Below are 57355 nucleotides of genomic sequence, written 5' to 3'. Positions count from 1 at the left end.
ATGACAACAACGACTAGGCCAGCTTGTGGTGGCGGTCCAGCCAGCCTTGCAGCAGACCGACCAGCAGGCCGATCAGATGGGCGATGTTGGCCGTGCTGGTACCGAGCAGGTCGAAGAAGCCGAGCACCAGCCAGAATAGCATGAAGCCCATCAGTGCCGGTGGCAGGGCGAAACCGGACTCCGGTTGCAGGCGGCCGCGCAGCCAGAGGTAGCCGAGCAGGGCATAGACCACACCGGAGAGGCCGCCAAACAGCGGGCCGCTGGCGAAGAACTCGGCGATGTTGGGCAGGGCCGCCCCGACCAGCAGCAGAATAAACAGCTTGCCACTGCCCAGGCGCTGCTCTATCTGGCCACCCAGATACCACCACCACAGCAGGTTGAACACCAGATGCAATATGGAGAAATGGATGAAGGCCGGAGTCAGGTAACGCCAGGCCTGCCAATCGGCAAACTGGGCCAGTGTCGGGTGAAATGCCAGCAGGTCATAGATGGGCAGGCCGATCGCCTGCAGGGCATAGATAGCGAGACAGGCGATGATGACCAGCAGGGTGAGTGGCCCGGCGTGGTGCAGGAAATCAGTGATGGGATCCGTCATGCCCTTGCTGTAGTCGATGCGGACATCGGCCCGGCCGGACTGCCAGGAGGCTTCCATGTAGCGGGGGTGACTGGGCTCGGCCAGGAAACGCTTCACCTCGAGCTGGGCCTGGGCGACACGCTGCTCGTCGGCGAGCCAGATACTGACGCCAAGCTCTGACTGGGTCAGCTCGCACGGGATCCCCAGAGTGCTGAGGTAGTCGACCAGCGCCTGGGCCATGCGGGCGTTGTCTAGTACCAGCAGCTGTATCATGCCTGCCGGGACGTGCTCATCGGCGCCGCTCATGCATCGCCGGCCTGGATGGGGAACTCCTTGCGCCACGCCTCAAAGCCGCCATCCAGGCTGTATACCTCCTCGAAGCCTTGTTGCAGCAGGTACTGGGCTGCACCCTGGCTGCTGTTGCCGTGATAGCAGATGACGATGACGGGGGTGTCGAAGTCCACCTCATCCATGAAACGCACCAGACTGCCGTTGGTCAGATGAAAGGCGCCCACCGCATGAGATGTCTCGAATGACTGGGGATCGCGAATATCGACGAGTCTTGCCTCGCCCGCGGCGAGCTTGGTGTGGGCATCCTGGGCGCTGATGTGGGCGAATTGATCCATGACCTTGTCCTGATAGTAACGATAGGGTTGCAGTTTACCCCATGAGCGCGCCTGCGCTAAGGGGGCAATCTCCTCTGGGCACCCCGGCGAGGGCCTGAGCGCAATTTTCTTCAATACCCGGGCCTGTCATGGCCGCTAGGGTGGCCTCCTCTCATCTTGTTGGAGTGTCATTGATGGAAACGAGTCTGCTGTTATCCATGGCCGGGTTTGCCCTGGCCATGTCCATTACCCCGGGTCCCGTCAATCTGGTGGCCCTCAGCAACGGGGCCCGATATGGCTTTCGTGCCAGCCTGCGGCACGTGGTCGGGGCTACCCTGGGTTTCATCTTGTTGTTATTGCTGATGGGATTGGGCCTGGGCACCCTCTTATCGAGCTGGCCGGTGTTCGGCAGCGCCATCCGTTGGGGCGGGGTGGGTTTTCTCTGCTACATGGCCTGGTTGCTGCTGCGAGATGACGGCACGCTGAGTGCTCAGGAGGGCAAGCCTCCGGCATTCTGGTATGGCGCCATGATGCAATGGCTCAACCCCAAGGCGTGGCTGGCGGCCAGCATGGGGGTTGGTGCCTATGGCGCGCTAGGAGGGCTGGGGCAGGTACTGCAGTTTTGCTTGTTGTACCTGGTGATCTGTCTGGTATCGATTGCCTGCTGGGCTTATGCAGGCAGCCAGTTGCGGGAGGCCTTGTCATGCCGGCGTCGACTGCGCTGGTTCAATCGCGCCATGGCGGCGCTACTGCTGCTCAGCGGCCTCTATCTGGTGATGGAACCCTGATCTTGAGCACTCTGGGGCACTGGCCTGCTTTCTCATCACTCATCGCAGTGGACGTCTTGGCGCGACATCTGGGCACGATACTGGCCCGGAGTGGCGGCGACCAAGCGTTTGAACTGGCGCTGGAAGTGGGCCTGATCGGCGAAGCCGCTCGCCAGGGCGACATCGGCCAGGGATTGCCCCCGCTGTAACAGCATGCGGGCGTGGCGAATACGCTGGTTGAGCAGGTAGGCGTGGGGCGTCATGCCGTAGTGACGGTTGAAGGCGCGCACGAAGTGGGAGGGGCTGAGTTCGGCCACGGCGCTTAGCTGTTGCAAGCTGAGCGCATTGGCGCAGTCGTCCTGCATCAGCTCGGCGGCCCGTTGCAGGCGCGGGGGCGGGCGATCATCCCACTTGGCCGGGGTCAGGCGATGCAGTAGCTGGTGGCCGAATCCGTGGCAGGCCACCTGTTTGGCCAGGGTATCCTGGCTGCTATCGACCAGGGTGCGATAGAGGCTTGCCAATAGGGAATAGAGCAGGGGATCCCGACTGGCGGTCATGTCGAAGGGGCGAAATTCGCTGCCCAGACCCGCGTCTTGTTGTTGGCCCCTCAGCCAGTCGAGGTCGAGATAGAACATCAGATAGGACCAGGGCTGATCCGAGACGGGGTTGCAGGCATGGACCTCTTCCGGGTTCATCAGCACCAGCGTGCCGCTGCCAACGCTCTGCCAGCTGCGCTGATTGAGGTAGTGGCTGTGGCCGCCGGTAATGGCACCGATGGAGAAGTGGGCATGACTGTGTTTGTCATAGCAGACGCGCCGGCCATCTTGCACCGAGCGCGCCTCGATAAAAGGCAGTTCAGGGTCACGCCAGAACCTGTGACTGTCCGGGGTGCCCCTGGGGTGGCTCACGACCTCATCACCGAGCGATATCCGGGGCATGGCTGCCATGGATAGCAGGATGAAATGGGTAAAGGAGCCATGTCAGCCGCCCAGATAGGCTTGGCGCACTGCGGGATTGGACAACAAGGCGGCGCCCGAGTCTTGCAGCACCACCCGGCCGTTCTCCAGCACATAGCCTCTGTCCGCCAGCTTGAGTGCCTGGTTGGCATTTTGCTCCACCAGGAAGATGGTCATGCCCTTCTCCCTCAGCTGCAAAATGGTGTCGAAGATCTGCTGGATGATGATGGGGGCCAGGCCGAGGGAGGGCTCGTCGAGCAGCAGCAGGCGCGGCTTGCTCATCAGAGCCCGACCGATGGCCAGCATCTGCTGCTCGCCCCCGGACATGGTGCCCGCCCGTTGTTCCAGCCGTTCATGGAGCCGTGGGAACATGGTGAACACCTGTTGCAGCAGACCCTCTTGCTCATGCTTGTCGACGAAGAAGGCGCCCATGCGCAGGTTCTCCTCCACCGTCAGTCGGGCGAAGATACGCCGCCCTTCTGGCACCACGGCGATGTCTTTGCGCATGATGCGAGCCGTGGTGAGGGAGGTGATCTCTTCTCCCTCGAACCAGATGCTGCCGCTACTGGGTTTGGGTTCGCCACAGAGCGTCATCAGCAGCGTGGTTTTACCGGCGCCGTTGGCCCCGATCAGGGTGACTATCTCGCCTTCTTTTACCTCGACACTGACGTCGTGCAGGGCCTGGATCTTGCCGTAATGGGTCGATACGTTGCGAAGTTCTAACATCTTTTTGTCCTTACGACTCGCCCAGATAGGCCTTGATCACTGCCGGATTATTACGGATTTCCTCCGGTTTACCCTGAGCCAGCGGGGTGCCCTGATTGACCACGAAGATGCGGTTGGAGATCTCCATCACCAGCTTCATGTCGTGCTCGATCAGCAACACAGAGACGCCGAACTCGTCGCGCAGCCCGACGATCAGCTCGTTGAGCTCGTCGGTCTCATGGGGGTTGAGACCAGCTGCCGGCTCATCGAGCATCAACAGTGCTGGCTTGGTGGCCATGCAGCGGGCAATCTCGAGGCGGCGCTGCTGGCCATAAGCCAGGTTGCCCGCGGGACGGTTGGCAAGATCCTTGAGGCCCACCTTTTCCAGCCAGAAGGCGGACTGATCCAGTCCCTCCTGTTCGGCGCGGCGAAAAGCCGGGGTCTTGAACAGACCGGAGATAAAACCGGTGTTGAGGTGACGATGCTGGGCGACCAGCAGGTTTTCTACTGCCGTCATGTCCTTGAACAGCCGCACGTGCTGGAAGGTGCGCACCACCCCCTTGCGGGCGATCAGATGGCCGGGTAGCCCCTGGATCTCCTCGCCACGGTAACGGATGGTGCCACCGCTTGGCCGGTAGAAGCCGGTCAGGCAGTTGAAAATAGTGGTTTTGCCAGCCCCGTTGGGACCAATGATGGAGATGACCTCGCCCTGGTCGACATCCAGTTTGACGCCGTTGACGGCCAACAGGCCACCAAAACGCATCGACAGATCAGAGACCTCTAACAACTTCTGATTCATTTTTGCAGCTCCACTTGCTGGGCCAGGGTCATCACGAGCAGCCCAGCCAGGTGACGCATCGACAGATCAGAGACTTCCAATAACTTCTGATTCATTTTTGCAGCTCCAGATGGGGGCGAGTCATTGGCAGCAGACCCTGAGGACGCCAGATCATCATGAAGACCATCAGCAGACCGAACATCAACATGCGGTATTCGTTGAATTCGCGAGCCAGCTCGGGCAGTACCGTCATCACGATGGCGGCCAGCACCACGCCGATCTGGGAGCCCATGCCACCCAGCACCACGATGGCCAGCACGATGGCGGACTCGATGAATACGAAGGACTCGGGGCTGATAAAGCCCTGGCGCGAAGCAAAGAAGCTGCCCGCGAAGCCCGCGAAGCAGGCGCCTATGGTAAAGGCGGTCAGCTTGATGATGGTGGGGTTGAGCCCCAGTGATTTGCAGGCGATCTCATCTTCACGCAGCGCCTCCCAGGCACGGCCAAGAGGCATACGCAGCAGGCGATTGATGACGAACAGGGTGGCAATCACCAGCAGCAAGGCCATCAGATAGACGAAGATCACCTTGTGGTTGGCGTTGTAGGTGATGCCGAAGAATTCGTGGAAGGTGCCGAAGCCGCCGTCCTTGACGGTGCGGTTGAACTCCAGGCCACCCAGAGTGGGTTTGGGAATACCTGATATCCCGTTTGGGCCACCGGTAAGGGAGGTGAGGTTGTTGAGCAGGATGCGGATGATCTCGCCAAACCCCAGGGTCACTATGGCCAGATAATCCCCCCTCAGCCGCAGCACGGGGAAGCCGAGCAGGAAGCCGAACAGGGCGGCCATGCCCCCCGCGATGGGCAGGCACTCCCAGAAGCTCAGCCCGAAGTAGGTGTTGAGCAGGGCATAGCTGTAGGCGCCGACCGCGTAGAAGCCGACATAACCGAGATCGAGCAGACCCGCCAGACCGACCACCACGTTCAGCCCCAGACCCAGCATCACGTAAATGAGCGTGAGAGTGGCGAGATCCACGGCACCACGGGAGGCCATGAAGGGCCAGCTTACCGCCAGCAGCAGGGCGATGAGGGCCGCCGTGTTGTAGAGGCGTGGCGCCTGCTCCGGGCTGGGCAGCACCAGCTTGGAGACGCCGCTGGTGGACCCCTTGAACAGTCCCAGGATCTGGCTGCGCAGCAGCTGGAAGCAGAACACCAGCGCCGCCCCACCCAGCAACCAGATCAGGGAGACATCGAGTCGACTGATGACCAGCAGACGGGTGCCTTCCGTCTCGAGCTTGAAGCCGAGCAGCCAGAAGGAGAGCAGCATCAGCACCAGGCTGGCGACGCAGGCGTGAATGAATTGACGTTTCATCATACCTTCTCGACCTCCGGGCGACCCAGGATGCCAGTGCTGGCCATGGAGAGCGGCATCAGGCCGATGATATATGCATGTTTCATCATACTTTTTCGACCTCCGGGCGACCCAGGAGACCGGTGGGCATAAAGAGCAGCACCAGGATGAGCAGGGCGAAGGCCATGACGTCCTTGTACTCGGTGCTGAGGTAGCCGGCGGTGAGCGCCTCGACCACGCCGAGCAACAACCCCCCGATCACGGCACCGGGAATGCTACCGATGCCACCCAGCACCGCGGCGGTGAAGGCTTTCAGACCGGCCATAAAGCCGAGGTAGGGGTTGATGACGCCGTAATACATGCCAAGCAGCACACCGGCGACGGCGGCCAGGGTGGCCCCCAGCACGAAGGTAATGGAGATGACCACATGGGTGTCTATGCCCAGCAGGTTTGCCATCTTGATGTCTTCCGAGCAGGCGCGGCAGGCGCGGCCCATGCGGGAGCGGTTGATGAACTGGGTCAGCGCCAGCATGGTGATAAAGGTCACCACGAAGATGATGAGCTGCATATAGGAGAGACTGGCCTGGAAGCCATCTTCTGAGCCAAAGTTCCAGCCGCCACTGATCAGGGTCGGCATGGCGATGTCCCGGGATCCCTGGGCCATGCGCATCATGTTCTGTAAGAAGATCGACATGCCGATGGCGGAGATGAGGGGGATCAGACGGTTGCCGCCGCGCAAGGGGCGGTAGGCGACCCGCTCTATGGTCCAGCCATAGGTGCCGGTCACTATGATACTGATGAGAAAGGCAGACCCAAGCAGTATGGCGGTGGTGTCTATACCCATCATCATGAGGGCGGCCATGACCATGAAGGCCACATAGGAGCCAATCATGTAAACCTCGCCATGAGCGAAGTTGATCATGCCAATGATGCCATAGACCATGGTGTAGCCGATGGCGATCAACGCATAGGTACTGCCTATGGTTAATCCGTTCAGCAATTGCTGAACCAAATAAAGAATATGTTCGGACATACTGCGTTCCCTGTACTTGCCCGCAAAGACGTGAGGGGGTGAGCATGCTCACCCCCTCCGGCAGATTTATTATTTGAGTTGAGTAGAGGTGCCGTCGGCATGCCACTCGAACATGCCGAACTCGAAGCCTTTCAGGTCGCCATTTGCAGCCCAGGTGAGGGGGCCCATGACGGTGTCTATGGTGCTGCTCTTGATGGCCTTTTCCACGGCAACCGGGTCTTCACCCGCTTTCTCTATCCCGGCAGCCAGGGTCTGGACTGCCGCATAGGTGGTCCAGACGAAGGGACCGGAAGAGTCCTGACCTTTGGCCTTGAAAGCCGCGACGATCGGGGCGTTGGCTGGCACCAGGTCATATTTGTTCGGCAGCGTCACCAGCAGACCCTCGGAGCCCTTGCCACCGATGGCGGAGATGTCCTTGTTGCCTACCCCTTCCGGACCCATAAATTTGGCTTTGAAGCCTTTCTCATTTGCCTGGCGCAGGATCAGGCCCAGCTCCGGGTGGTAGCCGCCGTAGTAGACGAAATCGACGTTCTCTTTCTGCAGCTTGGCGATCAGGGCGGAGAAGTCCTTGTCGCCTGCGGTGATACCCTCGAAGGCCACGACTTTGACACCAGCCTTGTCCAGAGTGGCTTTCACGCTGGAGGCGATGCCTTCACCGTACTGCTTCTTGTCATGAATGACGGCGACACGCTGGGGCTTGACCACGTCGATGATGTACTTGGCGGCAGTCGGGCCCTGATCGCTATCCAGACCTATGGTCCGCAGCACCATCTGGTAGCCACGCTCGGTGATCTTGGGGTTGGTGGAGGCGGGGGTGATCATCAGCACGCCTTCGTCTTCATAGATGTCGGAGGCGGGCAGGGTGTTATCGGAGCAGAGGTGGCCAACCACAAATTTGACACCGTCGTTGATCACCTTGTTGGCGACCGCGACCGCTTGCTTGGGATCGCAGGCATCATCATAGATGACGGCCTCGATCTGCTTGCCCTTGATGCCGCCAGCCTTGTTGATCATCTCGACGGCCATCTTGCCGCCGGTGAATTGCATGTCGCCATATTGAGCGACCGGGCCGGTGACCGGGCCTGCAATGCCAATCTTGATGGTATCGGCGGCATAGGCCATGGAAACAGAACCAAACAGCGCCATAGAAACCGCTGCCCTGACTGCAACCTTGCTCCAGTTATTCATAGATTCGTCCCTTTAATCAGTGGATTGTTTCACACCGGGCAGACTTCCCGCTTGTCCGGCAATGGTAAGGTTCTATCATTCCTGCCCCAGTAATAACAAGCTGTTAAAGATATGGCATAAGGGGGGTTAGGTGGGGGTTAGATGAAGCTTGCTACTATGTATAGACATTTACTTGGTGTTTCATGCTGTTTCGTGTGGGCAACATAAAGTTAACATTCGAATCTTGTTGATTTGATAGCGGAAAAACCTGACGAGTTTTTACTCTGATGAGGCTCCCATTTCGTTCAAAATCTGTTTGCGCAAACTCTGGGCAGCACCTAGATTAGCCAGCATCGGCAATCGCCTGATAGTTCCCGTTAATTTCAAGCCTTTATTCGGGAAATCTGCTAAGGTTCCGCTTTTGATATTCAGGAGACAGAGATGGCCACTATTAAAGATGTCGCCGCGCGCGCAGGCGTATCCATCTCCACCGTCTCACATGTACTCAATCACACCCGTCGGGTCAGCGAAGAAGCAACCCAAAACGTGCTTGAGGCGGTGGCAGAGCTCAACTACGCACCCAATTCGGTGGCGCGCAGCCTCAAGATAAATTCGACCAAGACCATCGGCATGCTGGTCACTACCAGTGCCAACCCCTTCTTCGCGGAGGTGGTGCGCGGGGTGGAGGCTTACTGCTTCGAGCAGGGCTACAGCCTGATCCTCTGCAATACAGAGAACCAGCCGCCCCGTCAGCAGCATTATCTGAGAATGCTGATGGAGAAGCGGGTCGATGGCCTGCTGGTATTGGGCACCGACATCGATACCCCCCTGCGCGACATGCTGCGCATCCACAAGAATGTGCCTCAGGTGGTGCTGGATTGGGGAACCGAGTGCGATTTTGCCAACGTCATCAATGACAACGCCCGCATCGGTGCCCGCATGGCGGTCAGCCACCTGCTGGAGCAGGGTCACCGCAATATCGCCTGCATCACGGGTCAGCTCGACAAACCAACCACCCAGCAGCGACTGGATGGGGTGCGCGATGCCCTGGCCGAGCAGGGGCTCACCTTGCAGGATGAACAGATCTTCGAGGGTGACTACGAGAGTCAGAGCGGCTTCGACCAGATGCTGCATATCCTGGCGCTCGAGCCGCGTCCGACCGCGGTCTTTGCCTTCGACGATCCCATGGCGATAGGCGCCATTTGCGCGGCCTGGGAGGCCGGGGTCAAGGTGCCGGACGACATCTCCGTCATCGGCTATGACGATGTGGAGATGGCGCGCTTCTCCAGCCCGCCGCTCACCACTATTCGCCACCCCAAGGCCGAACTGGGTCTGTTGGCGGTGCAACAGCTGGTGAGCCGGATCCGCAACAAGGAGCTGGAAGTCGAATCCATGACGGTGCAGCCCGAACTCATCGTGCGCCGCTCGGTCAAGTCCTTGCGCTAAACCCCTTGGGTGCTACCCATCGAGAAACGGCCACCCCTGCGGGTGGCCGTTTTTATGGGTGATGGTCGGGGATGACCCTGAGCGGCACTTATTGTTGCAGACCCTGCATTGAAGGCTCAACTCCCGCCCAGAAAAAAGGCCCCTCGCGGGGCCTTTTCATTCATATGGAGCAGGGGATCAGTGACCGCCCTGTGCCTTGGGAGGGACCGACTCGTCGAACTCCTTGAGCGGCTCATGTTTGGACGCCAGGAAGGTGTAGATAACCGGCAGTACGAACAGCGTGAACAGGGTGCCGATGGCCAGACCGGCGACGATGACGATACCGATACTGAAGCGCTGGGCTGCGCCAGCACCGGCGGCGTACAGCAGCGGGACAAGACCCGCTATCATGGCCGCCGTGGTCATCAGTATGGGGCGCAGTCGCACCTTGGCTGCCTGCATCACCGCTTCCATACGGTTCCTGCCGTGCAGCAGCTGTTCCTCTTTGGCTACCTCACAGATCAGGATGCCGTGCTTGGTAATCAAACCAACGAGGGTGATCAAGCCCACCTGGGAGTAGATGTTCATGGTCGCCAGGCCCCAAGCCAGGGCGATCAAGGCGCCACTGATGGCCAGGGGAACCGATACCATGATCACCAACGGGTCACGGACGGATTCGAACTGGATGGCCAGCACCAGGAAGATGATGGCCAGTGCCAGCGCGAAGGTGGCATAGAGCGCATTGCCTTCGGTGACAAACTGACGCGCCTCGCCCATGAAATCGTAACGATAGCCCTGGGGCAGGGTGGAAGCCGCTTCCGTTTCTAACCAGCCGATCGCATCACCCATGGCAACACCCGGAGTAGGTACTGCACCTATGGTCGCCGAGTTGAGCTGGTTGAAGTGGGGCAGGGCGCGTGGCTCACCGACCACATCTATGGTGATCAGGCTGCCAAGGGGCACTGAGCGGCCATCGGCGGCGCGAACATAGTAGCCCTTCATCGACTCGGGGTTGAGGCGGTACTTGCGTTCCACCTGCGGGATCACCTCATAGGAGCGGCCATCCAGATCGATACGGTTGACGTAGCCATCCGCCATCATGGTGCCCATGGTGACGCCTATGTCCTGCATTGTGATGCCGTAGGCACCCGCCTTGTCCTTGTCGATGCTGATCTTCATGGTGGCAGAGTCGTAGTTCAGATCGAGATCCGAGTAGACAAACTGACCACTGGCCTGAGCGGCGGCCAGCACTTCGCTCGCCACGATAAACAGGCTCTCGAAGCTGTTCGGTGTGGTGATGACGAACTGGATCGGCAAGCCGCTGGACGCGCCTGGCAATTCGGGGAACTGGAAGGTGGTGATGGACATGCCAGGTACGTTTTTGACAATTTCACCGACCCGATCCAGCACCTCTTTCTGACTGGCTTCCCGCTCGCTCCAGGGTTTCATGGAGGCGATACCGAATGCCTGGTTGGCATTGAACAGACCGGAGAAAACCTGGGAGTAAGCGATCTCGGGCTGATCATCCAGCACCTTGTTCACCTCCTTCATGGTCTGTTCTATGTAGTCCAGGTTGGCGTTCGAGGGCGCCGTACCCAGCACCGCCATGACTCCTTTATCTTCGGAGGGGGCCAGTTCGCTCGGAATGAACTTGAACAGCAATGGCAGACTGCCAAAGACGATGACCGCGAAGACGATGACCACGATGCGTTTTTGCATGACGGCATGGAGCATGCGGTCATAGCGATCCGTCATGCGCTCGAGCAGGTGATGCACAGTGCTCTCGAATTTGTTCGGTTTGGCATTGGCCTTGAGCATCACGGAACACATCATGGGGGAGAGGGTCAGGGCTATGATGCCCGACACAAATACTGCCCCCGCCAGGGTCAGCGCAAACTCCTTGAATAGCGAGCCGGTGATGCCGCCCATCAGTGCGATAGGGGCATACACGGCAGCCAGGGTCAGGGTCATGGCGATGACGGGCACGGCTATCTCCCGGGTGCCAATGATGGCGGCCCGGAAGGGTTCCTCACCCTCCTTGATGTGCCTGTCCACGTTCTCCAGCACCACGATGGCGTCATCCACCACCAGACCGATGGCGAGCACCATGGCAAGCAAGGTCATGAGATTGATGGAGAAGCCAAAGATGTCCATTACCATCACGACCCCGATGAGACTCAAGGGGATGGTGATGATGGGGATGATCACGGCGCGGAACGAGCCCAGGAACAGGGTGATCACCACCAATACGATGGCCGCCGCCTCTATGATGGTCTTGATAACCTCGTGGATCGATTCATTGATAGCCACGGTCGAGTCATAGAGGACGTTCATCTCCATGGTGCTCGGCATGTTGCGTTTGAGGCTTGGCAGCATCGCTAGCACATCGTGGGCGATGTTGATCGGGTTGGCGGTCGGTGAGGCGTTGACCGCCAGCACCACGGCTTCGCGGCCGTTGGCGGTGGCACGATAGATGTCGTGGCTCTTCTCCAGGCTGACTTTGGCGATGTCGGACAGGCGGATCACCTTGCCTTCCCGAGTCGATACAACCAGTCGCTCCAGTTCGGCAGTATTGGTGACCTGAGTCTTGGCATCCCCGTTGAACAGCATGAAATAGCCGGTGGACTGACCGGTTGCCGACTGATAGTTGTTGCTGTTGAGCACCGTCATCACGTCAGTTGCGGTCAGGTCGAAGGCGGCCATCTTGGCCGGATCCAGCCAGACGCGCAGGGCAAACTCGGTACCGCCATACAGATCCACTTTGGAGACGCCGCCCACAGTGAACAGCTGGGGTTTGACGACCCGTTCCAGGTAGTCGGTGATCTGGCTGGAGTTCAGCTCAGGACTGGTGACACCCAGATAGAGCACCGCCGTGGTCGACCCTGTGGAGGAGGTGACCGAAGGGTCTTCCGACTCTTTGGGCAGTTGGGAACGTACCGAGTTCACCTTGGCCAGTATGTCTGACAGCGCGGCGTTCGGGTCGGTATTCAACTTCATGAATGCCGTCACGGTCGAGCTGCCCAGCTGGCTGGACGAGGTCATGAAGTCGATGTTGTCGGCCTGGGCTATCGCCTGCTCCAGGGGTTGGGTGATGAAACCCTGGATCAGGTCCGAGCTGGCGCCGTAGTAGCTGGTGTTGACCGTGATGACGGTATTGATCACCTCGGGGTATTCGCGCACCTGCATCTTGAAGATGGCCTGGAAGCCGAGCAAGGCGATCAGAAAACTGATCGAGATTGCCAGCACGGGCCGCTTTATGAATATGTCAGTAAATCGCATTACAGATCTCCGCGCTTACAGCATCGGGGCTTGTGCCGGGACGGCCAGGGCATCGTTTTTCTCAACTTTGACCTTGGTGTCGTTACTCAATCGCACCTGTCCAGACAGCACCACTTCATCACCGGCCTTGATGCCGCTCAGGATATGGGCGTCATTGCCGCGGCGCTCGCCAACCTTGACCACATGTTGGGTGACACGTTTGACGCCGTCCTTCTCCTGGATGACGTAGACGTTCTGACCATAGAGGGTGAAGGTGATGGCATTTTGGGGCAGCACGACCTGGTCTTTGATGGTGGGCAGCACAATGCTGGCGCGGGCAAACATGCCGGAGCGCAGTTTACCGCCATTGTTCGGGATGTCCGCCTGGACCTGGATCAGACCGCTCTGATAGTTGACCGCTGGCTCGATGGCGCTGATCTTGCCGCTGAACTCGGTTTGCGGGTAAGCATCCACGCTGATCTTGATGGTCTGGCCCAGGGATATCTTGGAGATATCGGTCTGGGGCACGGTAAAGCGCAGACGCATCACGCTGATATCTTCCAGACGCACTATGTCGGTACCCGGTTCCATGTACTGGCCGAGGAAGACATTACGCAGACCGACGACACCCGCGAAAGGCGCGCGTACTTCCCGGCGGGCTATGGTCGCCTTCAGACTCTCAATATCGGCCTCCAGGGAGCGATAACTGGCTTCGGCATCATCGAGCTGGTCACGGGAGATGGAGTTCTTCGTATAGAGGTTCTTGTAGCGCTCGAACTTGGCTCGGGCGGCAGGCAGTCTGGCGGTGGAGGAGCGCAGGTTGGCTCTCTCAACACTGGAGTCCAGGCTGATCAGCAGTCGATCGGCGGTGACGGCCATGCCTGATTCGAAGGCGATCTTGTCTATGGTACCCGCCAGCTCGGTCGACAGCGTGACCCCCTGGTTTGGTTCGACGAAGCCAATTGCCTCTATGGTCGGGACCCAGTCCTGGGGCTTGATAACCATGGAGGTGACAGGGAATTCGGGTTCTGGCCTGTTGGCCATGAACTCGGCGATCTTCTTCTGCTTGAACATATTGAAGCCGATAACACTGCCAAACAGGGCCAGCGCGATCAGCAACATGATGGCCATCCACTTTTTCATGAACAGATTCCTGATAGAGAAGTTTTAGGGTTGTAATATGGCTTGCCAACTGGCACGTATCACGGCTTCCTGCTGTGTATCGGTCAGGGTCAACTTATGCCCCCTGCATTGTTGTAGCAAGAGGGCAACACTGTCCAGGCTGAGGGATTGCAGCACCCTCAGCGGTAAATCGATAAACAGTCCTGTTATACGACCTCGCTCAAAAAACCGATCTAATGGTTCCCATAGCGCCATGATGACGGGGTCGCGTTCCAGTTCCGAGGCCAAAGGCGAGCACTCATACTGCAGTTTGCAGATGATGGCATTCGGGTCGGACGTAAAAATGTGATGAATATTGAGCCACAACTGTCGGTATTGCTCGAAAGATGTCTCTTCTATATTCACGTCATTCAGTATCTGCTCACGGCACCCCATGATGGTGTGCCGATAAAGCTGGCGGATCAAATCTTCCTTGTCGCTAAAATAACGATAAATAGTTCCAGTTGCTACCTTCGCTTGCTTGGCGACCATGGCAATGGAGAGCCCATGGAAGCCCTGCTCGGCGAGAATATCGTGTGCGGCATCGAAGATGCGCTCTTTCTTGTTCATGGTCCTTGGGATGCCACTGAATGAACGTTCATTCATTTTAGGGGCATGTGAGGGCAAGTCAAGGAGGTAGAAGCAGTAGAAACAGGGGATCCTGGTGCCAAATCAGGCCTAATGGCTGATTAGTTGTTACAAATGCTGCCAAGTGATTGAAAAAACAGCACTTGAATCAATGAAATAAAAAAAGAGTAGACAAGCAGGCTCAGGTAATGAATAATCCGCCCCGTTCGACAGCGTGGCGCCCGTAGCTCAGCTGGATAGAGCGCTGCCCTCCGGAGGCAGAGGTCACAGGTTCGAATCCTGTCGGGCGCACCATCAAACGTGCGCTGATTAGCGGGCGTGTTGTGGAACAAAACAGCTGTGGTGGCTGTAGCTCAGTTGGTAGAGTCCCGGATTGTGATTCCGGTTGTCGTGGGTTCGAGCCCCATCAGCCACCCCATTTAAGCTGTAGAGTGACAGTTAGTTCGGTATGCGAAGGTGGCGGAATTGGTAGACGCGCTAGCTTCAGGTGTTAGTGCCTTAGGGTGTGAGGGTTCGAGTCCCTCTCTTCGCACCATACTGACTGTAAGCAAAGGATGACAAAGTCGTTTTTTGTGTGGCAGTACAAAATTTCTCGGTGATTAGCGCAGCCCGGTAGCGCATCTGGTTTGGGACCAGAGGGTCAAAGGTTCGAATCCTTTATCACCGACCATATTTAGAAAAACCCCGCTTCGGCGGGGTTTTTTGCATTCTGGATCCTGCGATTCGGCCCTCTCTGTTCAGAGCCAGGCCTCACCATCAGCAGGCAAACGCCACAGGATCAGTGCTCAGGGGCACCAGGCGACAGACATCCTCATGACCATATCCCTCCAAGGCATCAAGTTGGCTGATCAACAGAGAGTCGAGCCCGGTCAGCTGGTTGGCCTGGCGCAAGGTGGCGATCAGGTGGTCATGGCGACTATCTGTCTGCGTCTGTTCGAAGTAGATGGGACGCACGCCACGCAGCATGGCCATCTGATTGAGCAAGGGCCTATCGCTGGAGAGGGCCCAGAGCGGGTTGTCGAGATGGGTGCGGGAGAGGGCGATGACGGCAGCGCCCTGGCGGGTCAGCACGGCAATACCGCACCCCTTGTTCTGTCCGAAGGCGGAGATCATGGCAGCCAGCGCCATGCCGTGGCCGGGTTGCTCCTGTGAGCCGATCTTCTGCCAGAGTGGCTGCCCGAATAGCGCCTCCTGCTCTGCACCGAGGGCGATGCGGGCCATGGCCTCAACGGCTTCAACCGGATAACTGCCTGCGGCAGATTCCGCCGAAAGCATCACGGCGTCGGTACCGTCCATGACCGCATTGGCGACATCCAGCACCTCGGCCCGGGTTGGCATGGGGTTGGTTATCATGGACTCCATCATCTGGGTCGCCGTGATCACCGGGCGACCAAGCAGGCGACAGCGCTGGATCAGTCTCTTCTGGACGCCGGGCAGTCTGGCGTCGCCTATCTCGACGCCCAGATCCCCTCTGGCCACCATGATGATGTCGGCGGCGCGGATGACGTCATCCATGGCCTCGACGGAGGCGACCACCTCGGCCCGCTCCACCTTGGCAACGATGGCGGCCCTGCTGCCGGTGGCCCGGATCAATTGCCGCGCCTCCTGCAAGTCTGCCGCACTGCGCGGGAAGGAGACGGCGACGAAGTCGGCGCCCAACTGGTGCGCCGTCACGATGTCCAGCTTGTCTTTCTCAGTCAGGGCCGGTGCGCTCAGGCCGCCCCCCAGCACGTTGATCCCCTTGCGATTGGACAAGACGCCCCCGATCAATACTCGGGTGTAGACCCGGTTCTTTGCAATGTGCTCCACCTTGAACTGCAGGCGGCCATCGTCGAGCAGCAATATGTTGTCGACCCTGACCTCATTGACCAGTTCGGGGTAATCGAGGCCGACGCGCTCCTGGTTGCCCTGCGCGGGATCCAGACTGGCATCCAGAATGAAACCATCCCCCGGCAGCAGCCGTATGCTGCCCTCTGCGAAGCTGGCGATCCGGATCTTGGGGCCTTGCAGATCGGCCAGTATGCCGATGTGCACCCCGAGCCGGGTCGCAACCTCGCGGATCCGCCGGGCGAGTTGCTGATGCTGTTCACTGGTGCCATGGGAGAAGTTGAGTCGAAACACATTGGCTCCCGCCAGGATCAATTTTTCCACCATCTCCCTGGAGGAGCTGGCCGGGCCTAGGGTAGCGATAATCTTGGTTTTACGCATGGGGTGGACTCTCTGTCTGGGGGCGTGACATAAAAAAGGTGGTCAAGAGACCACCTTTTTTATTGGGTTCATTTGCGTGATGGTCAGTAGTTGACGACTTTTTTGGCTTTCCACACCGTCAGGGCGAGCAACATGGAGATGACCGAAGCACCAAGCCAGAAGTACTGGGCACTGCTGAAGTCGTAGTGAGTGACCCCGTCGACCACGCTGGTCTTGATGAGGGCGGCGGAGACCAGCTCCTGGCCGGAGGCGGCGATGTAGGAGCAGAGGCCGATGAAGCCTTTCACGGCGCCGACGGCGGTCTTGGGCATCAGGTCACAGGCGGTCAGACCGGCCAGGAACACCACCAGACCACCGATGGAGTAACCGATCAGGGAGAGGGCGACGGCGTCCATCATGCGGCTCTGGGGGCCCCAGAACATCAGGCACATACCGGCGATGTTGGCCAAGCCGTACAGCAGGGTCGGGATGTGGCGGTTGGAGTTGAATACCTTGTCGGAGATGACCCCGGCCAGGATGGCGCCGACGAAACCGGCGATGGGGTAGGCGGACATGGCAAAGCCGGCATCGATCAGGCTGTATCCCTTCTGCTCTTGCAGATAGAGCACGGCCCAGGAGCTCATGGCGTAACGGGACATGTACATGAAGGCGCAGGCGGCGGCGATGAGCCAGACGGTCGGCTGCTTGAGGATGAACATCTGGGCGCGGCGGATCTCGGCCGGCTCGACTTTCTTGGCGATCTCCGGCTCTTCACCGAAGGCGACGGCAGGCTCGGGCAGCGCATAAGTCTGCGGGCGGTCCTTCAGGGCCAGGAACATGAAGATGGCGGCGATCCCGGAGGCAATACCGGCCCCGATGAAGCCCGCTTGCCAGCCGAAGTAGCTGACGACGGTGGCGGTCAGTATCCAGGAGATGCCTTCACCTATATTGCGGGAGCCGCCCCAGATGGAGTAGACGGATCCACGCTGCTTGGGGGAGAACCACTGGAAGATGGAGACGCAGGAGGGCGCCGAGCCGATGGACTGGAACCAGCCGTTCAGGCCCCACATCAGCACCAGGAAGAAGGTGGCCGTGTTCATGCCCATGAAGATGGTACAGACGGCGGAGGCGCCCAGGGCGACCGACATGAAGCGGCCTATGTTGGCGTAATCCGACAGGAAGCCGTTGGAGAACTTGCCGACCGCGTAGGTGAACAGGAAGGCCGAACCGATGACACCCAGTTCATCCAGGGTGACGATCCCGGCATCCAGCAACGGTTTCTTGACCACGTTAAGGCTCATGCGAACCACATAAAACATGGCGTAGCCCAGTACCAGGCCCAGGAAGACCTGCCACTGATACTTGCGATAGATGGATCTTATCTTGTCCGGCGAGGCGTCCATGACCGGAAGGTCGGCTCGCGTCTTGAAGAAGTTGAACATGGTACTCTCCGTGAATAATTGGGTACTAAAGTGCAGAGATGTTCTGCCATAGTGCAAAGTTGCTCTGCCGTCCTTGGCATAGTAGGTAGGGATAACAGGGGTCAGCAAAGCCGAGAATTTGGGTCAGAGATGACTCAACTGACTGATTTGGCGAGTCATAAATGACATCTTCCGGCTGGTTCGATCTGGGGGGATCACCGAAAATGAGAGGGATGAATGGGGGGGAATGGGTCAGGAGTGGCTCATGCCACCGACCACGAATATTTCACCATGTTCCGGATCTTTGAGCTGTAGCACATAATCCGTTCACCACAGGATGCGTCCCCCCTTATGCAGAGCCCTTGCCGACCGTTGTTCATACTCACTATCGCCTGCTGGCTGTGCAGCGGTGGGGTTCAGGCGGCAGCGCTGACCGTGCTGACCTCTTTCTCGGAGAGCCCGACTCAGGCCATGGTAGAGGGATTTACCCAGCGTCATCCCGAGGTCAAGATTGAGGTTATCTACCGACGCACCCTCTCGGCCCAGCGGCTGCTGAGCCAGTGGGATGGCGCCCCTGTCGACATGGTGCTCTCCTCCTCCCCCACCTTCTTCCACTCTCTGGACAAGGCGGGCCTGCTCGCCCGCTTGCCCGTGCACACCCAGCCTCCCGCCTGGTTGAGTCCGCATATTCTCGGCCTGGACGGCAAGGTGGCCGTGGTCGGCTATTCCGGGATCGGCATCATGTATAACAGGCGCTATCTCGAGAAATACCGGCTGCCGGTGCCGCACGACTGGCAGAGTCTGGCGGATCCGGTGTTCATGGGGCATGTGATGATGAGTTCTCCCTCCCAGTCCGGCACGACTCATATGATGGTGGAGAGCATCTTGCAGCAATATGGCTGGCAGCAGGGCTGGGCCATCCTGATGCAGATCGGCGGCAATCTCTCCGCTATCACGGCGCGCAGCTTCGGGGTCAGTGATGGCATCAGCCGTGGCCTGGCAGGGGCTGGGCTGGTCATAGAGAGCTATGCCCGCACCAGTCAGGCGCACTTCGACTACATAGGTTTCACCCCCCTGCGTCAGGGCGCGATACTACCGACCTACCTGGCGGTGATGCAGGGCAGCCAACAGTCGGCGTTGGCGGGTCAGTTCATCGACTTCCTGCTCTCCGCCGAGGGACAGGCCGTGGTCGGTACTTCCGAGATGGCGAAGGTGACACTCACCGAACCGCAACTGGCGCAGCAGACGGACTTCGTGCTCGACAAGGAGTTGCTCTATCGCCGTGCCAGTCTGCTCAAAGTGCTGTTCGAGCAGACCATCACCCAGCAACTGCCCAGCTTGCGGCTGACCTGGCGAGGCATCGACGAAGCCGATGGGAACGGGAGCGGCAGAAGGGCCGCCCTGATCGCGCAGGCCAGGGTGCGGGCCAGCACACCGCCGCTTACCGAACAGCAGGCGCAGGATCCGGCACTGTTGGCGCTGTTTGACGATTTCTACGAAGGGGACAAGGCGAGCCCGCAGGCGGAGCGCATGCTGCATCAATGGCGTCAACTCACCCAGGACAACCTGAATGCGGCCATGGCGCTGGTCGAACAGGCGGCGCAGCCATGAGGGGGAGAGGCTGGTGGCTGCGCTGGCCCAGCACCCTGGGACGGCGGCTCACCCTGGCCTTCATCGCCATCACGATACTGACCCTTGGCATGGGGGTCACCGCTTATGTGATGTGGGACAGGCTCGGCCGCCAGGTCGGGATGATCGTCGAGGAGAACCTGCCGGCTATCGACGGGGCCTACCAGTTGGAGCGCGCCAGCTCGCGCCTGCTGTTGCAGCTGGCCCAGCTCAGGGACACGGGGGATCTGGGTGACTATCAGCGCCTCTCCCGTCAGGTATCGACGACCTTGCAGGAGATGCGCCAGGCCTCCCTCGCCAGTTCCCCTGACCACAAGGAAACCCCGAGCCAACGTCAGACCTTCGCCGAGTTGGGGGGGCAGGTAGAGCGTCATGCGGACTACCTGCGTCAGCAGCTGGATCATCAGGCCACACTGGCACAGATACAAAAACGCAGCGCCTGGCTGCATCAGGATCTGGTGGATGAGGTAGCCCCTCTGCTGCAAGAGGTGGAGTGGCACCTGACGGCGATGGTCGAGGACAAGAAGCAACAGGGCACCCTGGGGGAGATCATCAAGGAGTTCTCTACCCTGCAGGATCTCACCTTCAAGGAGAATGAGCTGCAGAGCCTGGTGGAGGAGGTGATCAGCCAACGCTATCAACAGGATCTGGAGAGCGCCTTCCTGTTCATTGGCTACAAGATTGCAGAGATAAACACCCTGACGGCCCGTCTCGCCGATTACCCCTCGACGGTGAGTTATCGTCAGATCCTCAAAGAGATAGTGACCCTGGTCAAACCCGGCGGCCAGCTGCAACGGCTGCTAGGGGAGGATGTGCGCACCCAGCAACAGCTCATCGCATTAGGTCCCCTGCTCGATCGCTCCGTCTCCCGCTACCATGCCAGGGTGAGCCTGCTGGTCACCGATGCCAACCATGCCCTGCGTACCCTGGCGCAGGACAGCAGCCGTCAGGTGGCAACCGGCAAGCGGGTGATCCTGGTGGTACTGGGTACCTCGGTGCTGATCAGTGGCTTCGTACTGGTGGTATTGATCGGACGGCGACTGATCCAGCGCCTCGATATCCTCAGCCAGGATCTGGCCGGGGTGGCGGCCGGCCAACTGGATCAGCCCATCAAGACGATGGGGCGTGATGAGATAGGGCGGCTGGGGGAGAGCCTGCGCAGCTTCTGCGAGCAGTTGCAGCAGATGGAGAGAACCAATGCCCTCAATCTCATCAACAATACCCAGGCCAGTCTGATCACCTGCTATCCGGATGGCACCATAGAGTCGGTCAACCCCAGTGCGCTGGCCCTGTTTCAGCAGACAGCCATCGAGCCGGATCAGCCGCTCTGGCAAGTGTTCCCCGGGGAGGCGGGCGCCCAACTGGCGGCACAATTCCAGCCCGATCAGCCCTTGCTGCAGACCGGCAGCAGTGAGTGCACCCTCTCGGCCGAGCTGGCGGGAGAGGTGCGCTTTCTCCATTTCAATTTCCGCCGCTTCGAACAGGCCAGGAGGCCAAAGTTCATCATCACCATCACGGATGTGACCCGCCAGGAGCTGACGGCCCGTGAGTTGGGGCGGCTGGTGGCGGAGCGCACCCTGGCGCTGACCGAGAATAACCAGCGGCTGGCCGAGGAGGTGACCCAGCGGGAGCAGGCGCAGCGCCATTTGCTGCAAACCCAGGATGAGCTGATCCAGGCCGCCAAGATGGCGGTGGTGGGTCAGGCCATGACCAGCCTGGCCCACGAACTCAATCAACCCCTGTCCGCCATGATGACCTACCTCTATACCAGTCGGGTGAAGCTGGCGGCCAAGGAGGGTCAGGGGCTGGGCGAAGAGTTGGACAAGATAGAGCGGCTGGCCCAGCGCATGAGCCGCATCATCACGGCGCTGCGCAATTTTGCCCGCAAGTCGCCAACAACCAGTGCTTTGTGCCGCCTAGACTTGCATGAACTGGCAGAGCAATCCTTGCTGCTGGTGGAGAACAGGGCCAAGCGTGATGGCTGTCGTTTGTCCAATGAGCTGCCCGCCGATCTCTGGATCCAGGCCGACCCGGGTCTGGTGGAGCAGGTACTGGTCAATCTGTTGGTGAATGCGCTGGATGCCATCGCTGGCCGGGAGCGACGGGAGATCAACCTGTTTGCGATCGCATTGGGGGGCGGGCGGCTGGGCATTGCGATCTGCGACAGTGGTCCCGGCTTCGACGAGGCCATGTTGCCCAAGCTGTTCACCCCCTTCACCACCAGCAAAGCGGTGGGGCTGGGATTGGGGCTGACCATCTGCCGCTCCTTGCTGGAACGTTGCCATGGTCAAGTCTGGTTGGGCTCTGCCCTGTCCGGGGGTGCTATGGTGGTGCTGGAATTTGTTGCCGATAAGGCCGATGTGTCCACGGGCGCCGACGGCCATGCATGACGGAGTATTGCCCATGTTGTTAACCCGCAGTCGTATCCCCGATGTGCTCCTGGTGGATGACGATGAAGATGTGCTGGACTCTTATTGCCATCTGCTCACCCTGTCCGGCTATCAGCCGAAGGCGACCACCAGCCCGGAGGAGGGGTTGGCCCTGCTGGACGCGCACTGGCCCGGAGTGGTGATCTCAGACATCTATATGCCGGCGATGAATGGCCTGGATCTGCTGGCCGAGCTGCAACGGATCGATGCCGAGATCCCGGTGATCCTGATCACGGGCCATGGCGACATACCGCTGGCGGTCAAGGCGGTCAAGCAGGGTGCCTTCGACTTTCTGGAGAAGCCCCTGAACCCGGAGGCACTGCTGGCGCTGCTGGCCAGGGCGCTCGAACAGAGGCGCAACATACTGTCCCATCGCAGCGAGATCCAGACGGCGGTCGATCATCAACTGATCGGCACCAGTCCGCAGATAGTGGCCATCCGCCAGCAGCTCAACCAGTTGGCCCAGACCGACAAGGATCTGATGCTGGAGGGGGAGCCTGGCTGCGGACGCCATACTCTGGCCACCTTGCTGCACAGCATCAGCGATCGCAAGGAGGGTCCCCTGCATGTCCATGATGGCGCCACCTCCCCCGAACTGGCCGAGATCAGGGCGAGCCTGACCCTCTGTGCCAAGGGGACGCTGGTCTTGCAGGCTCCCGCCCGGCTCAGCCCGGAGAGCCAGCGTTGGCTGGGGAGTTATCTGCTGGAGCAGGAGCGCAATGGCAACAAGGCGCAGCGCACCATCGCCTTGTTTGATGAGGCCCCGGAGCGGCTGGTGGAGCGGCATCTGCTGATGCCCGAGCTCTATTACTATCTCTCTCAGGTGAGGATCAAGCTGCCTCGCCTGGCCGAGCGCAGCTGTGACATCATTCCCCTGTTTCGCACCTTCCTGCGTCAGGGCTGCAAGCGGATAGGCCGGCCCCTGCCCCAGGTGGACAGACCCTATCTCGAGACCCTCAAGCGCCACCAGTGGCCCGGCAATATCCGGGAGCTGCGCAACGTGGCCGAGCTCTATGCCGTGGGCATCATCAAGCTGGCCGGGGTTGAGCGAGCCATACCGGCTGCCAATGCCCGGGAGCCCCTCGACGACCTGGTCGAAGAGTACGAAAAGCGCATCATAGAGGACACGCTCTTCCTCTTCTCCGGCCGGGTAGCCGAGGCCGCCAACTACCTTGGTATCCCCCGTAAAAAACTCTACCTGCGCATGAAAAAACATAATCTGGACAAGGAGTTGTTCAAGCCACAGAGCTGATCAGGCTCACCCTGAGCCATCAGAGCCATCAGAGCCATCAGAGCCATCAGAGCCATCAGAGCCATCAGGGCCATAAGGGCCATCAGAGCCATCAGAGCCATCAGAGCCATCAGAGCCATCAGGGCCATCAGAGCCATCAGAGCCATCAGGGCCATCAGACTGAATCATCAGACTGAGCCATCAGAGCCTGAACTGGCGAATGGTGATCGCCAGCTGCTGGCTCTGCTCTCCTAATTGGGCACAGGTCAGGCGTACCTGCTCCAGGCCCGTCAACATGGCGCGGCCATTGCTGGCGACGGCTTGCAGGTTCTGGTTTATCTCGCCACTGACCTCGCTCTGCTCATGAGCCGCGACCCTGATCTGATCGTTCATCTGGTTGATGATGACGATGGCCTGGCTCATCTGGCCGAGGTTGGCGCGGGTCTGATGGGCCTGAGCCACTACCTGGTGGCTCTGTTTGCTGCTGGCACCCATCCGCTGCACCGCCAGCTGACTGCCCTGCTGCAATCGCTCTATCATCTGCTGTATCTCCCCGGTGCTGTGCTGGGTCTTGCTGGCCAGGTTGCGTACCTCGTCGGCCACCACGGCGAAACCCCGCCCCTGTTCCCCGGCGCGAGCGGCCTCGATGGCGGCGTTGAGCGCCAGCAGGTTGGTCTGCTCGGCGATGCCACGGATCACCGCCAACACGGTCGAGATGTGCACCACATCCTGCTCCAACCGGGTGACACCCTGCTCCGATGCCTGAATATCCAGGACCAGCGCCTCCAGGGCCGTCACCGTCAGATGCAGATCCTCGCTGGCGCTCTGGACCTGTTGGGCAGCCTCACTCGAGGCGCTCGCGGTCTGACGGGCATGGGCCATCATCTGACCGCTGGTGGCGCTCTGCTCCTCTACTGCGGCCGCTATCTGGTCACTTTGCTGTTGCTGGCTCAGACCGTTGTCGACCATCTTGGTCATCAGCTCATGGAGCTGAGTCGAGGCGGACTGGACGGCGACGACGGTCTGGCTGACATCACCGACTATCTGATGCACCCGGCTGATGAAGCGGTTGAAGGCGGTGCCCAGGGCGCCTATCTCATCCCGACTGTGGATGCTCAGCCGCTGGGTCAGATCCCCCTCGCCATCGGCGATGTTGGCCAGGGCCTGCTGCATATTGCGCAGTGGCTGCAGCATCAACCGGGTCAGGCACCAGGTCAGCCCTATGGCAAACAGGACGGCGGCCAGGGTGCCCAGGCTCATCAGCTGCTGGGCATGCTGGCTGGACGCCTGGCTCTGCGCCATCAAGGTCTCTCTGCTCAGCGTCACCGCCTCCTTGAGCAGGTTGAGCTGCTTGCGGATGGATGAAAATTGCCGCTCGGCCTCATCGAAATGGGTTGCCAGATAGTTGCTGGCGGACTGGGGATGGGCAAAGACGGCGCCATAGTGCGGCAACCAGCGATCGAACTCTGCCAGCATCAGATCCAGGCTGGCCTGATGCTCCGCCCCGAGCAGGCCGCTCCCGATCAGGCCTTGTACGTCGGCTAGCCGGGCTCTGGCCTTGCTGCTGTTGTCGATGAACTCCTGATGCTGAAAGGCGAGGTTGCGCTCGGTGATACCACCGACGATCAACCCCTGGCCCGCCGCCACTATCTGGTAGAGATCCCGGTAGGCATCCTCCAGGGCGTTCTGAACCGGCAATATCTGTTCGGTTACCGTCCGGTTGATCCGCTGCTGTTCACTGAAGCTGCGGTAGGCCACCGCCATCACAGCGGACATGATGAGCAACACCATCAGGATGGGTACCCGTAATTTGGTGGTAAACGAGAGGTTGTTCAGAAGGGTCATGGGGGCGTCGCCGTGGTGAGGAAGGAGGGCCACATTATCGGAGCTGGTGAATCTTTGATCTCGACAGGGGTCACGGTTCGCGGCCCTGGATGGTGGAATTTGGGTTAGTGAGGGCCCAAATTCGGTATTTGTCCATTGCGGGAGCCCTTGAGGTATTTCTGACCAATAATCAGGGAGCTGAGTCTGCGAGGGGATGGCTATGAGATGTCCAAGGTGTTTGCGCGAGGGGGTCGACAAGGTGCTGGATGAGCGGGTGGGGCGAGCCTGTTCGCTGGGGATGGGGGCCGCGGGCGGCTATGCGGGGGCGGCGACCCTCGCCAAGGCGGGTGCCATCTGGGGAGGAACTTTGGGGAGTCTTGGCACCCCCATTGGGGCTCTGCTGGGGGCCATCTGCGGTGGTCTGCTCGGCGGCCTGGGCGCCGGAACCGTTGGCTGGCTGGTGGGCCGTGCCCTGGATCGGCGTCTCTCCGAGGAGTTCTTTTGCAAGGCCTGTGAGCACAGGTTCAAGCGCTAGCCGCTGGCTGAGATCCGATCAAAAAAACGCCCCCGACTGAGCGGGGGCGTTTTTTATGACTGGGTGGTTCAGGCGGGCAGCGAGAACAGCTGCTCCAGATAGATGGCCACTCCATCCTCATCGGAGCTGAGGGTGCGTGCGTGCTCGGGCAGCGCCAGCTTGAGGCGGTCATGGGCATTTTCCATCACCACACCGCGCCCAACCATGTCCAGCATCTCGAAGTCGTTCATGCCATCGCCAAAGGCCACCGCCTGGGACATATCCAGCCCATGTTGGGCCAGTACGGCCTGTACGGCATTGCCCTTGTGGACCCCGGCGTGCATCACCTCGAGGCAATCCGGCAGGGAGAAGGTGACATTGAGGCGGTCACCATACCGGGCATTGAGTTCGGCCTCTATGCTCAGCAGCTTCTCGTGTTCGCCGATGTAGAACACCTTGCTGATCTGCTCCTTCGAACAGCTCTGGAGATCGGTCAGTCGATAGCTGAAACCGGACTCATCGTGGAAGTTGAGCAACCAGGGCAGCTCCTCTTCCACCAGCCACTCATCTCCCTGGTAGACGTTGAGATGAATGCTGGGATCCCGGGGCAGGGCGATCAGCTCGGCGGCAACGTCGCTTGGCAGGGACTGGTTGAACACCAGCCGATCCTGCTTGTCATGTACCATGGCGCCATTGGAGGTGATGAGATAGATGTCCAGCCCCAAGGCGTCGCGAATGGAGCGAACATCCACGTGATGACGACCTGTGGCGACCACGAACTTGATGCCCTGGGCCACCAGACGGTGCAGAGTGTCGCGGGTGCGGGGGGAGATCTGGTGCTGCTGGTTGAGCAGGGTACCGTCGAGATCGGATACAACTACCTTGAACATCGTTACCTCGGTTTCACGTGAATGCCGGGGCAGTTTACCCCAGCCATCCCACTGGCCCCATTTATTTAGGGTTACAAAAAATAAGCAGCTTTTGAGTGTTTTGTGAGGCATGCCGCCACGCAGATGGCGGCATGCCCGGGTTCAGTAGCGGCCAAAGAAATCGAGAATGGCGGTGAGGGCGGGCAGGCGTTTGTCATCGCTTTCGATAAACAGCTCATGCCAGGCACCCTCGATGCGCAGGGGTTTGCCTCCCTCGCAGGGGGCGCGCTGGCAGAAATCGAGTTGGGCCTGGTTGTCGACCACGCTGTCGGCCCCCGCTTGCAACAGCAGCAGCGGCGTCTTGATCTTGCCAGCCTCCTGGATGGCGCGCTCGCCACCCATCATGCCCTGATGGATCCAGTGGGCGGTGGCGCCGCCCAGCTTGACCTGAGGGGTCTGCTCATATTGCTGGCGGAACGCGGCATAGCGTGCCTGGCTGTGGGTCAGCTCGTTATTCGCGAAGCCCTGATCCTGATATCCCCCCTGGCCTGGGCCATAAGGCGGCTCTCCGAACCAGCCCCCGACGGTGCCTATGGTGGCGGCGACTCCCTTGGCGAGCCAGTGGGGCAGGCCCCCCAGGTTGATGCCCATCATGGGTGAAGAGAGCGCGGCCGCCCTTATGTCATCCGGCCAGCGTTCCAGATAGCGAGCCGAGATGGCGCCACCCATGGAGTGGGCCAGCAGGAACAGCTTGGCGGGCTTGTCGGCCATGACGACGTGATCGTGGAACTGCTTGAGATCGGCGACATAGTCTTCGAAGTCGACCACATACCCCTTCTCCTTGTCTGCCAGCAGGCGGCCGGAGAGCCCCTGGCCACGGTGATCGATGAGGTAGAGGCTATAGCCCTGACGCCACAGATCCCGGGCCAGCTCCTGATACTTGAGGTAGGTCTCTACCCGGCCGTTGACGATCATGATGGCGCGATCGCTGTCTGGATTGCGCAGCACGGCGTAGCGGATGGGGATCCCGGCCTTGCCCTGAAACTCCCCCTCGCGGGCGTGGTCGCGCCAGAATGCGGGTAGCGTCTCTTCATAGAGGGCAGGCAGCTCGGCTTCTGTGGTCAGCTGATAGGGGTTGTTCACGGCTAAGGCTCCGGCGGATAGCAGGGTCAGGGCCAGCAGGGGCAGGCAGCTAAATTTCATCGGATGGACACTCCATATCCAGGGGGTCATCTTGTTGCGCAGCCCAGCCCTTGCGGGTCAGCTGCATGCGTTGCCACCAGGCGTCATCGGCCAGGATCTCGCCTTGGGAACCCAGCGGCGGGTAAGGCATCTCTTTCTCTTTGCAGAGTTGGGCATAGATGGGATAGCCCCCCTCGAACAAGATGGCATTCTGCTCCTCGGCGTCGAGGGGGCAGCCGCGTTGATAGCAGCCGGCCAGCTCACGTTGGCGCTGGGCCTCATACAAGATGGCGGCGGCGGCGACCGAGACATTGAGGGACTGCACCATGCCGACCATGGGGATGACAATATGGTGATCGGCCAGGGCCAACGCCTCCGGAGTGATGCCGAACTTCTCCTGGCCGAGCAAGATGGCGGTGGGTTTGGTGTAATCAATCTGGCGAAAATCCACCGACTGCTCCCCCAGGTGGGTGGCCAGGATCTGCATGCCGGCGGCCTTGAGATCGGTGATGGCGCCCTGGATGTCGCTATGGAGAGAGATATCGACCCAGTTCTGGCTGCCGCGGGCCGTGCCCTTGCGCTTGTGGATGCTGTTCTTCGGCCAGACCGCATGCACCCTGTGGATGCCCACGGCATCGGCGGTGCGCACTATGGCGGCCAGATTGTGCGGCTTGTGGACCTCTTCGAGGCAGACGGTCAGGTCGAGCTGGCGCATGGCCAGCATGTCGGAGATGCGTTGATAACGTTCGGGGGTCATGGCTGTCTCTATCAAGTCTGTGGTGCCTGTGTCGTCATCTGGCACGGGCGAAGGGTCGACGGGCGCCAGCTCAGTAAGCCGAGGCTGTGCGTCGCCCTGAAAGCATCAGGCGGCTTGCGCCGCCTGTGGTATCAGTTCTTCTGTCGACCGACCCTGAGCACATTGGGCATGACCCGGATCTTGCGCATGATGTTGGCAAGATGGATGCGGCCCTTGGTGGTGATCAGCAGGGTTACCAGGTAGACGCGACCATCTTTCTCTTCGGTGCTGATGGCGTGAATATTGGCGCCGGTGGCGGCGATCACGTTGGCCAGCTCGGCCAGGGCGCCCTGATGGTTGACGATCTCGATGTGAATACCTGTCTTGAACTCTTGTTCCTGCTCGGTATCCACTTCCCACTGTACCGGCAGGTACTTGTCCGGCTCGCGACTGTAACCCTTGATGTTGCGACAGGACTCCTGGTGGATGACCAGCCCCTTGCCCGGGCTGATGTGGGCGATGATGGCATCGCCGGGAATGGGGCGGCAACAGTTGGCGAAGGTGACCAGCATGCCATCGGCACCCCTGATCGGCATCTTCTTGCTGCTGTTCTTGGGCTGATCACCCTGGGACAGCCCCTCATCCTGCATGCGGCGGGCGACCATGACACTCATGGCGTTGCCCAGGCCGATATCGGCCAGCAGCCCCTGCAGGTTCTCATGCTTGGTATCGGTCAGCACCTGCTTGATGCGGGATTCCGAAATGTCCTCGATATTCTTGGCACCCAGGGCATGGTTGAGCAGGCGGCGGCCGAGCACCACTGACTCTTCGGTACGCAGGTTCTTGAGGAACTGGCGGATCTTGGAGCGGGCCTTGGTGGTCACCACGAAGTTGAGCCAGGCGGCATTGGGGCGAGCGCCAGGGGCCGTGATGATCTCCACTGTCTGACCGGACTGAAGCTGGCTGCTCAGGGGGTAGGGGTGGCGGTCGACCCTGGCACCGACGCAGGCATGGCCGATGTCGGTGTGGACCGTATAGGCAAAATCGACCGGCGTCGCCCCGGTGGGCAACTCCATGATGCGGCCTTCAGGGGTGAACACGTAGATCTCGTCCGGGAAGAGATCGGTTTTGACCCCCTCGATAAACTCGAACGAACTGCCGGCGCTCTGTTGCAGTTCGAGCAGGCTCTGCATCCAGCGCTGAGCGCGGATCTGGGCCGTGGTGCCCGAGCTGTCGCCATCCTGTTTGTAGGCCCAGTGAGCGGCAACCCCCTTGTCGGCCATCTGATCCATGTATTCGGTACGGATCTGCACCTCGACCGGCACCCCGTGGGGCCCGACCAGGGAGGTGTGCAGGGATTGATAGCCGTTGGTCTTGGGGATGGCGATGTAATCTTTGAAGCGGCCGGGGCGGGGCTTGTAGAGGTTGTGCATCTGCCCGAGCACCCGGTAACAGGTGTCTATGTCCTTCACCTTGACGCGAAAGGCATAGATATCCATTACCTCATGAAATTGCAGCTCTTTTTTCTCCATCTTGTTGTAGATGGAGAACATGTTCTTCTCGCGGCCGCTGATCTGCGCCTCGATGCCGGACTCCTGCAGTCGCCCCTGAATTTCACTCTGGATGGAGTCGATGATCTCCCGGCGATTGCCACGGGCACGGCGCACGGATTCGCGCAATACCCGGGAGCGCATGGGGTAGAGCGCCTCGAAGCCGAGCTCTTCCAGCTCGTTCTTCATGGTATGGATACCGAGCCGGTTGGCGATGGGGGCGAAGATTTCCAGGGTCTCGCGGGCGATGCGGCGGCGCTTGTCCGGACGCAGGGAGCCGAGGGTGCGCATGTTGTGGGTGCGATCGGCCAGCTTGATCAGGATGACTCTGATGTCCTGGGTCATGGCCATCATCATCTTGCGGAAGTTTTCGACCTGGGCTTCCTTGCGATCGCGAAACTTCAGCTTGTCGAGCTTGGAGACACCGGCAACCAGCTCGGCCACGGCATCACCGAACAACTCCGCCAGCTCGGCCTTGGTGACCGGGGTATCCTCGATGACATCGTGCAACACGGCCGCCATCAGAGTCTCGTGGTCCAGACGCATGTCGCCCAGAATGCGGGCAACCGCCACCGGGTGGGTGATATAGGGTTCACCACTGGATCGCATCTGACCCTGGTGAGCGTCACGGGCTACCACATAGGCTTGCTTGAGTTTCTCAACCTGCTCGGATGGCAGATAAGAACTGGCTACTTCTTTAAGATTTTCAAATAGATACAAGACATGCCCCGCTGCGGTAATTCAGCAATCCGTGATATTGAGGGTATAGCCCTGAGTTTGCGAGGTTTTCGAGCGGTTGTAAATGGGGGGAAGAACAGTCGGCACCCGGGCGGGTGCCGACTCGTAGGACTTAACCGCGGCCTTCGGCGATGGCAGCGACGGCAGCCAGCTCGGCAGCTTCCTGCTCTTGCTGCTCGTAACGGTCCTGAGTGTCCATCACTTGGTTGTTCACCAGACCCAGCTCGATCTCGCGCAGGGCGATCACGGTCGGTTTGTCGTTCTCTTCGTCAACCAGGGGGTCTTTACCTTGAACCGCGATCTGACGGGCGCGGCGCGCGGCGACCAGTACCAGGTCAAAACGGTTACCTACCTGTTTTACAGCATCTTCTACAGTAACGCGTGCCATGCAGACTCCAGTGTTTAGACTTTTAGTGTTTAAAAGACGGTGTTTAAAAATGACGCAAAAGTGTACTTGGTTTTAGCTTATTCCGCCAGTAGCTGTTGCAGCAAGTTTTGCTGCGCCTGCCGTTGGCGGCACATCTTCAACCTTTGGCTCTCGATGATGGCCTTGAGTTGACCCAGCGCCAGCTCAAACTCTTCGTTGATGATGACATAGTCATACTCATCGTAGTGCACCATTTCGGCAATGGCTTTCTCCATGCGGCCACGGATCACCTCTTCGCTGTCCTGCCCGCGACCGATCAGGCGGCGCTCCAGCTCGGGACGGCTCGGCGGCAATATGAAGATGGATTGCGTCTCCATCTGCTCGCGGATCTGGCGGGCGCCCTGCCAGTCGATATCGAGGAAGACATCGATACCCCGGGCCAGGCAGGCCTCGATGGCTGCCCTGGAGGTGCCATAGTAGTTGCCGAACACCTCGGCCCACTCCAGGAAGTCGCCACGGGCGATCAGTGCCTTGAACTCTTCGACCGGTACGAAATGGTAGTGGACCCCGTTCTCTTCCCCCGGACGCATGGCGCGGGTGGTGTGGGAGACGGAGAGCTGCATACGGCCAGCGGCCTCAGGCTGCTTGAGCAGGGCATTGATCAGACTGGACTTACCCGCTCCGCTTGGGGAGGAGATGATGTAGAGGGTGCCTTGTTGCGCCATGTCAGTACCTTTCAACGTTTACCGTGTTTTGGTTGTAGCAGAGAGCGCCGTCTCCTGCCCCTCGGGGCGACAGCCAAGCACAACACACAGAAAATTCAGCAGCAGGGGGATGTAAAGGCGGCAGATGGTAGCAGATGACCGCAGATAAAAAAACGGCCGGAATCATATTCCAGCCGATCAAAGGATTCGTAGCTTGCTGCGAGAGTTGCCTCTACGCAGCGGCTATTCTGGCGAGGAAATACTCGGGAGACTATCAGGTTATCTCTCGCTGACTGCTCGGGATTTTCGATGGATTGCCCGCTTCCTCCCCCGCTTGCCACCACTGGTCGAAGCGGGCGATCACCCGCTCGACCGGCAGCTTGGCCATGGCGTCCGGGTCTTTGAGCCGGGTGCGCCAGCTCAGCTCGCTCAGAGGTTTGCCGGTCTCCTGCTCGATCAGATCCCGATAGACGCTGACCACATAGTCGTGGCACAGATAGGGGCCGGTGCGGGCCGGATTGTGATGGGCATAGAGGCCGATGACGGGGGTGCCGACCAGGGTCGCCATGTGGGTGGGGCCGGTATCGGGGGCCAGCACCAGGCTCGCTTCCTTGATCAATGCCAGCAACTGCTTGAGGTTGGTCTGGCCGACCAGGTCGACCGGCTTGCTCTGGCTCAGGCGCCGTATCTCAGCCGCGAGATCCCGCTCCAGCTTGGCCGGCCCGCCGCACAGCAGCACTCGCATGCCCTGGCGGTGGGCATGATCCGCCAGGGCGGCATAGCCAGCTGCGGTCCAGTTCTTGAACGGTTTGCTGGCGGCGGCACAGATGAGCAGGGTCGGTTGCCCGGCAATCTGCGCCTTGGCCCAGACCTGATGTTCAGGGGCTATGGGTAGCTGCCAGTCCGGGGTCAGATCCTTGATGCCCAGCTCGCGGGCGAAGGCGAGGAAGCCGTCCAGCACATGAGGGGAGGCAGGCGAGGGCACCTTGTGATTGGTGAACAGCCATTGACCATCGTTGGCACGCTCCCGATCGAAACCCAGTTTGACGTCGGCGCGGATGCCGAGGGTGGCGATGCTGGCGCGCAGGGCGGCCTGCAGATGCAGCAGGGCATCGAATTTTCGGCCTTGCAGCTGCTGCCAGAGGGCGCGGTAGCCACGCCAGCCCTGACCCTTGTCGAAAGGGATCACCTCGACACCGGGCAAGTCGGCAAAGAGCCCCGCCTCCAGCTTGCCGATGACCCAGGTGATGCGGGTGTCCGGCCACTCCCGCTGAATGACCCGCACCAGCGCCAGTGCGTGGCAGCAATCACCAATGGCGGAGAGCCGCAATATACAGATTGAAGAGGGTGGCGTTTGGAACGGCAGCATGATGTGGCGCAATAGATGGGAAATCGATGAATGGCATTATGCAAACTCCATCATGGATTGTAAAATTGCGACCAATGACTGCCCGGAACCCACCAGATGCAAATTCAAACCGACAAGAACCAGGTGTGCTGGTTTGCCGATGACCTCTTCAACCATCCTTCGCCCAGGCTATTCGATCCCCTCTGGTGGCAGAACCAGGGCAAGGTGGTGGGCTCGGCCATCGGCCGGGGGGTGACCTGGTTCGTGAAGGAGGAGTCCTGCCATCTGGTGCTGCGCCACTACTATCGCGGCGGCATGGTGGGCAGGGTGGTGCGGGATCGCTTCTGGTTCGAGGGGGTGGAATCGAGCCGTGCCATGGCCGAGTTCAGCCTGCTGGAGACCCTGAGCCGTCAAGGGTTGCCGGTGCCCAGGCCGTTCGGGGCACGCATGGTCAAGCAGGGCCCCTTCTACCGGGCCGACATCCTGATCGAGCGCATTCGTGGTGCCAAGGATCTGGTGGCCCTGCTCAAACGGGGTTCTGTCGCTGCCGACATCTGGTTGCGGGTGGGTCAGACGATACGCCAGCTGCACGATGCCGGTGTCTATCACGCGGATCTCAACAGCCACAATCTGCTGCTCGACAAGGCGGACAAGGTGTGGGTGATCGATTTTGACAAGGGGGCCATCCGTGCGCCAGGCAGCTGGCAGCAGGCCAATCTGGAGCGATTGCTGCGCTCTTTCAATAAAGAAGCCCAGCTGCATACCAGCTTCCACTTCGTGCCGGAGAACTGGCAGACCCTGATGCAGGGCTATCGGGGCTAGCCTCGGTGAGGCGTGAGGTGCGGTCCCGGCTGAGGGTCGCTTGCCCTCCCGAGCTGACGCGTCTTTTTCATCACAAACACCCCGATGCGGATTGCCGATCCCTTGCCCCGATGCTACTTATTGGGGTTCACGACAAGTTTCACGGTTTAGAGGCGTTTGATGGATGTACTGAAGGCTCCGCTAGCGGACACAGTGACCCGGCTGGATAGTTCCCTGATGGCGGATGCCATGCAACTGATGGATGCCGGCGTCTGGCGCTGGTCGCAGCCGCAGGCCATGGCGCGGGATCCCTCCTGCCTGGCGTTGCTCGGCCTCACCCAAGACAATCTGGATGAGATGAGCTGGCTGGCACGGATACACCCGGATGACATGGCGCGGGTGCTCGAAGCCTTCGCCGCCTGTCTGCATGGTCGGGACTCGCTGCGTCTGGACTATCGCATCCTGCACCATGATGGCCACTATATTCGCCTCGATGAGCGAGCCCAGCGCCAGCCGGACGGCTCGCTGCTTGGGGTGGTGCGTCGTTGCCGCCACTCCCACTCCCCGGTGGCGGAGCAACAGGGCACGGATCCCCTGACCGGGCTCGAGAGCCGCGGTTATTTCGAGCAGAGGCTCAACGAACGCCTCGGCCAAGCGAGCGCCTTCTGCCTGCTGCAACTCACCGTGGATCACAGAGCCAAGATATTGCAGCTGTTTGGCGAAGCCGATTGCGACACCATGCTGGCCAAACTGGCGCGTATCGTGCGTCACGAACTGCGCAAGGATGACCCCTTCGCCCGCTGGGATGACGATACCTTCATCCTGATGCTGCCGGGCATCGAGCGGCTGGATGCCCTGGAGATCGCCGAACGGCTGCGCCTCGAAATTGCCGATGCCAGCCTGCTGCCGGAGCGACCAGTCACCGTCAGCATCGGATTGGTGCAGCATCAACCGGGGGAGCAGATCGATCATCTGCTGGCCCGGCTCGCCTCCTGCCACGGTCAAGCCCGTCAGGAGCACAACCAAGTCATCGGCTAGCAGGCTCTGCCCCGGGTTCGGGAGGCGCTCCATGAAGAGCGCCTCCCAAGCGGGATCAGGCGCGAGCCAGTTTCCCGGGTCGGCACAGCCAGAGCGAGGCCAGCATCAGCAGGCCGCCAAGGGCGAGGCGCGGCAGGTCCGTCTCTCGTCCCCACAGCAGCAAGTTGACCAGCAGACCCGCCGGGATCAGGGCGTTGTTCATGATGGCCAGCACGCCGCTGCTGACCAGGGTGGCGCCCTTGTTCCACAGGAAGTAACCCAACCCGGATGCCACCACTCCCAGCCAGAGCAAGATGCCCCACTGCAGGCCGGTGCTGGGATATTGCGGTTTGCCGAGCAGCCACCAGGCGGGCAGGGCGATAGCCAGGGCCCCCAGATAGAAGCAGCCAAACACCGCATGTTGTGGCGGTTGCTGCGCTTCACGGGCCATCAGCACCTTGTAACCCACCTGCCCCAGGGCGAAACAGAGGTTGGCCCCCTGCACCACCAGGAAGCCCAGCAGATAGCTCTCGGTCAGACCATCGAAGCGGATGACGGCCGCGCCCAGTACCGCCAGTGCGGCCGCCCCCAGATAACTCGGCTTGAAGCGCCGCTCCAGCAGATCGTGGATCAGGGTGATGTAGAGAGGGGTAAAGATGGTAAATACCAGTACCTCAGGCACCGTCAGCAGCAGGAAGGAGTGGTAGTAGAAGAGGTACATCAGGCCGAGCTGAATGGCGCCGAGCCCCATCAGCTTGAGAGCCAGATCGGGTCGCAGCCAGCGTTTACGCAGGAAGGGCAGAAACACCAGACTGGCGAGCAGGATGCGGGTTAGCACCGAGAAGTAGGCATCCACCTGACCGGCGAGGTAGACACCGATCAGGCTGAAGGAGAAGGACCAGAGCAGGGTAACCCCTATCAAGTAGTTCATGTGTTTGATTTATCGTCAGTTGTCAATTTTGAGGGCGCTATGATGGCCGAGATGGAAGCTGTGATCCAGCGTTTATGGCAGCGGTTGCCACAGATAGGCGCATTTGCGTTCGAGGGGAGTAACGGGGCGGGCTCCGCCACCGACTGGACGGGGCGCGGCGAGGGCAGGGTGCAGGTGACCGATCACCAAGGGGGCTGGCTGTTTGACGAGCAGGGCCGCTATCAGACTCCTCACGGCAAGGTGCTGACCATGACGAACCGCTTCTGGTGGCAGCGTACCCCGGCGGGGATCAGCCTCTCCCACTTGCGCTACCAGAGCCCGGTACTGCTGTTCGAGTTGCGGCCGGTGGCGGGCCGCTGGCAGACCCATGAGCCCCACCTGTGCGGCCAGGATCACTACAGCGCCGAGCTGGTGGAGGAGGCAGCCGGCTTCCGGCTGAGCTGGCAGATCCAGGGGCCCCGCAAGAACGAGCGTCTCGATTACCGCTATCACCTGATGGAGGGGGCATCGCCGCCATAACAAAAACCGGCGCAAGCGCCGGTTGGAGACAATATCTTGAGGGGCCGCCGAGTGTCAGGCCTTGATGACCTGGCTCAGGATGGCCTGCAGGCGGCTGTCAAACAGCCAGGGCAGCAGCACCATCAAGAGGCCGACGAGCCCTGCCAGCTTGTGGCGGTACTGCCAGCCGGCAATCAGCACCAGACCGCCACACAGGGAGGTCAGGATGCCTGACACAGGCTTTCCCGGCGATTGCGACGCTGCTGGGCCCACTGGTTCATGGCGACCGAGCCCAGGATCAGCATCAGGGCGACACCGGTGGTGGAGTGGATCTGCTCACCGAGGAACAGGGCACCCAGCACCACCCCAAACAGGGGCACCAGATAGTTGCTGAAGGAGGCGAAGGTCGGGCCTGCCTTCTGGATCAATGCCATATAGAGGAAGTAGACCAGACCGGTACAGAAGATGCCCAGCACCACCACGGCGATGGTAGCCTGTTGGCTCGGCAGGGTCAGGCTGTCGAGATCGATCAGGAAGGGGGCGGCGATCAGCAGTTGAATGGCCGAGGAGATGAGAATGTTACGGGCCACCACCACCGGGTGATCCTTGGCGAAGCGCTTGATCATCAGCAGGCCGATGGCGAAGCAGCTGGCTCCGAACAGGATCGCCACGGCGCCCACCAGACCGGCATTCATGCCACCGGACAGTTTTGGCCAGAACAGCACCAGCACGCCGATGAAGCCCACCACCACGGAGAGCAGACCGCTCTTGGTGATTTTTTCACCCGAGATAAACAGCGGCGCCATCAGGATGGTGACGAAGGGGATGCAACCCATCACCACGGCGGCGATGGCGCTGTCCACATACTGCTGGCCCCAGGCCACCATGATGAAGGGGATGGTGGCATCGAGCAGGGCGATCAACATGTAGGTGCGCCAGGGGGTGTGTTCGCTCTTGAGTCGCATGAACAGACAGAGCAGCCCCAGGGTCAGGCTGCCACACAGGGCACGCCCGGCGGCGACCAGGATCGGCGGCATTTCGGCCACGGCCTGGTGCATGAAGATGAACTGGGAACCCCACAGCAGGCCGATGGCCAGCAGTAACAGATAACTACGCATGTCTTGTCTCGTTGTCGATGATGCAATGAATGAGCGCATTCTAGGGACTCTGTTACTATGTAGAAAATGAATTGTTGGCATTTGCCTATGGTCAATATCGATGGAACTCTCCCTCGCCCGGCTCGATCTCAACCTGCTCACCCTGTTCGATGTGTTGATGCAGGAGCGCAACGTCACCCGGGCCGCCGAACGGCTCCACCTCTCCCAATCCACCGTCAGTCATGCCCTGGGCCGACTGCGTCAGGCGCTGGATGATCCCCTCTTCGTCATGAGCCGGCGCGAGATGATGCCGACCGAGCGGGCCAAGGCCCTGGCCGGGCCGGTACGCCAGGCCCTGGCCATGCTGGAGCAGGGCTTGCGTCAGGCCAAGGGGTTCGACCCCGCCAGCGCCCGCCGGGTATTTCGCATGGCGCTGCCGGGCTCGGTGGAGCATGGTCTGGTTCCCGCCATGGTCGAACGGCTTCATCGGCTTGCTCCCCACTGCCGGCTGGAGGTGTGCGAGCTGGCGGCCAGCGACTACGAGCGTGAACTGGAGAAGGGGGAGCTGGATCTGGTGGTGGGTTTTGCCGGGGCCGATCACCTCTCGCCCCGCTTGTGGCGTGAGGACTGGTTCAGCAATCCCCTGGTTTGTCTCTCCCCCATGGACAGCGGCCTGCCCGAGCGGTTGGGGCCGAGGGAGCTGGTGAGCAAGCCCCATATCCATACCTCGAGCTGGGGCCACAGCCAGGCGATGGTGGATCTCTGGCTGGCCCGGTTCGGGGTGGAGCGGGAGCTGGGGGTCAGGTTGCCAAGCTTCATGGCAGTGCCCCAGTTGATGGCGACCCGGCGTTATCTGGTGGTGGTGCCCGAGATGATAGGCCGTGACTTTAGTCGCGATTATCCGCTGCAACTCCATCAACTCGAACCGGCCATCCCCATCGTCTACCTGATGGCGGGCCACCCCCTGAGCGCCCATGACGAGGCGATCCGCTGGTTCAAGGGGGAGCTGCATGCCCTGGCCGAGGGGCGCTATGGCCTGACCTCCCTCGGCGGATAGCCACCCCCTTGCCCCCGGGTGCACCACCGGGGGCTGAGTGGCAGGGGGCGAGGGCCCGGTGGCGCTTAGTCGAAGTAGTTGAGGCCCATGGCCCGCTTCACTTCTCCCAGCACCCTGTCCGTGACGGTGCGCGCCTGCTCGGTGCCCTGGCGCAGCAGCGTGAGCAGTTCGCCCCGTTCGCTCATGGCCTGCTGCCTGCGCAGTCGCATGGGAGCAAGCAGGCTTTGCAGGCAGTCGTTCAGCACCTGCTTGCAGCGCATGTCCCCCAGGCCACCGCGCCGGTAGTGCGCCTTCATCTCGGCCACCAGTGCCTTGTCCGGGTGGAAGGCATCCAGATAGGTGAACACCGTATTCCCTTCGACCTGACCCGGATCGCTCAGCCTGAGGTGATTGGGGTCGGTATACATGCCATGGACTGCCTGCTTGATCTCCGCCTCGGACATGCCGAGTTCTATGGTATTGCCGAGGGACTTGGACATCTTGGCCTTGCCGTCGATACCGGGCAGGCGGCCGGTGTCGCTCAAGATGGGTTGGCACTCGGTCAGCACCTCTCTCCCGACCAGACCGTTGAAGCGACGCACTATCTCGTTGGTCTGCTCCAGCATGGGCAGCTGATCCTCACCGACCGGTACATGAGTGGCCCGAAATGCGGTGATGTCGGCCGCCTGACTGACCGGATAGACCAGGAAGCCGGCAGGCAGGCTGCGCTCAAAGCCTTTTTGCTGGATCTCCGCCTTGACGGTGGGGTTGCGCTCGAGGCGGGCGACGCTGACCAGATTGAGGTAGTAACCGGTCAGCTCGGGGAGGGCGGGCAGGGCACTCTGCAGGCAGAAGGTCGTCTTGGCGGGATCCAGCCCGGCGGCCAGATAGTCGGCCATCACCTCCAGCACGTTGCCGGTGACCTTGGCCGGGTCATGGCTGTTGTCGGTCAGTGCCTGCAAGTCGGCAATCATCACGAACTGGCGGTGGGTCTGTTGCGCCTGCACCCGTTGGCGCAGGGATCCGACATAGTGGCCTATGTGCAGTTTGCCGGTGGGCCTGTCGCCCGTGAGTATGATGGGGGTTTGCATGTCACTCTCTCCAGTCTGGGGTGGGCCGGGAGGCGACAAAGGACACAAATACAATGACCGCCTCTCGGCGGCCACTGTGTTTTCTTTGGGAAATCTTACATAGAAAAGCGGTGCCGCCTGTTTAGGAGCAGCACCACCAGTAATCTTTGTTGAAGGCGGTCATGTTCATGGCCACTCAAGCTACGCCTGTTCCATCACTTCTGCAAGGGCACGACCAGCAGGTCGCAAGGCACTGTGTTCATCAGCTGGCGGGCACTGGAGGTCAGCAGGCTCCAGAAGCTCTGACGATGGCCACAGACCAGCAGGTCGATGTCATAGTCACGTACCGCCTGATTGACCCGCTCGCTCAGGTCGCCGCAGATCACCAGCTTCTTCTCGATGGGGTACTCCACCGGCGCCAGGAAGGCTTCCAGCTTCTCCTTGGCCTCGGCGATCACCTGATCCTGCACATTGTCGATGTCGATATCTATCATCTCGGTGTAGAGATCCTTGAGGTCGACATCGACATGGATCACCGACAGCTTGGCACCGTTGGAGATGGCCCGATCGACCGCCTTCTCAATCACCTTGCGGTTGTCTTCCGACAGGTCGATCGCGACCAGCACATGCTTGTAATGGGTTCCACTCATGGGATTCTCCTCACAGATAGTCTTGTCACTATACCAATCGCTATTGAAACTAAAATGTCATTCTCATCACAGCTTTATGTACCCATGGCACTCCTCTGTACCGCATTTGTGAGCCAGGTTCCGTTATCGCCATCGTGCAGCCATGCCTAGTGCTCGTCGCTCTGTATCGAGATGCGTGAGCCAGGTTCCGTTATCACCATCGGGCAGCCAGGCCTCGTGCTCGTCACTCTGTATCGAGATATGTGAGCCAGGTTCCGTTATCGCCATCGTGCAGCCAGGCCTAGTGCTCGTCGCTCTGTATCGAGATGCGTGAGCCAGGTTCCGTTATCGCCATCGTGCAGCCATGCCTCGTGCTCGTCGCTCTGTATCGAGATGTGTGAGCCAGGCCCCTTTATCGTCATAGTGTGTCGATGCGCATGAACCAGGCCTCGTGTTCGTCACTCTGTATCGAGATATGTGAGCCAGGCCCCTTTGCCGTCATTGTGCGCCGATGAAATGAGCGGAAACATGAGGCGGGTCACAGCGGGCAACTTGCCCCTTGTCCGCGCCGGGCATAGGATGTGCCCGTGTTTCGCAAGGATCACAACATAACAAGAAGCATCTGAATACCGCTTTGGGAGCCTATGGCTCCCTTTGTTTTTTTACCCCCCTTTCTTGTTCAGACGCTGCGCCATATCAAGGTCATCTCCTCCCCCGCTGGCTATGCTCAAGCCAGTGACTTTGGAGAAGTGCCATGATCATCCGTCCCGAGATCCAGGGCTGCGTCGCCCGCAACTGCCATCCCATCGGCTGCCGTGCCGCAGTGGAACAACAGATAGCCGAGATCCGCGCCGCGGGCCAGTTCAATGGCCCCAGGCGGGTGCTTGTCCTCGGCGCCTCATCCGGCTTTGGATTGGCCTCACGCATCGCGCTCACCTTCGGTGCCGGGGCCGACTCCCTTGGCATCTCGTTTGAGCGGGGCCCCTCCGAGAAAGGGGTTGGCAGCGCAGGCTGGTACAACAACATCTGGTTCAAGCAGGCCGCTGAACAGCAGGGGCGGCTGGCCCTGAATCTGATCGGCGATGCTTTCTCGGACGCGATGCGCCAGCAAGCCATAGCGACGATTCGCCAACAGTGGGGGCAGGTGGATCTGGTTATCTACTCCCTGGCGAGCGGTGTGCGGGTACTGGCCGATGGCCGCCAGGTGCGATCTGTCCTCAAGAGCACGGGGCAACCCTTCACCGGCCTGGGGCTGAATCTGGAGCACTATGCCCTCGAGGAACAGACCCTGCCGGTCGCCAGTGCCGAGGAGATCCGCGACACCGTCACCGTGATGGGCGGGGAGGATTGGCAGCACTGGTTGCAGGCGTTGCAGGATGCCGATTGTCTGGCGCCCGGGGTGCAGACGGTCGCCTACTCCTATATAGGCCCAGAGTCCACTTATCCCCTCTATCGAGACGGCACCATAGGCTATGCCAAGGAGCACCTGCACAGCACCGCCGAGGCGATCAACCTGCAGCTTGCGGCGATCGGCGGCCACGCCTGGGTCAGCGTGTGCAAGGCACTGGTGACCAAGGCCAGCGCCTATATTCCCGTACTGCCCGTCTATCTGGGGCTGCTGATGGGGGTCATGAAGGAGCAGGGGGTGCACGAAGGATGCATCGAGCAGATGCATCGTCTGTTCGCCAACAAGATGTACGGTAAGCAAGGAGTGGTGGCCGATGGTCACAGGCTGATCCGCATGGATGACCATGAGTTGAACCCGGCAGTGCAGGCGGCGGTCTCTGCACTCTGGCCCAAGCTGACCCCCCAGAACTTCGAGAGCATGGGGGATTTTGCCGGGCTGAGACGGGATTTTCTGCAGCTCAATGGCTTCGACTTGCCCGGTGTGGATTACGAGATGCCGGTCGACATCAAGGCCCTCGGCGAGTTGCAGCCCTAGGCCAGGCTGCGAGACAGCGTGACCACAGTGTGTGGCGGCGCCGCCAGCACCGTCTGGTTGCGCCCCTGACGCTTGGCCTGATACATGGCCATGTCAGCCCTGTGAATGAGCTGAGTAAGCGTCTCATGAGGATCTTCCCGGCCAGCGACCCCCAGGCTGATGGTCATCACGGGGCGACCGGGTTCCCGCTCGGCGGCCACTCGCTGGCGCAACTGCTCAGCCAGGTGCCAGCAATCTTGCGCCGGTAGCGGTATGGCGACCAGAAACTCCTCCCCACCCCAGCGGCCGATCAGCTCCCGCTCCGGCGCCCACTCCCCAAGCAACTGCCCAAGGCGGGCGATGGCGATATCCCCCGCACCATGGCCGTGCTGATCATTGATCTGCTTGAAGTGATCGATGTCGATGATGATCAGGGAGAGGGGCCCCTCCTGCTGCCAGAGAGTCTGCAACCGCTCTTGCAGGGCGTGCCGGTTGGCGAGCCCGGTGAGCTGATCGAAACTGGCCAGCCGATAGAGGCGACGGGAGCTGCGATGCAGGCGGTGGGTGGTGATACCGAGGAGGATCAGGGCGCTGAGCAGCAGCATCACCAGCATCAACTGATAGTTGCGGGCACTCTGCTGGTGGGCTATCTGCTGGCGCCGCCGTTCGTTTTCCAGTACCAGTCTGTGGTTATCGCTCTCGCTACGGGCCAAATCCATTTGCGCCTGGAAGGCGGCCGCGTGTTCGCTCAGGGTACGGTTGAAGTGCTGGCGATAGTCGGCATGATAGTCACTGAGCCCCCGGTAGGCGGCGGCATAGTTGCCTTGTCCGGCCAGGAGTTCGGCCCGAAGCGCCTTGCCTGAAAGATCCAGCGTCCCGGCCTCCTCGAGCAGTGCCAGGGCTGGGCCCGTCTCGCCCTGACTGCGCAGGGCTGCGGCCCGGGTGGTCAGCAGGCCGGGAGGGGTCGGGTAGCCGAGTTGCTGATGCAGCGCCTCTGCCTGATCCAGATGACGCAGTGCCGCCGAGCCGTTACCCTCGGCATTGAGGGCCATGGCGAGATAGCCCAGCATGGCGGCGCGATAGTCGGGAGAGAGAGCCGGGTTGGCCAGCTGGCTATCGAGTAGCTGACGGGCTCGTGCCGGGCGATCCATGTCGAGATAGAGTCGCGCCATGTTGGCCTTGATGAGGGTCTGACTGTTGGGCTCATCCAGGCTCAGGCTGCGCCGCAGGGCATCCAGATAGTGCTGTTCTGCCTCCTGACCCAGCCCGATGTCGGCGTAGAGGTTGCCCAGGGTGATGAGCAGCTGTATGCACTGCAACTGAGCCTGCTTGCTCTCCTGCTTGAGTTGGCGTTTGAGCAGGAAGGCGCTCTTGAGTTCGGCAATGGCCGATTGCAGCTGATTGGTTTTATAGTGAGCCAGGCCGTTCAGGGCATGCCATTGCGCGCGCTGCGCCGCATCGTCCTGCAGTGCGGGTTCGAGCTGAGCGAGCAGGGTAAAGGCCTGGTCGGGGGCGGCGGTATCCAGGGCGAGGGCTATCTGCTGCAGCTGGAAATCCCGCTGTCTGGAGGCTTCCTGATGGCTGGCGGCCAGCGCCCTGGCCCTGGCGTTGTCGAGCTGGGCGCCCCGGTAGTCACCCAAGTGTGCCTTGGCCAGGGATCTGGCGTGAAACAGTTCCATGTCCTGACCCGTCAGGGCATCGAGCTGGCTGAGGTAGACGGCGGGATCGCGCGCGGCTCGCCATTCGGCATCATTCAGCAGGGAAGGCGCGGCCTGCACCTGGTCAAGCCAGCACAGTAACAGCAGAAAATAGCGGCGCATCAGCGAGGGTCCCGGATCATGGGCGCCATGATAAGGGGTACGCTTGAGTACAGCATGCTTCATCGACTCGCCATGCCCATATGGGGGTAAGGCTGAGGCATTGGTTGAAACTGCAACAAATCCTGCGGCAAGTGGTTGATCCAGATCCGCTTCGTCGCGACAATCGAACCCAAATCACAGTGGAGAATCAGCATGTTGGCCCAAGCCATGATCGAGAAGTTGAACGACCAGATAAACCTGGAATTCTATTCCTCCAACCTCTACCTGCAGATGAGCGCCTGGTGCGAGGACAAGGGTTTCGAAGGTGCCGCCACTTTCCTGCGCAAGCATGCGGTGGAAGAGCGTCAGCACATGGAGCGTCTCTTTACCTATGTGAGTGAGACCGGCGCCATGCCGATACTGGGTGCCATCAGTGCCCCTCCCCACGAATTCACCACCCTGGGCGATGTGTTTCGCACCACCCTCGAGCATGAGCACCACATCACCCAGTGCATCAATGGCTTGGCCCACGTTGCCTTCACTACCCAGGATTACTCCACCTTCAACTTCCTGCAGTGGTATGTGGCCGAGCAGCATGAGGAAGAGAAGCTGTTCAAGAGCATAGTGGACCGCCTCAACCTGGTGGGCGAGGATGGCAAGGGCCTCTACTTCATCGACAAGGAGCTGGCCGAGCTGGCCAAGGCGTCCCCCGCCAGCGTGATGGACAACAACGCCTGATCCCTGGATGAGGCTTGCTTAAGTCTCCCGATAAGTCGTGGACACTTAATGTTCAGTCAGTACAATACGGCCCCCTCGTGGGCCGTTTCTTTTTTTGGTGGCCGGGGGGTGATGGTTGGGGTCTGTGCGTTGGCCCCGCTCTTGTTGATCTGTTTCAGGTGAGTGGCGCTGTGATGATAAGAACGGATGTTGTGGTGATCGGGGCCGGTGCGGCCGGTTTGATGTGTGCCCAGCAGGCGGGGTATCGGGGTCGTTCGGTACTGGTGCTCGACAACGCCAAGAAACCGGGCCGCAAGATACTGATCAGTGGCGGCGGCCGCTGCAACTTCACCAATCATCAGACTGGGCCCCAGGCCTTCCTCTGCAGCAACCCTCACTTCTGCAAGTCGGCCCTGGCCCGCTACACCCAGCAGGATTTCATCGATCTGGTGGACAGACACGGGGTCAACTATCACGAGAAGACCCTGGGTCAGCTGTTTTGCGACGAGAGTGCCAAAGAGATCGTCGATGTGCTGCTCACCGAGTGTGACTGGGCCGGGGTGAGCCTGCAGTTCCAGACCGAGATCCTGAGCGTCGCCAAGAGCGAAGACGGTTTCGTGCTCGTGACCAGCAAGGGGGAGATAGCGTGCCAATCCCTGGTGGTGGCGACCGGTGGCCTCTCCATGCCCAAACTCGGCGCGACCCCCTTCGGCTACAAGCTGGCGGAACAGTTTGGTCTGCCCGTGCTGCCGACCCGCGCCGGTCTGGTGCCCTTCACCCTGCATCAGGCCGACAAGGAGGCGTTTGCTGCTCTGGCCGGGGTCAGCCTGCCGGTCGCAGTGACCGCCGAGGATGGCACCCGCTTCAAGGAGGCCATGCTGTTTACCCATCGCGGCCTCTCCGGCCCCGTTATCTTGCAGATCTCCTCCTTCTGGCTGCCGGGGGAGAAGATCCATATCAACCTGCTGCCCGATCTCGACATATTGGCGACGCTGAAAGGGTGGGCGCAGGCTCATCCGGCTCAGGAGCTCAAAACCGTGCTGGGCCGCGAGCTGCCCAAGCGCTTCGTCGATACCCTGGTGGAGCTGGGCCAGCTCACTAACAAGCCGATGCGCCAATACAACGAGCGGGAGCTGGAGGCCATTGCCGCCCTGCTGGAAGATTGGCAGCTGCTGCCCAACGGTACCGAAGGCTACCGCACCGCCGAAGTGACCCTGGGAGGGGTCGACACCAACGCACTCTCCTCCAAGACCATGGAGGCGCGTCAGGTGCCCGGGCTCTATTTCATCGGCGAGGTGGTGGACGTGACCGGCTGGCTCGGGGGTTACAACTTCCAGTGGGCCTGGTCGTCCGGTTGGGTGGCGGGACAATATTGCTGATCTTCGCCGTTCCCAAGTGAGAGGCTTGTGCTTTATTCGCGCAAGGTTAGGATGGATCCATGGTCGATGAGGAGTGAGATGGCGACCGTGCCGTCTCCTTTCCCATCTCTTCGTCTTTGCTATTGAGGTGGAACATGTTTGAAAGCCTGGGTGTCATCAATGTCTGGACTTATTTAGTCGGCCTTTTTTTCATCATCATAGCCCCGGGCCCGAACTCCATTTATGTATTGCGAACCGGTGCCAGCCGCGGCATAGGCCCCGGTTATCGCGCCGCCCTCGGCGTCTTCGTCGGCGATGCCCTGCTCATCTTCTGCGCCTATCTGGGGGTCGCCTCCCTGATCCGTACCACACCCTTGCTGTTTACCCTGGTGCGCTACCTGGGGGCCATCTATCTGCTCTATCTGGGGGTGAGAATACTGTATGACAACTTCGTCGCCAGGACGGAGAGTCACCCTGCCGACCCGGTTCAGGGGGAGAACTACTTTGGCAAGGCGCTGACCCTGAGCCTCACCAATCCCAAGGCGATCCTGTTCTACGTCTCCTTCTTCGTGCAGTTCATCGATTTCAACTATGCCCACACCTGGCTCTCCTACCTGGTGCTGGCCGGCATGCTGGAGGCCATGAGCTTTGTGTATCTGACCTTGCTCATCTTTGGCGGCTCCCTGATGGCGCGCTTTTTTCAACGCAAACTGCGCCTGGCCAAGCTGGGCAACGGTCTGATCGGCCTCTTCTTCATGGGGTTCGCCGCCCGGCTCGCCACTCTTTCCTGAGTGATGATGAACTCACCCGGCTTGGCGTCGGGTGAGGTTGTGTATTCTGTTCTCCCCTCATATGCCTGTCTCTGCTCATTAATCACTTCTTTATCAATTAGTTGGCCTCTACTGCGCCGCTCTCTTCTTCCCACAAAACAATTGAAGTCACAAATGATACTTATTAACATCCTCAGTCGCTGATTGGCATCAGGCTGCCCGATCCCGGTGGGGCATCTCTTGTGGTTGGCGGGGGATAGGTATTCCTCTCGATGACTCATGGGCAAGCCATCCGTCACGACAATAACGGATGCTCGGTCCCCACGGCCGCATCATCGATAGCAATAAATGGTGCCAAAGGCACCCATGAACAGGTAGAGCAGGACGTCATGTTAAGACAAGCAAGGAACTATCCCCTGAATGCCCTGGTACTCGCGCTGACCATGACCGGTGCCTTCCCTGCCCTGGCGGCACAGACCGAGGCCAAGCCGGAGACCATGGTGGTGGTCGCCAGCCATGCCCCCAAGAGCATCAGCGACATTCCGGGTACCGTCTGGTATGTGGATTCACAGCGGATAGAACAGGAGTCCCGCGGCGGCAAGAGCCTGGGCGAGATATTGGCAGCCGTGGTGCCTTCCCTGGATGTCAGCAGCCAGGGAAGGACCAACTATGGTCAGAACCTGCGTGGCCGCGCCATGCTGGTGATGATAGATGGTGTCTCCCTCAATTCGGCCCGCCTCATCAGCCGTCAGCTCGATTCCATCGATCCTTTTAACATCGCGCGCATCGAGGTGCTGTCGGGGGCGACGTCCATCTATGGCGCGGGTGCTACCGGCGGTGTGGTCAACATAGTGACCAAGAAGGGTGAACAGGGCGAGCTGCAATTCGAGAGCTATGCAGGTACCACCACGGGTTTTAACAGTCATGAAGATGTTGATTACAAACTGGCCCAGTCGGTGGCGGGGGGTAATGATCTGGTACAGGGGCGCGCCTCCCTCGTCTACAGCAGCAACAAGGCCTTCTTCGATGCGGGTGGAGACATGGTGGTGCCGGACATCACTCAGGGGTCGCTGCAGTTCAACGAAGTGATAGATACCATGGGCAGCCTGACTTTCACTCCATCCGGCACTCAGAGTCTGACGTTGCTGGCCCAGTACTACAGCAGCAAGCAGGATAGCCCTTACGGCATCTACTTCGGTCAGGATCTGGCCGGTGCGCCGGGCAACATTACCGGCAACCCGGCGGACACCAGCCTGATTGCAGTGCGTGATGGTTTTGAATCCGATCGCCAAGGCGCGACCGAGCGCTGGTTGCTCAACGCCGACTACCGCAACACCGACTTCCTGAATCACACCCTGATGGTGCAGGCCTCTTATCGCAGTGAAGAGTTCTCTTTCATTCCCTTCATCTATGGCAGCTACCTGGCCGCCTCCGAGCAGAGCACGGATGTGGTGAGCCTGCGCACCGCGCTGATCAAGGATTGGGATCGCCTGACCCTGACCTATGGGGTCGATGGTTTCATCGATACCCTCAAGAGCAACCAGGCCCTGTTTGACAAGCAGACCAGCTATGACAGCGGCGGTCTGGTCAACAAGACCGCCAGCACCATAGGTCGCTACCCCGGGGTCGAAGTGGAGTCCCTGGCGGGTTTCCTGCAAACCGAATTTGCCGTCACCGACCGCTGGTCCCTGGATGGGGGCTATCGCTACCAGTACACCCGCAACAAGATTGACGACTTCGTCGACTACAACATGCAGCGCAACATCGCCTTCGGCAAGGGCAGCAGTGCCGATGCAGTACCGGGGGGCACGACCAGCTACAACACCGGACTGTTCAATCTGGGCACCCTCTACAAGCTGACGCCTCAAACCCAGCTGTGGGCCAACTTCTCCCAGGGCTTCGATCTCTCGGATCCCTCCAAGTACTATGGTACCGGCACTTACAGCAAGACCCCGGATGCTCAGGGCCACTACAGCCTGCAAAAGAGCGTCAACGTAGCCGATTCCAAGTTGCAGGGCATCAAGACCAACAGCTACGAGATAGGGGTACGTCATGATACCGATCGCCTGAGTCTGCAGAGTGCGGCCTATCTCTCCTTGTCCGACAAGGCGGTCAAGGTAGACAAGTCGACCATGCTGATCAGTGTGTTGGATGACGAGAAGCGAGTGTATGGGATAGAAGGGCAGGCCTCCTATTGGCTGACCGATGCCTGGCAGTTGGGCGCCAATGGTCACCTGGTCAAGTCGGAGCAGAAGAGCGCCGAGGGTGGCTGGGAGAAGGTATCGGTGGATAATGCCAGCGGCTCCAAGGCTGCTGCCTGGCTGGGTTGGCAGCAAGATGCGCTGGCGATGAAGCTGCAGAGCCAGACGCTGTTTGATCTGACCGACGATGCCGATGGCAAGATTGAGGGTTACACCCTGCTGGATCTGATTGGCAGCTATGAGTTGCCGGTGGGCAGCCTGGGCTTCGGTGTGCAGAACTTGCTCGACAAGCAGTACAGCACCGTATGGGGTCAGCGCGCCGCTAGTCTCTACAGCTACTATGGGCCAGCCGAGATGTTTGACTATCAGGGACGCGGTCGCACCTTTACCGTCAACTACCAAGTCAAATACTGAGCAGGGTATTGAGCGTGCTGGCTTGGCCAGCATAGCACTCACCTCTGTCGGTGCTCGGCTCAGGCACTGAACAGGATATGACCACAAAGACCCCGTTCCCATGAGCGGGGTCTTTGTGTTTCAGGCGTGACGCGTTAATGTCCCCGCCTTGATCCCGGTCAGCGGCGCCCGGCCCCATAATCCCTATAGTGGGCCGCCAGTCGCGCACCGACCCCCTGAGGTATCCATGCTCGAAAACCAGATGATGTTGCTGGCCGTATTTGAACGGGCGGCGTTGATGCTAATGACCCTGTTCTTCCTGACCCGCACCCGGCCCTTTCAGCGGCTGTTTCAAAAGCAGAACCATACCCCGGCCGAGCTGGTGCTGGTCGCGGTCATCTTCGGCCTGTTCGCGGTGTTCAGTACCTACACCGGCATTCCGGTGGAGGGGGCGCTCATCAACGTGCGGATCATCGCCATCATCTCCGGCGGCATACTGTTTGGCCCCTGGGTCGGCATCCCGGCCGGGGTCATCTCGGGTCTGCATCGCTACCTCATCGACATGGATGGCCACACCTCTATTCCCTGCCTCATCGCCAGCATCATCGCCGGCCTGCTGGCGACCTGGATCTACTTTCATTGCCGCAAGTCGCGGCTCTGGCTGTACGGCATCCTGGCGGGGATGTTCTGCGAGGGGCTGACCATGCTGCTGATCTGGCTGCTGACCGAACCTCATGCCATCGGGATCGAGATCGTCAGCCACATCGCCTACCCGATGATCGCCGGGGCGCTCTGCATCGGGCTCATCATCAAGCTGGTGCAGGATCTGGATGATGAGAAGGAGTTGATCGCCGCCAAGCAGGCCAAGCTGGCCCTCGACATCGCCAACAAGACGCTGCCGTTTTTCCAGAAGGTCGATCGTCACTCCCTCGGTCAGGTGTGTGGTGTCATCAGGAGCGAGATCCATGCCGATGCGGTGGCCATCACCGACACCCGGGACGTGCTGGCCTACGTGGGGGTGGGCAAGGATTACTACGAGCTGGACGAGCACCACGCCATCAGCGACATGACCCAGCGCGCCGTGTTGCTGGACCAGATCATCATCAACAACGATCTGCGCCAGTATCATCTGTCGGACTTCCACTCGGTCATCATCATTCCGCTGCGGGAGAACGGCGCCGTCAGCGGCACCCTCAAGATCTACTACCGCCGCACCCACAGCATCACCAGCTCCCTGCGGGAGATGGCGGTGGGCCTCTCCCAGCTCATCTCCACCCAGATGGAGGTGTCGCGCATCGAGCAGCTCAAAGAGATGACCCGCAAGGCGGAGTTCACCGCGCTGCAGAGCAAGATCAACCCGCACTTCCTGTTTAATGCCCTCAATGCCATCTCATCCTTGATCCGCATCCGCCCCCAGCAGGCGCGCCAGCTCATCGCCAACCTGGCGGACTACCTGCGCTACAACCTCAACAAGGGGGACGAGCTCATCGACATTCAGGAGGAGCTGCAGCAGGTGCGCGACTACGTGGCCATCGAGCAGGCCCGCTTCGGCGACAAGCTGGAGGTGGTGTTCGAGGTGGACGACGTCCACATCCAGGTGCCCTGCCTGCTGTTGCAGCCCCTGGTGGAAAACGCCATCCTGCACGGCATCCAGCCCCGCAGCGCTCCCGGTAAAGTCACCATAGAGGTGAAGCAGCTGGCGGGGGGTATCCGGGTGGCGGTGCGCGACACCGGTTATGGCATCAGCCAGGCGGTGATCGACGGGGTGGCCGCCGGCCGGGTGGAGAGCCGCAGCATAGGCCTGATGAACGTGCATCAGCGGGTCAAGCTGCTCTATGGCGACGGCCTGCACCTCAAGCGGCTGGAGCCGGGTACCGAAGTCTGTTTCTATCTGCCGAGCCAGGAGGCGATGCCATGTTGAGCGCCATCACTGTTGAAGACGAGTCGCTGACTGGAGAGGCGTTGTCATGTTGAAAGCCATTACTGTCGGAGATGAATGTTGGATGCGGGAGGCGCTGGCCTCTCCTGTGCTCCCTCAGGGGGCAATGCCATGCTGAAAGCCATCATAGTGGAAGACGAATACCTGGCTCGCGAGGAGCTGGTCTATCTGGTGAGCCAGCACAGCACCATAGAGATAGTGGCGAGTTTCGAAGATGGGCTGGAAGCGTTCAAATACCTGCAGGATCACGAGGTGGATGTGGTGTTTCTGGATATCCAGATCCCCTCCATCGACGGTCTGCTGCTGGCCAAGAATCTGCACAAGTCGAGCCATCCGCCCCATATCGTCTTCGTCACCGCCTACAAGGAGTTTGCTGTGGAGGCGTTCGAGCTGGAGGCGTTCGACTATATCCTCAAGCCCTACAACGAGCCGCGCATCATCAATCTGCTGCAAAAGCTCGAACATGCGGGCAAGTCGCAGCCGGGGCAGGGGGAGGTGAGCAGCCCGCACAATCGCACCATCAATCTGGTGAAGGGGGAGCGCATCATAGTCACCCCCTGCGAGCAGATTTACTACGCGGAGGCTGACGAGAAGCTCACCTATGTCTACACCCGCACCGATCGTTACGTGATGACCATGGCCCTCAGCGAGTTTGTCAGCCGCCTGCCGGCGGAGGGGTTCTTTCGCTGCCACCGCTCCTACTGCGTCAACATCAACAAGATCCGCGAAATAGTGCCCTGGTTCAACAGCACCTATCTCATCCGGCTTCATGATCTGCCGTTCGAGGTGCCGGTCAGCCGCAGCAACATCAAGGCGTTCCGTCAGCTGATGCGGCTCTGATTGTCATTCATGCCCGCCGATCTGCATTTCATGCCTTAATCTGCCGGCGCGAGCCGCGTCTTGCCTATAGTGGCCTCAATTTCCTTATGACCATCGCCCGAGACGCATCATGACTAAAGAGATGAATCGCACCCGGTATCTGACCCTGATCGGTACCATCATCACCCAGTTTGCGCTGGGCTCCGTTTACACCTGGAGCCTGTTCAACGCTCAGCTCTCCGACAAGCTGGACGAGCCGGTGAGCCAGGTGGCCTTCGCCTTCGGCCTGCTCAGCCTGTCGCTGGCGGTGGCCTCCTCCCTGGCGGGCAAGCTGCAGGAGCGGTTCGGGGTGCGCAACGTCACCCTGGGGGCTGGCGTGCTGCTTGGCATCGGCTTCTTCCTCACCGCCCATGCCAGCAACCTGGCCATGCTCTACCTCTGCGCCGGCATACTGGTGGGCTTCGCCGACGGGACCGGCTACCTGATGACCCTCTCCAACTGCGTGAAGTGGTTCCCGGAGCGCAAGGGGCTCATCTCCGCCTGCTCGATCGGTGCCTATGGCCTCGGCAGCCTCGGCTTCAAGTACATCAATCTGCTGCTGCTCTCCAACAACGGGCTGGAGGCGACCTTCCAGCTGTGGGGGCTGATCGCCATGTCCATGGTGCTGGTGGGCGGCATGCTGATGAAGGATGCGCCCCAGCAGGCCGCCTCAGTGCAGCAGACCGAAAGCCGTGACTTTACCCTGGCCGAGGCGATGCGCAAGCCGCAGTACTGGATGCTGGCGCTGATGTTCCTCACCGCCTGCATGAGCGGCCTCTACGTCATCGGTGTGGCCAAGGACATAGGCGAGAACATGGTGGGTCTGTCGACTGCGGTTGCCGCCAATGCGGTCGCCATCATCGCCATGGCCAACCTGGGTGGTCGGCTGGTGCTGGGCATACTGTCTGACAAGATGTCCCGCATCCGGGTCATCACCATAGCCCAGCTGATCACCCTGTGTGGCATGGCGTTGCTGCTGTTCGTGCCGCTCAATGCCAACCTCTTCTTCGTGGCGGTAGCCTGCGTGGCCTTCAGCTTCGGTGGCACCATCACAGTCTATCCCTCGCTGGTGAGCGACTTCTTCGGTCTCAACAACCTGACCAAGAACTACGGCGTCATCTATCTGGGCTTTGGTCTGGGCAGCATCATAGGCTCCATAGTGGCCTCCCTGTTCGGCGGCTTCATGGCGACCTTCAACCTGATCCTGGTGTTGCTGGTGGTGGCCCTGGTGCTCTCCCTCACCATCCGACTGCCAGCTCCCAAGGCCAGCTACGCCGACTGAGCCTGAAGCTATTGATAAATCTGACAAACCGGTGCCCATGGGCGCCGGTTTTCGTTTTTGTGAGTAAAAGACGTATGGATGGCTAAATAGCTATACTCTTCTGCCACCCTTTCCTATAATCCCCCCGCTTTGGCGCATCATGCTTAATAGGGAATCCGGTGAGAATCCGGAGCTGGCGCGCAGCGGTAAGGGGGAACGAAGCGACATCAGGGCACTGCCGCAAGGCGGGAAGCCGTCGCCTAGGCACTTGGCCCCCGAGTCCGAAGACCTGCCAAAGTTCGTATTTCTGGCCGAGAGAAACCGGCCAAGGAATAGATACTTACGCGAACTTAAGGATCTGTGATGTCCAAGAAATTTTGGGTGGCTGCCCTGTTGCCGACGGCCGCCTTCGCCCAGTCCACCCTGCCTGCCAATGACACCCTGGTGGTGACCGCCAACCGGGTGGAACAGCCTGTCAGCTCGGTATTGGCCCCCGTTGTGGTGATCGATCGCGCCGAGATCGAAGCCCGCCAGGTACAGAGCCTGCCCGAGTTGCTCAAGACCCTGCCGGGTGTGCAGATCACCACCCTGGGTGGTCGTGGCCACCAGAGCAGCCTCTTTATTCGTGGCACCAACTCCAACCACTCTCTGGTACTGGTCAATGGCCGCCCCATCGCCGCCATGGTGACGGGAGCCCCCGATCTCAGCCAGATCCCCCTCGGCAACATCGAGCGTGTCGAATACATACGCGGCCCGCGTGCGGCCGTCTATGGTTCCGATGCCATTGGTGGCGTCATCAACCTGATCACCCAGACCTCGGCCAAAGAGGGCGGCGAAACCCACCTCAAGGGTGGGGTGGGCAGTCATGGTTATGGCCTGGGTCAACTGCGCAGCGTGCAGGCGCTGGGTGCCAAGACAGATGCCAATCTGATGATCGGTTACGAGCGCGGGGACGGTTACGACGTCGTCGCCGCCGCCCAGCAGCCGGATCGGGATGGCTTTGACAGCCTGAATGGTCAGCTGGGTTTCAATCACGCCTTCAGTGACGCCTGGAGTGCGGATATCAACGCCCAGGGTTATGACAACCAGACTGAGATGGATGACCCCTACCTCAGCTCGGATCAGAGCCGGGTTCAGGCGTTCCAGTATGATGGCGCCGTCAAGTATCAGGCCGAGCACTTCAATAGCCGACTCGAGGCCAGCTATGGCGAGAACAAGCTGAAGAACTGGCTGGCGAGTCAGGGGGAATCCTCTGCCGAGCCGATCCACACCGGGTTGACCCGCTTCTCCTGGTTGAACAGCTGGAGCGGCGTCGAGGGCTTGGTGTTGACCGGCGGTGCCGACTGGCAGCAGGAGCAGCTCAAATCCGATTCGCGCAGCTATGGCCAGGCATTCGATGCCCCGGATCGTGACAACACCGGCTTGTTCGCCGTGGGCAGCTATCGCTGGCAGGCCCTGCTGATGGAGCTCTCAGGTCGCACCGACGACAACGAGCAGTACGGCCGTCATAACACCTGGTCGGCGGCCACCGGCCTGGATCTGGACCAGCACCACAATGTGCGGTTGAGCTATGGCACCGCCTTCAAGGCACCGACTTTCCTCGACCTCTATTACCCGGGTTATGAGAATCCGGATCTGAAGCCGGAAGAGAGCAAGAACCTGGAGCTGGACTTCACCGGTCGTTACACCGCCTGGGATTGGTCCGTGAATCTCTATCGCAACCGCATCCAGAACCTGATTGCCTGTCAGAGTGCCTTCTCCAGCTGCAAGCCGGATAACACCGATGCAGACATCAAGGGGATCGAGCTGGCACTGGGTCTGGATACCGGGCCTGTCCATCACGAGTTCAGCTATGACTACACCCGTGCCGAGGACAAGAACGATGACGATCGCCAGTTGCTGCGTCGGGCCAAGAACAAGGCCAGCTGGTTGGCGCAGGTGCAGACCGGCCCCGTGGACTGGTCGAGCGAGCTGCTCTATACCGGCAAGCGTGACGACAAGGACTTCTCCAGCTTCCCGGCCGAGCGGGTCGAACTGGGCTCATATACCCTGCTGAACCTGGCGGCCAGCTATTCGGCGACGTCTCAGCTGACCCTGGGCGGGCGCATCGACAACCTGTTCGACAAACAGTATGAGTCTGCTGTCGACTACCCGGGTCCTGGCACCGAGTTCAGGGTGACCGCGGATTACAGGTTCTGATAAGCCTGCTTATATAAGCACTCCCATTCGCACCCTAAAAACAGGCCCTGCCAGCAGCAGGGCCTTTTCTATTGGCGGGGAGCGGGAGTATGATCGCACCCTCGCAGCATAGGGGGTGCAGGTGGCTAATATTTTGGTGTTCGATTCCGGCATGGGTGGACTGAGCGTATATCGCGAGATCCGTCAGAGCCTGCCGGACCATAACTACTATTACTGTTTCGACAACGCCAACTTCCCCTATGGCGAGCTCAGTGAATCTGCCCTGATCCAGGCCTGCGTCCGCCTGGTGACCCGGGTGGTGGCCGAACAGGCCATCGATCTGGTGGTGATCGCCTGCAATACCGCCAGCACCATAGCGTTGCCCTCCTTGCGCACCGCCCTGACTATTCCCGTGGTGGGCGTTGTGCCCGCCATCAAGCCCGCCGCCGCCTTGACCCGCAACGGGTGTATCGGCCTGCTGGCGACGCCGGGCACGGTGGCCCGTCCTTATACCCACGAACTGATTGCCCAGTTTGCGCCGGGCAAGCGGGTGCTGCTCAAGGGGACGACTGAGCTCGTGGTCGAGGCAGAACGCAAGCTGGCGGGGGAGGTGGTGGATATGGCACTGCTGCGCCATGTATTGGCAGACTGGCTGGAAGGGAGTGAGCAACCGGATACCTTGGTGCTGGGATGTACCCATTTTCCCTTGCTCGATGCCGAAATCCGACAGCTCATGCCGAATTGCCAGCTGGTGGATTCGGGGGCGGCAGTCGCCAAGCGTGTGACCCATCTGCTGAGCAGTCATGGCATGGCTGCGACAATCGGGGTTCCAGAGGCGCATGCCTACTGCACCCGGCTGGATGAGGAGGCCAAAAAAATAACAGCCCCCTTGCAAGCTTGGGGGCTGTCTACCTTAACTGAAGTCCTGCTCTGAGCGATCAGGCGTCGACGTCGTTCTCACGTTCTTCTTTGTCGCGCTTGTCATTGGCTTCACGCACCTTGAGGGTGCGCTGCTGATACTCTTTGTCATTGAGCGTCGCAATAGCCCTGGCCGCATCGGCAGCAGGCATCTCGACAAAGCCGAATCCCCGGCGCTTGCCAGTCGCCTTGTCTTTCATCAAGCGAACAGAAATCACCTGACCCTGCTCGGCGAACAGCTCGCGCACGGCGATCTCGTTGGCGCGATAAGGCAGGTTGCCTACATATAAGGTACAAGTCTCTTGGCTGGCACCATTGGCTGCCATGGCCACGGGTGCCTTATTCAGGAACAGAGGGACCACGAAGCCACCAATCGCCAAGCCAGCGGCGAAGATCACCTCGGCTTTCAAAGAAAACTGCAGCGCTTGGGCAATCAGATAACCAATCAATGCCAATACCAGGGCTAATACAGCAGCCTGCATATAAACGGGAAACTTGGATAAATTCATCTTTAAAGACCTTTTGTAAATGAAAGCAAAAAAGGTGCAACACTATATTCACCACCATGGTAACCAGCTTTCCTGGATGACGCTACTATGGCCACTCGGTACAGATATTTCCGCTCAAGTATGATGCCACATTCCACCTCCTGCCTACTTTAATGGTAGCTAAACGGGGCATAAATCACGCTTCTGTGGATAAACCTGTATATATGCTTGGGGTAAGCTGTTCCTAATTGAATAGGCTGCAATTTATGTGATTTTCTTCAAAAAACGGCTTGCCAGCGCGGCTGCCATCCCTATAATGCGCCCCTACCAGCACGGCACAACACGCCGGACTGAGGAGCTAGCTTCACAGTGAAGCGGGCG

The 57355-nt window shown here is 60.2% G+C and carries 48 protein-coding genes, 4 tRNA genes and 1 riboswitch; of the genes, 24 read left to right on the top strand and 28 right to left on the bottom strand.

Annotated features, from left to right (window positions below):
- Nucleotides 1–13: 13 nt before the first annotated feature.
- On the bottom strand, nucleotides 14–847 hold the full coding sequence (gene glpG / locus M2366_RS15315) for a rhomboid family intramembrane serine protease GlpG (RefSeq protein ID WP_259270133.1): 834 nt from the start codon (nucleotides 845–847) through the stop codon (nucleotides 14–16).
- Between the two features lie 29 nt (nucleotides 848–876).
- Entirely contained in the window at nucleotides 877–1200 is a 324-nt protein-coding gene (glpE, locus tag M2366_RS15310; protein WP_042043952.1) for a thiosulfate sulfurtransferase GlpE, read from the bottom strand.
- A 173-nt stretch (nucleotides 1201–1373) separates the two neighbouring features.
- Between glpE and M2366_RS15305 the strand changes: the two genes are divergently transcribed.
- Nucleotides 1374–1967, top strand: a complete 594-nt coding sequence (locus tag M2366_RS15305; protein ID WP_157014102.1) for a LysE family translocator — start codon at nucleotides 1374–1376, stop codon at nucleotides 1965–1967.
- Nucleotides 1968–2002: 35 nt separating this feature from the next.
- Here M2366_RS15305 and M2366_RS15300 read toward each other — a convergent pair whose 3' ends face one another.
- From M2366_RS15300 to M2366_RS15275, 6 genes are all read right to left on the bottom strand, one after another.
- Entirely contained in the window at nucleotides 2003–2854 is an 852-nt protein-coding gene (locus M2366_RS15300) for an AraC family transcriptional regulator (protein WP_259270109.1), read from the bottom strand.
- Nucleotides 2855–2926: 72 nt separating this feature from the next.
- A complete protein-coding gene (locus tag M2366_RS15295) occupies nucleotides 2927–3628 on the bottom strand; it encodes an ABC transporter ATP-binding protein (protein WP_042043951.1) in 702 nt (233 codons plus the stop codon).
- A 10-nt stretch (nucleotides 3629–3638) separates the two neighbouring features.
- On the bottom strand, nucleotides 3639–4406 hold the full coding sequence (livG, locus tag M2366_RS15290; protein ID WP_042043949.1) for a high-affinity branched-chain amino acid ABC transporter ATP-binding protein LivG: 768 nt from the start codon (nucleotides 4404–4406) through the stop codon (nucleotides 3639–3641).
- A 91-nt stretch (nucleotides 4407–4497) separates the two neighbouring features.
- A complete protein-coding gene (locus M2366_RS15285) occupies nucleotides 4498–5754 on the bottom strand; it encodes a high-affinity branched-chain amino acid ABC transporter permease LivM (RefSeq protein ID WP_259270132.1) in 1257 nt (418 codons plus the stop codon).
- 85 nt (nucleotides 5755–5839) lie between these two features.
- Complete coding sequence (livH, locus tag M2366_RS15280) at nucleotides 5840–6766, bottom strand: high-affinity branched-chain amino acid ABC transporter permease LivH (RefSeq protein ID WP_042043944.1); 927 nt, start codon at nucleotides 6764–6766, stop codon at nucleotides 5840–5842.
- A 69-nt stretch (nucleotides 6767–6835) separates the two neighbouring features.
- Entirely contained in the window at nucleotides 6836–7954 is a 1119-nt protein-coding gene (locus M2366_RS15275) for a branched-chain amino acid ABC transporter substrate-binding protein (protein ID WP_042043942.1), read from the bottom strand.
- 420 nt (nucleotides 7955–8374) lie between these two features.
- Between M2366_RS15275 and M2366_RS15270 the strand changes: the two genes are divergently transcribed.
- Nucleotides 8375–9379, top strand: a complete 1005-nt coding sequence (locus M2366_RS15270; protein ID WP_042043940.1) for a substrate-binding domain-containing protein — start codon at nucleotides 8375–8377, stop codon at nucleotides 9377–9379.
- Between the two features lie 177 nt (nucleotides 9380–9556).
- Here the strand turns inward: M2366_RS15270 and M2366_RS15265 are convergent, their stop codons facing one another.
- The 3 genes from M2366_RS15265 to M2366_RS15255 are packed head-to-tail and all read right to left on the bottom strand — an operon-like array spanning nucleotide 9557 to nucleotide 14347.
- A complete protein-coding gene (locus M2366_RS15265) occupies nucleotides 9557–12637 on the bottom strand; it encodes a multidrug efflux RND transporter permease subunit (RefSeq protein ID WP_259270108.1) in 3081 nt (1026 codons plus the stop codon).
- Between the two features lie 15 nt (nucleotides 12638–12652).
- Complete coding sequence (locus tag M2366_RS15260) at nucleotides 12653–13759, bottom strand: efflux RND transporter periplasmic adaptor subunit (protein ID WP_259237311.1); 1107 nt, start codon at nucleotides 13757–13759, stop codon at nucleotides 12653–12655.
- A 24-nt stretch (nucleotides 13760–13783) separates the two neighbouring features.
- Nucleotides 13784–14347 carry a TetR/AcrR family transcriptional regulator gene (locus M2366_RS15255; RefSeq protein ID WP_042043935.1) on the bottom strand — a complete coding sequence of 188 codons (564 nt, stop codon included), beginning with the start codon at nucleotides 14345–14347 and terminating at the stop codon, nucleotides 13784–13786.
- Nucleotides 14348–14582: 235 nt separating this feature from the next.
- Here M2366_RS15255 and M2366_RS15250 point away from each other — a divergent pair.
- The 4 genes from M2366_RS15250 (at nucleotide 14583) to M2366_RS15235 (ending at nucleotide 15035) form a co-directional block, all read left to right on the top strand.
- A tRNA-Arg gene (locus tag M2366_RS15250) sits at nucleotides 14583–14659 on the top strand.
- A gap of 48 nt (nucleotides 14660–14707) precedes the next feature.
- Nucleotides 14708–14783, top strand: a tRNA-His gene (locus M2366_RS15245).
- A gap of 32 nt (nucleotides 14784–14815) precedes the next feature.
- Nucleotides 14816–14900, top strand: a tRNA-Leu gene (locus tag M2366_RS15240).
- 58 nt (nucleotides 14901–14958) lie between these two features.
- Nucleotides 14959–15035 (top strand) — tRNA-Pro (locus M2366_RS15235).
- Between the two features lie 86 nt (nucleotides 15036–15121).
- On the opposite strand, the gene pyk is transcribed toward M2366_RS15235, so the two are convergent.
- Nucleotides 15122–16573, bottom strand: a complete 1452-nt coding sequence (pyk, locus tag M2366_RS15230; protein WP_259270107.1) for a pyruvate kinase — start codon at nucleotides 16571–16573, stop codon at nucleotides 15122–15124.
- Between the two features lie 83 nt (nucleotides 16574–16656).
- Nucleotides 16657–17994, bottom strand: a complete 1338-nt coding sequence (locus M2366_RS15225; RefSeq protein WP_042041249.1) for an MFS transporter — start codon at nucleotides 17992–17994, stop codon at nucleotides 16657–16659.
- Between the two features lie 351 nt (nucleotides 17995–18345).
- Between M2366_RS15225 and M2366_RS15220 the strand changes: the two genes are divergently transcribed.
- From M2366_RS15220 to M2366_RS15210, 3 genes are read left to right on the top strand one after another with little or no spacing between them, the layout of a single operon-like run.
- On the top strand, nucleotides 18346–19584 hold the full coding sequence (locus M2366_RS15220) for an ABC transporter substrate-binding protein (protein WP_259270106.1): 1239 nt from the start codon (nucleotides 18346–18348) through the stop codon (nucleotides 19582–19584).
- Nucleotides 19581–21992 (top strand): ATP-binding protein, encoded by a 2412-nt coding sequence (locus M2366_RS15215; RefSeq protein WP_259270105.1) that lies wholly within the window; start codon nucleotides 19581–19583, stop codon nucleotides 21990–21992. Before M2366_RS15220 ends, M2366_RS15215 begins: the two co-directional genes overlap by 4 nt.
- A gap of 13 nt (nucleotides 21993–22005) precedes the next feature.
- Nucleotides 22006–23283, top strand: coding sequence for a sigma-54 dependent transcriptional regulator (locus M2366_RS15210; protein ID WP_224431670.1), 1278 nt, complete (start codon nucleotides 22006–22008; stop codon nucleotides 23281–23283).
- A gap of 180 nt (nucleotides 23284–23463) precedes the next feature.
- On the opposite strand, the gene M2366_RS15205 is transcribed toward M2366_RS15210, so the two are convergent.
- On the bottom strand, nucleotides 23464–25107 hold the full coding sequence (locus M2366_RS15205) for a methyl-accepting chemotaxis protein (protein ID WP_259270104.1): 1644 nt from the start codon (nucleotides 25105–25107) through the stop codon (nucleotides 23464–23466).
- A 199-nt stretch (nucleotides 25108–25306) separates the two neighbouring features.
- Here M2366_RS15205 and M2366_RS15200 point away from each other — a divergent pair, with 199 nt between their 5' ends.
- Nucleotides 25307–25621 carry a hypothetical protein gene (locus M2366_RS15200; protein ID WP_259237314.1) on the top strand — a complete coding sequence of 105 codons (315 nt, stop codon included), beginning with the start codon at nucleotides 25307–25309 and terminating at the stop codon, nucleotides 25619–25621.
- Nucleotides 25622–25689: 68 nt separating this feature from the next.
- On the opposite strand, the gene M2366_RS15195 is transcribed toward M2366_RS15200, so the two are convergent.
- The 7 genes from M2366_RS15195 to M2366_RS15165 all read right to left on the bottom strand — a co-directional run bounded on the left by M2366_RS15195 (nucleotide 25690) and on the right by M2366_RS15165 (nucleotide 33127).
- Complete coding sequence (locus tag M2366_RS15195; protein WP_042041217.1) at nucleotides 25690–26490, bottom strand: Cof-type HAD-IIB family hydrolase; 801 nt, start codon at nucleotides 26488–26490, stop codon at nucleotides 25690–25692.
- Between the two features lie 141 nt (nucleotides 26491–26631).
- Complete coding sequence (locus tag M2366_RS15190; RefSeq protein WP_042041216.1) at nucleotides 26632–27672, bottom strand: alpha/beta fold hydrolase; 1041 nt, start codon at nucleotides 27670–27672, stop codon at nucleotides 26632–26634.
- A complete protein-coding gene (gene trmH / locus M2366_RS15185; RefSeq protein WP_042041215.1) occupies nucleotides 27662–28408 on the bottom strand; it encodes a tRNA (guanosine(18)-2'-O)-methyltransferase TrmH in 747 nt (248 codons plus the stop codon). Before trmH ends, M2366_RS15190 begins: the two co-directional genes overlap by 11 nt.
- A gap of 131 nt (nucleotides 28409–28539) precedes the next feature.
- Nucleotides 28540–30657, bottom strand: a complete 2118-nt coding sequence (gene spoT / locus M2366_RS15180) for a bifunctional GTP diphosphokinase/guanosine-3',5'-bis pyrophosphate 3'-pyrophosphohydrolase (protein ID WP_042041214.1) — start codon at nucleotides 30655–30657, stop codon at nucleotides 28540–28542.
- Nucleotides 30658–30787: 130 nt separating this feature from the next.
- Nucleotides 30788–31063 carry a DNA-directed RNA polymerase subunit omega gene (rpoZ, locus tag M2366_RS15175; RefSeq protein WP_005307060.1) on the bottom strand — a complete coding sequence of 92 codons (276 nt, stop codon included), beginning with the start codon at nucleotides 31061–31063 and terminating at the stop codon, nucleotides 30788–30790.
- A 77-nt stretch (nucleotides 31064–31140) separates the two neighbouring features.
- Nucleotides 31141–31767 (bottom strand): guanylate kinase, encoded by a 627-nt coding sequence (gene gmk, locus M2366_RS15170; RefSeq protein ID WP_042041213.1) that lies wholly within the window; start codon nucleotides 31765–31767, stop codon nucleotides 31141–31143.
- 253 nt (nucleotides 31768–32020) lie between these two features.
- Nucleotides 32021–33127 carry a glycosyltransferase family 9 protein gene (locus tag M2366_RS15165; protein ID WP_259270103.1) on the bottom strand — a complete coding sequence of 369 codons (1107 nt, stop codon included), beginning with the start codon at nucleotides 33125–33127 and terminating at the stop codon, nucleotides 32021–32023.
- An 84-nt stretch (nucleotides 33128–33211) separates the two neighbouring features.
- On the opposite strand from M2366_RS15165, the gene M2366_RS15160 reads away from it, so the two are divergent.
- Both M2366_RS15160 and M2366_RS15155 read left to right on the top strand, forming a co-directional pair.
- A complete protein-coding gene (locus M2366_RS15160) occupies nucleotides 33212–33916 on the top strand; it encodes a 3-deoxy-D-manno-octulosonic acid kinase (RefSeq protein ID WP_259237319.1) in 705 nt (234 codons plus the stop codon).
- A 159-nt stretch (nucleotides 33917–34075) separates the two neighbouring features.
- Nucleotides 34076–34933 (top strand): sensor domain-containing diguanylate cyclase, encoded by an 858-nt coding sequence (locus tag M2366_RS15155; RefSeq protein WP_259270102.1) that lies wholly within the window; start codon nucleotides 34076–34078, stop codon nucleotides 34931–34933.
- 55 nt (nucleotides 34934–34988) lie between these two features.
- On the opposite strand, the gene M2366_RS15150 is transcribed toward M2366_RS15155, so the two are convergent.
- A complete protein-coding gene (locus M2366_RS15150; RefSeq protein ID WP_259270101.1) occupies nucleotides 34989–35843 on the bottom strand; it encodes a carboxylate/amino acid/amine transporter in 855 nt (284 codons plus the stop codon).
- Between the two features lie 42 nt (nucleotides 35844–35885).
- Here M2366_RS15150 and M2366_RS15145 point away from each other — a divergent pair, with 42 nt between their 5' ends.
- A complete protein-coding gene (locus M2366_RS15145) occupies nucleotides 35886–36362 on the top strand; it encodes a DUF6314 family protein (RefSeq protein WP_042041221.1) in 477 nt (158 codons plus the stop codon).
- Between the two features lie 54 nt (nucleotides 36363–36416).
- Here M2366_RS15145 and M2366_RS15140 read toward each other — a convergent pair whose 3' ends face one another.
- Together M2366_RS15140 and M2366_RS15135 are read right to left on the bottom strand one after the other, a co-directional pair.
- Nucleotides 36417–36578, bottom strand: a complete 162-nt coding sequence (locus M2366_RS15140) for a hypothetical protein (protein WP_157013944.1) — start codon at nucleotides 36576–36578, stop codon at nucleotides 36417–36419.
- On the bottom strand, nucleotides 36563–37459 hold the full coding sequence (locus M2366_RS15135) for a DMT family transporter (RefSeq protein WP_042041205.1): 897 nt from the start codon (nucleotides 37457–37459) through the stop codon (nucleotides 36563–36565). Before M2366_RS15135 ends, M2366_RS15140 begins: the two co-directional genes overlap by 16 nt.
- A gap of 100 nt (nucleotides 37460–37559) precedes the next feature.
- On the opposite strand from M2366_RS15135, the gene M2366_RS15130 reads away from it, so the two are divergent.
- The gene (locus tag M2366_RS15130) at nucleotides 37560–38495 is read left to right on the top strand and encodes a LysR family transcriptional regulator (protein ID WP_042041203.1); all 936 of its coding nucleotides are present in this window, start codon (nucleotides 37560–37562) and stop codon (nucleotides 38493–38495) included.
- A gap of 65 nt (nucleotides 38496–38560) precedes the next feature.
- Here M2366_RS15130 and trpS read toward each other — a convergent pair whose 3' ends face one another.
- Entirely contained in the window at nucleotides 38561–39565 is a 1005-nt protein-coding gene (gene trpS, locus M2366_RS15125; RefSeq protein ID WP_042041201.1) for a tryptophan--tRNA ligase, read from the bottom strand.
- A 194-nt stretch (nucleotides 39566–39759) separates the two neighbouring features.
- Nucleotides 39760–40194 (bottom strand): universal stress protein, encoded by a 435-nt coding sequence (locus M2366_RS15120; protein ID WP_042041199.1) that lies wholly within the window; start codon nucleotides 40192–40194, stop codon nucleotides 39760–39762.
- A 733-nt stretch (nucleotides 40195–40927) separates the two neighbouring features.
- On the opposite strand from M2366_RS15120, the gene fabV reads away from it, so the two are divergent.
- Nucleotides 40928–42115 carry an enoyl-ACP reductase FabV gene (fabV, locus tag M2366_RS15115; RefSeq protein ID WP_259270100.1) on the top strand — a complete coding sequence of 396 codons (1188 nt, stop codon included), beginning with the start codon at nucleotides 40928–40930 and terminating at the stop codon, nucleotides 42113–42115.
- On the opposite strand, the gene M2366_RS15110 is transcribed toward fabV, so the two are convergent.
- Nucleotides 42112–43914, bottom strand: a complete 1803-nt coding sequence (locus M2366_RS15110) for a diguanylate cyclase domain-containing protein (protein WP_310504102.1) — start codon at nucleotides 43912–43914, stop codon at nucleotides 42112–42114. The genes fabV and M2366_RS15110 overlap by 4 nt on opposite strands.
- Nucleotides 43915–44106: 192 nt before the next feature.
- Here M2366_RS15110 and ftnA point away from each other — a divergent pair, with 192 nt between their 5' ends.
- The 9 genes from ftnA (at nucleotide 44107) to murI (ending at nucleotide 56502) form a co-directional block, all read left to right on the top strand.
- Nucleotides 44107–44631, top strand: a complete 525-nt coding sequence (gene ftnA, locus M2366_RS15105) for a non-heme ferritin (RefSeq protein ID WP_042041196.1) — start codon at nucleotides 44107–44109, stop codon at nucleotides 44629–44631.
- Between the two features lie 173 nt (nucleotides 44632–44804).
- Entirely contained in the window at nucleotides 44805–45989 is a 1185-nt protein-coding gene (locus M2366_RS15100) for an NAD(P)/FAD-dependent oxidoreductase (RefSeq protein ID WP_042041195.1), read from the top strand.
- Between the two features lie 134 nt (nucleotides 45990–46123).
- Nucleotides 46124–46759, top strand: coding sequence for a leucine efflux protein LeuE (gene leuE, locus M2366_RS15095; RefSeq protein ID WP_042041194.1), 636 nt, complete (start codon nucleotides 46124–46126; stop codon nucleotides 46757–46759).
- 368 nt (nucleotides 46760–47127) lie between these two features.
- Nucleotides 47128–49353: a TonB-dependent receptor gene (locus M2366_RS15090; RefSeq protein WP_310508877.1), complete on the top strand. Its 2226-nt coding sequence runs from the start codon at nucleotides 47128–47130 to the stop codon at nucleotides 49351–49353.
- 226 nt (nucleotides 49354–49579) lie between these two features.
- Complete coding sequence (locus M2366_RS15085) at nucleotides 49580–51253, top strand: sensor histidine kinase (RefSeq protein ID WP_259270099.1); 1674 nt, start codon at nucleotides 49580–49582, stop codon at nucleotides 51251–51253.
- 129 nt (nucleotides 51254–51382) lie between these two features.
- Nucleotides 51383–52111: a LytTR family DNA-binding domain-containing protein gene (locus tag M2366_RS15080; RefSeq protein WP_075116257.1), complete on the top strand. Its 729-nt coding sequence runs from the start codon at nucleotides 51383–51385 to the stop codon at nucleotides 52109–52111.
- 109 nt (nucleotides 52112–52220) lie between these two features.
- Nucleotides 52221–53411, top strand: coding sequence for an MFS transporter (locus tag M2366_RS15075; RefSeq protein ID WP_259270098.1), 1191 nt, complete (start codon nucleotides 52221–52223; stop codon nucleotides 53409–53411).
- A gap of 113 nt (nucleotides 53412–53524) precedes the next feature.
- Nucleotides 53525–53702: riboswitch (cobalamin riboswitch) on the top strand.
- A gap of 51 nt (nucleotides 53703–53753) precedes the next feature.
- Nucleotides 53754–55589, top strand: coding sequence for a TonB-dependent receptor domain-containing protein (locus tag M2366_RS15070; RefSeq protein WP_224431689.1), 1836 nt, complete (start codon nucleotides 53754–53756; stop codon nucleotides 55587–55589).
- A 121-nt stretch (nucleotides 55590–55710) separates the two neighbouring features.
- Nucleotides 55711–56502: a glutamate racemase gene (gene murI / locus M2366_RS15065; protein ID WP_042041219.1), complete on the top strand. Its 792-nt coding sequence runs from the start codon at nucleotides 55711–55713 to the stop codon at nucleotides 56500–56502.
- A 4-nt stretch (nucleotides 56503–56506) separates the two neighbouring features.
- Here the strand turns inward: murI and M2366_RS15060 are convergent, their stop codons facing one another.
- Complete coding sequence (locus M2366_RS15060) at nucleotides 56507–56995, bottom strand: RNA-binding protein (RefSeq protein ID WP_042041186.1); 489 nt, start codon at nucleotides 56993–56995, stop codon at nucleotides 56507–56509.
- Nucleotides 56996–57355: the final 360 nt, after the last annotated feature.

The sequence above is a fragment of the Aeromonas sp. BIGb0405 genome (assembly GCF_024807335.1).
In the GTDB taxonomy this organism is placed as follows: domain Bacteria; phylum Pseudomonadota; class Gammaproteobacteria; order Enterobacterales; family Aeromonadaceae; genus Aeromonas; species Aeromonas rivuli.
The sequence above is the reverse complement of the archived record's forward strand: the minus strand, read 5'-3'. Positions and strand labels throughout refer to the sequence as shown.

What these genes read in the sequence shown, in the direction of transcription:
- M2366_RS15145 (WP_042041221.1), top strand. Translation starts at nt 35,886, where the DNA reads ATGGCCGAGATGGAAGCTGTGATCCAGCGTTTATGGCAGCGGTTGCCA.
- M2366_RS15215 (WP_259270105.1), top strand. Translation starts at nt 19,581, where the DNA reads ATGAGGGGGAGAGGCTGGTGGCTGCGCTGGCCCAGCACCCTGGGACGG.
- glpE (WP_042043952.1), bottom strand. Translation starts at nt 1,200, where the DNA reads ATGGATCAATTCGCCCACATCAGCGCCCAGGATGCCCACACCAAGCTC.
- M2366_RS15225 (WP_042041249.1), bottom strand. Translation starts at nt 17,994, where the DNA reads ATGTTCAACTTCTTCAAGACGCGAGCCGACCTTCCGGTCATGGACGCC.
- M2366_RS15085 (WP_259270099.1), top strand. Translation starts at nt 49,580, where the DNA reads ATGCTCGAAAACCAGATGATGTTGCTGGCCGTATTTGAACGGGCGGCG.
- M2366_RS15100 (WP_042041195.1), top strand. Translation starts at nt 44,805, where the DNA reads ATGATAAGAACGGATGTTGTGGTGATCGGGGCCGGTGCGGCCGGTTTG.
- M2366_RS15135 (WP_042041205.1), bottom strand. Translation starts at nt 37,459, where the DNA reads ATGCGTAGTTATCTGTTACTGCTGGCCATCGGCCTGCTGTGGGGTTCC.
- trpS (WP_042041201.1), bottom strand. Translation starts at nt 39,565, where the DNA reads ATGCAAACCCCCATCATACTCACGGGCGACAGGCCCACCGGCAAACTG.
- M2366_RS15120 (WP_042041199.1), bottom strand. Translation starts at nt 40,194, where the DNA reads ATGAGTGGAACCCATTACAAGCATGTGCTGGTCGCGATCGACCTGTCG.
- M2366_RS15075 (WP_259270098.1), top strand. Translation starts at nt 52,221, where the DNA reads ATGACTAAAGAGATGAATCGCACCCGGTATCTGACCCTGATCGGTACC.
- leuE (WP_042041194.1), top strand. Translation starts at nt 46,124, where the DNA reads ATGTTTGAAAGCCTGGGTGTCATCAATGTCTGGACTTATTTAGTCGGC.
- M2366_RS15090 (WP_310508877.1), top strand. Translation starts at nt 47,128, where the DNA reads ATGTTAAGACAAGCAAGGAACTATCCCCTGAATGCCCTGGTACTCGCG.
- M2366_RS15200 (WP_259237314.1), top strand. Translation starts at nt 25,307, where the DNA reads ATGAGATGTCCAAGGTGTTTGCGCGAGGGGGTCGACAAGGTGCTGGAT.
- M2366_RS15305 (WP_157014102.1), top strand. Translation starts at nt 1,374, where the DNA reads ATGGAAACGAGTCTGCTGTTATCCATGGCCGGGTTTGCCCTGGCCATG.
- M2366_RS15255 (WP_042043935.1), bottom strand. Translation starts at nt 14,347, where the DNA reads ATGAACAAGAAAGAGCGCATCTTCGATGCCGCACACGATATTCTCGCC.
- M2366_RS15270 (WP_042043940.1), top strand. Translation starts at nt 8,375, where the DNA reads ATGGCCACTATTAAAGATGTCGCCGCGCGCGCAGGCGTATCCATCTCC.
- M2366_RS15285 (WP_259270132.1), bottom strand. Translation starts at nt 5,754, where the DNA reads ATGAAACGTCAATTCATTCACGCCTGCGTCGCCAGCCTGGTGCTGATG.
- M2366_RS15210 (WP_224431670.1), top strand. Translation starts at nt 22,006, where the DNA reads ATGTTGTTAACCCGCAGTCGTATCCCCGATGTGCTCCTGGTGGATGAC.
- M2366_RS15155 (WP_259270102.1), top strand. Translation starts at nt 34,076, where the DNA reads ATGGATGTACTGAAGGCTCCGCTAGCGGACACAGTGACCCGGCTGGAT.
- M2366_RS15150 (WP_259270101.1), bottom strand. Translation starts at nt 35,843, where the DNA reads ATGAACTACTTGATAGGGGTTACCCTGCTCTGGTCCTTCTCCTTCAGC.
- M2366_RS15195 (WP_042041217.1), bottom strand. Translation starts at nt 26,490, where the DNA reads ATGTTCAAGGTAGTTGTATCCGATCTCGACGGTACCCTGCTCAACCAG.
- M2366_RS15190 (WP_042041216.1), bottom strand. Translation starts at nt 27,672, where the DNA reads ATGAAATTTAGCTGCCTGCCCCTGCTGGCCCTGACCCTGCTATCCGCC.
- livH (WP_042043944.1), bottom strand. Translation starts at nt 6,766, where the DNA reads ATGTCCGAACATATTCTTTATTTGGTTCAGCAATTGCTGAACGGATTA.
- pyk (WP_259270107.1), bottom strand. Translation starts at nt 16,573, where the DNA reads ATGCGTAAAACCAAGATTATCGCTACCCTAGGCCCGGCCAGCTCCTCC.
- M2366_RS15060 (WP_042041186.1), bottom strand. Translation starts at nt 56,995, where the DNA reads ATGAATTTATCCAAGTTTCCCGTTTATATGCAGGCTGCTGTATTAGCC.
- M2366_RS15110 (WP_310504102.1), bottom strand. Translation starts at nt 43,914, where the DNA reads ATGCGCCGCTATTTTCTGCTGTTACTGTGCTGGCTTGACCAGGTGCAG.
- gmk (WP_042041213.1), bottom strand. Translation starts at nt 31,767, where the DNA reads ATGGCGCAACAAGGCACCCTCTACATCATCTCCTCCCCAAGCGGAGCG.
- M2366_RS15260 (WP_259237311.1), bottom strand. Translation starts at nt 13,759, where the DNA reads ATGAAAAAGTGGATGGCCATCATGTTGCTGATCGCGCTGGCCCTGTTT.
- rpoZ (WP_005307060.1), bottom strand. Translation starts at nt 31,063, where the DNA reads ATGGCACGCGTTACTGTAGAAGATGCTGTAAAACAGGTAGGTAACCGT.
- M2366_RS15160 (WP_259237319.1), top strand. Translation starts at nt 33,212, where the DNA reads ATGCAAATTCAAACCGACAAGAACCAGGTGTGCTGGTTTGCCGATGAC.
- M2366_RS15295 (WP_042043951.1), bottom strand. Translation starts at nt 3,628, where the DNA reads ATGTTAGAACTTCGCAACGTATCGACCCATTACGGCAAGATCCAGGCC.
- M2366_RS15265 (WP_259270108.1), bottom strand. Translation starts at nt 12,637, where the DNA reads ATGCGATTTACTGACATATTCATAAAGCGGCCCGTGCTGGCAATCTCG.
- trmH (WP_042041215.1), bottom strand. Translation starts at nt 28,408, where the DNA reads ATGACCCCCGAACGTTATCAACGCATCTCCGACATGCTGGCCATGCGC.
- M2366_RS15275 (WP_042043942.1), bottom strand. Translation starts at nt 7,954, where the DNA reads ATGAATAACTGGAGCAAGGTTGCAGTCAGGGCAGCGGTTTCTATGGCG.
- glpG (WP_259270133.1), bottom strand. Translation starts at nt 847, where the DNA reads ATGATACAGCTGCTGGTACTAGACAACGCCCGCATGGCCCAGGCGCTG.
- livG (WP_042043949.1), bottom strand. Translation starts at nt 4,406, where the DNA reads ATGAATCAGAAGTTGTTAGAGGTCTCTGATCTGTCGATGCGTTTTGGT.
- M2366_RS15130 (WP_042041203.1), top strand. Translation starts at nt 37,560, where the DNA reads ATGGAACTCTCCCTCGCCCGGCTCGATCTCAACCTGCTCACCCTGTTC.
- M2366_RS15205 (WP_259270104.1), bottom strand. Translation starts at nt 25,107, where the DNA reads ATGACCCTTCTGAACAACCTCTCGTTTACCACCAAATTACGGGTACCC.
- M2366_RS15080 (WP_075116257.1), top strand. Translation starts at nt 51,383, where the DNA reads ATGCTGAAAGCCATCATAGTGGAAGACGAATACCTGGCTCGCGAGGAG.
- M2366_RS15070 (WP_224431689.1), top strand. Translation starts at nt 53,754, where the DNA reads ATGTCCAAGAAATTTTGGGTGGCTGCCCTGTTGCCGACGGCCGCCTTC.
- ftnA (WP_042041196.1), top strand. Translation starts at nt 44,107, where the DNA reads ATGTTGGCCCAAGCCATGATCGAGAAGTTGAACGACCAGATAAACCTG.
- fabV (WP_259270100.1), top strand. Translation starts at nt 40,928, where the DNA reads ATGATCATCCGTCCCGAGATCCAGGGCTGCGTCGCCCGCAACTGCCAT.